Annotated in this window: 60 protein-coding genes, 2 pseudogenes and 1 riboswitch (1 of these 63 running past the window's edge); of the genes and pseudogenes, 50 read left to right on the forward strand and 12 right to left on the reverse strand. The window is 40.7% G+C overall.

Annotation, left to right across the window (positions count from 1 at the left end; all coding sequences use genetic code 11):
• Positions 1-245 precede the first annotated feature (245 nt).
• Entirely contained in the window at positions 246-1,448 is a 1,203-nt protein-coding gene (locus ADF68_RS06710; RefSeq protein WP_049548761.1) for an IS110 family transposase, read from the forward strand.
• 235 nt (positions 1,449-1,683) lie between these two features.
• Here ADF68_RS06710 and tyrS read toward each other — a convergent pair whose 3' ends face one another.
• Complete coding sequence (tyrS, locus tag ADF68_RS06715) at positions 1,684-2,940, reverse strand: tyrosine--tRNA ligase (protein WP_049549153.1); 1,257 nt, start codon at positions 2,938-2,940, stop codon at positions 1,684-1,686.
• 183 nt (positions 2,941-3,123) lie between these two features.
• On the opposite strand from tyrS, the gene mutL reads away from it, so the two are divergent.
• From mutL to ADF68_RS06735, 4 genes are all read left to right on the forward strand, one after another.
• On the forward strand, positions 3,124-5,073 hold the full coding sequence (gene mutL / locus ADF68_RS06720; RefSeq protein ID WP_049549154.1) for a DNA mismatch repair endonuclease MutL: 1,950 nt from the start codon (positions 3,124-3,126) through the stop codon (positions 5,071-5,073).
• A 119-nt stretch (positions 5,074-5,192) separates the two neighbouring features.
• The gene (ruvA, locus tag ADF68_RS06725) at positions 5,193-5,786 is read left to right on the forward strand and encodes a Holliday junction branch migration protein RuvA (RefSeq protein WP_049549155.1); all 594 of its coding nucleotides are present in this window, start codon (positions 5,193-5,195) and stop codon (positions 5,784-5,786) included.
• Between the two features lie 9 nt (positions 5,787-5,795).
• Entirely contained in the window at positions 5,796-6,359 is a 564-nt protein-coding gene (locus ADF68_RS06730; protein WP_049549156.1) for a DNA-3-methyladenine glycosylase I, read from the forward strand.
• Positions 6,356-7,030, forward strand: coding sequence for a CPBP family intramembrane glutamic endopeptidase (locus tag ADF68_RS06735; protein ID WP_049549157.1), 675 nt, complete (start codon positions 6,356-6,358; stop codon positions 7,028-7,030). The genes ADF68_RS06730 and ADF68_RS06735 overlap by 4 nt, the downstream gene beginning before the upstream one ends.
• A gap of 45 nt (positions 7,031-7,075) precedes the next feature.
• Here the strand turns inward: ADF68_RS06735 and ADF68_RS06740 are convergent, their stop codons facing one another.
• From ADF68_RS06740 to ADF68_RS11440, 8 genes are all read right to left on the reverse strand, one after another.
• Positions 7,076-8,113: a S66 family peptidase gene (locus ADF68_RS06740; RefSeq protein WP_049549158.1), complete on the reverse strand. Its 1,038-nt coding sequence runs from the start codon at positions 8,111-8,113 to the stop codon at positions 7,076-7,078.
• A 151-nt stretch (positions 8,114-8,264) separates the two neighbouring features.
• Positions 8,265-8,528, reverse strand: coding sequence for a SemiSWEET family transporter (locus ADF68_RS06745; RefSeq protein ID WP_049496815.1), 264 nt, complete (start codon positions 8,526-8,528; stop codon positions 8,265-8,267).
• Positions 8,529-8,728: 200 nt separating this feature from the next.
• Positions 8,729-9,403 carry a DUF1129 domain-containing protein gene (locus tag ADF68_RS06750; RefSeq protein ID WP_049549159.1) on the reverse strand — a complete coding sequence of 225 codons (675 nt, stop codon included), beginning with the start codon at positions 9,401-9,403 and terminating at the stop codon, positions 8,729-8,731.
• Positions 9,404-9,415: 12 nt separating this feature from the next.
• Positions 9,416-10,360, reverse strand: coding sequence for a magnesium transporter CorA family protein (locus ADF68_RS06755; protein WP_049549160.1), 945 nt, complete (start codon positions 10,358-10,360; stop codon positions 9,416-9,418).
• 171 nt (positions 10,361-10,531) lie between these two features.
• A complete protein-coding gene (locus ADF68_RS06760; protein WP_049549161.1) occupies positions 10,532-11,698 on the reverse strand; it encodes a tyrosine-type recombinase/integrase in 1,167 nt (388 codons plus the stop codon).
• A 198-nt stretch (positions 11,699-11,896) separates the two neighbouring features.
• Positions 11,897-12,892 carry a virulence RhuM family protein gene (locus ADF68_RS06765; protein ID WP_049523624.1) on the reverse strand — a complete coding sequence of 332 codons (996 nt, stop codon included), beginning with the start codon at positions 12,890-12,892 and terminating at the stop codon, positions 11,897-11,899.
• A gap of 356 nt (positions 12,893-13,248) precedes the next feature.
• Complete coding sequence (locus ADF68_RS06770) at positions 13,249-14,142, reverse strand: type II toxin-antitoxin system PemK/MazF family toxin (RefSeq protein WP_045762569.1); 894 nt, start codon at positions 14,140-14,142, stop codon at positions 13,249-13,251.
• 136 nt (positions 14,143-14,278) lie between these two features.
• Entirely contained in the window at positions 14,279-14,821 is a 543-nt protein-coding gene (locus ADF68_RS11440; protein WP_239665537.1) for a helix-turn-helix domain-containing protein, read from the reverse strand.
• 218 nt (positions 14,822-15,039) lie between these two features.
• Between ADF68_RS11440 and ADF68_RS06780 the strand changes: the two genes are divergently transcribed.
• The 22 genes and pseudogenes from ADF68_RS06780 (at position 15,040) to ADF68_RS06885 (ending at position 33,654) form a co-directional block, all read left to right on the forward strand.
• The gene (locus ADF68_RS06780) at positions 15,040-15,240 is read left to right on the forward strand and encodes a helix-turn-helix transcriptional regulator (RefSeq protein WP_000040966.1); all 201 of its coding nucleotides are present in this window, start codon (positions 15,040-15,042) and stop codon (positions 15,238-15,240) included.
• 14 nt (positions 15,241-15,254) lie between these two features.
• Positions 15,255-15,881: a Rha family transcriptional regulator gene (locus ADF68_RS06785; RefSeq protein WP_049549162.1), complete on the forward strand. Its 627-nt coding sequence runs from the start codon at positions 15,255-15,257 to the stop codon at positions 15,879-15,881.
• Positions 15,882-16,292: 411 nt separating this feature from the next.
• Positions 16,293-16,802, forward strand: a complete 510-nt coding sequence (locus tag ADF68_RS06790) for a hypothetical protein (protein ID WP_045762570.1) — start codon at positions 16,293-16,295, stop codon at positions 16,800-16,802.
• A 1-nt stretch (position 16,803) separates the two neighbouring features.
• Positions 16,804-17,019: a hypothetical protein gene (locus ADF68_RS06795; protein ID WP_045762571.1), complete on the forward strand. Its 216-nt coding sequence runs from the start codon at positions 16,804-16,806 to the stop codon at positions 17,017-17,019.
• Positions 17,016-17,355: pseudogene (locus ADF68_RS06800) on the forward strand (DNA-binding protein). The gene ADF68_RS06795 and the pseudogene ADF68_RS06800 overlap by 4 nt, the downstream one beginning before the upstream one ends.
• The gene (locus tag ADF68_RS06805) at positions 17,348-17,629 is read left to right on the forward strand and encodes a hypothetical protein (protein ID WP_049549163.1); all 282 of its coding nucleotides are present in this window, start codon (positions 17,348-17,350) and stop codon (positions 17,627-17,629) included. Before ADF68_RS06800 ends, ADF68_RS06805 begins: the two are co-directional and overlap by 8 nt.
• Positions 17,616-18,437, forward strand: coding sequence for a phage replisome organizer N-terminal domain-containing protein (locus ADF68_RS06810; RefSeq protein ID WP_049549164.1), 822 nt, complete (start codon positions 17,616-17,618; stop codon positions 18,435-18,437). The genes ADF68_RS06805 and ADF68_RS06810 overlap by 14 nt, the downstream gene beginning before the upstream one ends.
• A 135-nt stretch (positions 18,438-18,572) precedes the next feature.
• Positions 18,573-19,106 (forward strand): hypothetical protein, encoded by a 534-nt coding sequence (locus tag ADF68_RS06815; RefSeq protein WP_049549165.1) that lies wholly within the window; start codon positions 18,573-18,575, stop codon positions 19,104-19,106.
• Between the two features lie 101 nt (positions 19,107-19,207).
• Complete coding sequence (locus ADF68_RS06820; RefSeq protein ID WP_049549192.1) at positions 19,208-19,717, forward strand: hypothetical protein; 510 nt, start codon at positions 19,208-19,210, stop codon at positions 19,715-19,717.
• A 377-nt stretch (positions 19,718-20,094) separates the two neighbouring features.
• Positions 20,095-20,409 carry a hypothetical protein gene (locus ADF68_RS06825; protein ID WP_045616698.1) on the forward strand — a complete coding sequence of 105 codons (315 nt, stop codon included), beginning with the start codon at positions 20,095-20,097 and terminating at the stop codon, positions 20,407-20,409.
• 594 nt (positions 20,410-21,003) lie between these two features.
• Positions 21,004-21,423 (forward strand): DUF1492 domain-containing protein, encoded by a 420-nt coding sequence (locus ADF68_RS06830; protein WP_049549166.1) that lies wholly within the window; start codon positions 21,004-21,006, stop codon positions 21,421-21,423.
• A gap of 52 nt (positions 21,424-21,475) precedes the next feature.
• A complete protein-coding gene (locus tag ADF68_RS11225) occupies positions 21,476-21,751 on the forward strand; it encodes a hypothetical protein (RefSeq protein ID WP_235227756.1) in 276 nt (91 codons plus the stop codon).
• 653 nt (positions 21,752-22,404) lie between these two features.
• Entirely contained in the window at positions 22,405-25,236 is a 2,832-nt protein-coding gene (gene uvrA, locus ADF68_RS06840; RefSeq protein WP_049549167.1) for an excinuclease ABC subunit UvrA, read from the forward strand.
• Positions 25,229-26,290 (forward strand): M24 family metallopeptidase, encoded by a 1,062-nt coding sequence (locus ADF68_RS06845; protein ID WP_049549168.1) that lies wholly within the window; start codon positions 25,229-25,231, stop codon positions 26,288-26,290. The genes uvrA and ADF68_RS06845 overlap by 8 nt, the downstream gene beginning before the upstream one ends.
• A 52-nt stretch (positions 26,291-26,342) precedes the next feature.
• Positions 26,343-26,496: riboswitch (M-box (ykoK) riboswitch) on the forward strand.
• Between the two features lie 192 nt (positions 26,497-26,688).
• Complete coding sequence (gene mgtA, locus ADF68_RS06850; protein ID WP_049549169.1) at positions 26,689-29,349, forward strand: magnesium-translocating P-type ATPase; 2,661 nt, start codon at positions 26,689-26,691, stop codon at positions 29,347-29,349.
• Between the two features lie 135 nt (positions 29,350-29,484).
• Positions 29,485-29,883 (forward strand): transcriptional regulator Spx, encoded by a 399-nt coding sequence (gene spx, locus ADF68_RS06855; protein WP_000591164.1) that lies wholly within the window; start codon positions 29,485-29,487, stop codon positions 29,881-29,883.
• Positions 29,884-29,949: 66 nt separating this feature from the next.
• Positions 29,950-30,522, forward strand: coding sequence for an SP0191 family lipoprotein (locus tag ADF68_RS06860; protein ID WP_000737513.1), 573 nt, complete (start codon positions 29,950-29,952; stop codon positions 30,520-30,522).
• 96 nt (positions 30,523-30,618) lie between these two features.
• The gene (locus ADF68_RS06865; protein ID WP_000507060.1) at positions 30,619-30,885 is read left to right on the forward strand and encodes an IreB family regulatory phosphoprotein; all 267 of its coding nucleotides are present in this window, start codon (positions 30,619-30,621) and stop codon (positions 30,883-30,885) included.
• A 3-nt stretch (positions 30,886-30,888) separates the two neighbouring features.
• A complete protein-coding gene (gene ruvX, locus ADF68_RS06870) occupies positions 30,889-31,308 on the forward strand; it encodes a Holliday junction resolvase RuvX (protein WP_049549170.1) in 420 nt (139 codons plus the stop codon).
• Between the two features lie 15 nt (positions 31,309-31,323).
• Positions 31,324-31,629, forward strand: a complete 306-nt coding sequence (locus tag ADF68_RS06875; RefSeq protein WP_000017624.1) for a DUF1292 domain-containing protein — start codon at positions 31,324-31,326, stop codon at positions 31,627-31,629.
• Positions 31,630-31,891: 262 nt separating this feature from the next.
• Positions 31,892-33,142: a bifunctional folylpolyglutamate synthase/dihydrofolate synthase gene (locus ADF68_RS06880; RefSeq protein ID WP_049549171.1), complete on the forward strand. Its 1,251-nt coding sequence runs from the start codon at positions 31,892-31,894 to the stop codon at positions 33,140-33,142.
• 86 nt (positions 33,143-33,228) lie between these two features.
• Positions 33,229-33,654 carry an SP_0198 family lipoprotein gene (locus ADF68_RS06885; RefSeq protein ID WP_049549172.1) on the forward strand — a complete coding sequence of 142 codons (426 nt, stop codon included), beginning with the start codon at positions 33,229-33,231 and terminating at the stop codon, positions 33,652-33,654.
• A gap of 134 nt (positions 33,655-33,788) precedes the next feature.
• On the opposite strand, the gene ADF68_RS06890 is transcribed toward ADF68_RS06885, so the two are convergent.
• Positions 33,789-34,601, reverse strand: a complete 813-nt coding sequence (locus tag ADF68_RS06890; RefSeq protein ID WP_049549173.1) for a Cof-type HAD-IIB family hydrolase — start codon at positions 34,599-34,601, stop codon at positions 33,789-33,791.
• A 196-nt stretch (positions 34,602-34,797) separates the two neighbouring features.
• Here ADF68_RS06890 and ADF68_RS06895 point away from each other — a divergent pair, with 196 nt between their 5' ends.
• The 7 genes from ADF68_RS06895 to ADF68_RS06925 all read left to right on the forward strand — a co-directional run bounded on the left by ADF68_RS06895 (position 34,798) and on the right by ADF68_RS06925 (position 41,212).
• A complete protein-coding gene (locus ADF68_RS06895) occupies positions 34,798-36,219 on the forward strand; it encodes an NCS2 family permease (protein WP_049531200.1) in 1,422 nt (473 codons plus the stop codon).
• 86 nt (positions 36,220-36,305) lie between these two features.
• Positions 36,306-36,749 carry a tRNA (adenosine(37)-N6)-threonylcarbamoyltransferase complex ATPase subunit type 1 TsaE gene (gene tsaE / locus ADF68_RS06900; RefSeq protein WP_049549193.1) on the forward strand — a complete coding sequence of 148 codons (444 nt, stop codon included), beginning with the start codon at positions 36,306-36,308 and terminating at the stop codon, positions 36,747-36,749.
• A complete protein-coding gene (locus tag ADF68_RS06905) occupies positions 36,739-37,260 on the forward strand; it encodes a GNAT family N-acetyltransferase (RefSeq protein ID WP_049549174.1) in 522 nt (173 codons plus the stop codon). The genes tsaE and ADF68_RS06905 overlap by 11 nt, the downstream gene beginning before the upstream one ends.
• Before the next feature lie 4 nt (positions 37,261-37,264).
• Entirely contained in the window at positions 37,265-38,302 is a 1,038-nt protein-coding gene (gene brpA, locus ADF68_RS06910) for a biofilm formation/cell division transcriptional regulator BrpA (RefSeq protein WP_049549175.1), read from the forward strand.
• Between the two features lie 79 nt (positions 38,303-38,381).
• Complete coding sequence (locus ADF68_RS06915; protein WP_049549176.1) at positions 38,382-39,650, forward strand: competence/damage-inducible protein A; 1,269 nt, start codon at positions 38,382-38,384, stop codon at positions 39,648-39,650.
• Between the two features lie 41 nt (positions 39,651-39,691).
• On the forward strand, positions 39,692-40,846 hold the full coding sequence (recA, locus tag ADF68_RS06920; protein ID WP_049549177.1) for a recombinase RecA: 1,155 nt from the start codon (positions 39,692-39,694) through the stop codon (positions 40,844-40,846).
• A 171-nt stretch (positions 40,847-41,017) separates the two neighbouring features.
• A complete protein-coding gene (locus ADF68_RS06925) occupies positions 41,018-41,212 on the forward strand; it encodes a PspC domain-containing protein (RefSeq protein ID WP_049549178.1) in 195 nt (64 codons plus the stop codon).
• A 355-nt stretch (positions 41,213-41,567) separates the two neighbouring features.
• Here ADF68_RS06925 and ADF68_RS06930 read toward each other — a convergent pair whose 3' ends face one another.
• The gene (locus ADF68_RS06930; protein ID WP_049549179.1) at positions 41,568-42,122 is read right to left on the reverse strand and encodes a GNAT family N-acetyltransferase; all 555 of its coding nucleotides are present in this window, start codon (positions 42,120-42,122) and stop codon (positions 41,568-41,570) included.
• A 109-nt stretch (positions 42,123-42,231) separates the two neighbouring features.
• Here ADF68_RS06930 and ADF68_RS06935 point away from each other — a divergent pair, with 109 nt between their 5' ends.
• Both ADF68_RS06935 and ADF68_RS06940 read left to right on the forward strand, forming a co-directional pair.
• Positions 42,232-43,602 (forward strand): MATE family efflux transporter, encoded by a 1,371-nt coding sequence (locus ADF68_RS06935; RefSeq protein ID WP_049549180.1) that lies wholly within the window; start codon positions 42,232-42,234, stop codon positions 43,600-43,602.
• 97 nt (positions 43,603-43,699) lie between these two features.
• On the forward strand, positions 43,700-44,416 hold the full coding sequence (locus ADF68_RS06940) for a YebC/PmpR family DNA-binding transcriptional regulator (protein ID WP_000532896.1): 717 nt from the start codon (positions 43,700-43,702) through the stop codon (positions 44,414-44,416).
• Between the two features lie 221 nt (positions 44,417-44,637).
• Here ADF68_RS06940 and ADF68_RS11710 read toward each other — a convergent pair.
• A pseudogene (locus tag ADF68_RS11710) lies at positions 44,638-45,297 on the reverse strand (hypothetical protein).
• A gap of 206 nt (positions 45,298-45,503) precedes the next feature.
• Here ADF68_RS11710 and ADF68_RS06950 point away from each other — a divergent pair.
• The 14 genes from ADF68_RS06950 to ADF68_RS07015 form a co-directional block, all read left to right on the forward strand.
• Positions 45,504-45,965 (forward strand): MarR family winged helix-turn-helix transcriptional regulator, encoded by a 462-nt coding sequence (locus tag ADF68_RS06950; RefSeq protein ID WP_049549181.1) that lies wholly within the window; start codon positions 45,504-45,506, stop codon positions 45,963-45,965.
• A complete protein-coding gene (locus tag ADF68_RS06955) occupies positions 45,949-47,718 on the forward strand; it encodes an ABC transporter ATP-binding protein (protein WP_049549182.1) in 1,770 nt (589 codons plus the stop codon). The genes ADF68_RS06950 and ADF68_RS06955 overlap by 17 nt, the downstream gene beginning before the upstream one ends.
• The gene (locus tag ADF68_RS06960) at positions 47,708-49,468 is read left to right on the forward strand and encodes an ABC transporter ATP-binding protein (RefSeq protein WP_049549183.1); all 1,761 of its coding nucleotides are present in this window, start codon (positions 47,708-47,710) and stop codon (positions 49,466-49,468) included. Before ADF68_RS06955 ends, ADF68_RS06960 begins: the two co-directional genes overlap by 11 nt.
• Positions 49,469-49,584: 116 nt before the next feature.
• On the forward strand, positions 49,585-50,088 hold the full coding sequence (locus tag ADF68_RS06965; protein ID WP_049549184.1) for a phosphatase PAP2 family protein: 504 nt from the start codon (positions 49,585-49,587) through the stop codon (positions 50,086-50,088).
• Positions 50,089-50,206: 118 nt separating this feature from the next.
• On the forward strand, positions 50,207-50,653 hold the full coding sequence (locus tag ADF68_RS06970; protein WP_004250544.1) for a LytTR family DNA-binding domain-containing protein: 447 nt from the start codon (positions 50,207-50,209) through the stop codon (positions 50,651-50,653).
• Between the two features lie 4 nt (positions 50,654-50,657).
• Positions 50,658-51,332, forward strand: coding sequence for a LiaF transmembrane domain-containing protein (locus ADF68_RS06975; protein WP_049549185.1), 675 nt, complete (start codon positions 50,658-50,660; stop codon positions 51,330-51,332).
• 107 nt (positions 51,333-51,439) lie between these two features.
• On the forward strand, positions 51,440-51,628 hold the full coding sequence (rpmB, locus tag ADF68_RS06980) for a 50S ribosomal protein L28 (RefSeq protein ID WP_001140948.1): 189 nt from the start codon (positions 51,440-51,442) through the stop codon (positions 51,626-51,628).
• Between the two features lie 150 nt (positions 51,629-51,778).
• Positions 51,779-52,144 (forward strand): Asp23/Gls24 family envelope stress response protein, encoded by a 366-nt coding sequence (locus tag ADF68_RS06985; protein ID WP_000216431.1) that lies wholly within the window; start codon positions 51,779-51,781, stop codon positions 52,142-52,144.
• Between the two features lie 2 nt (positions 52,145-52,146).
• Positions 52,147-53,811, forward strand: coding sequence for a DAK2 domain-containing protein (locus ADF68_RS06990; protein WP_049549186.1), 1,665 nt, complete (start codon positions 52,147-52,149; stop codon positions 53,809-53,811).
• A gap of 224 nt (positions 53,812-54,035) precedes the next feature.
• Positions 54,036-54,227 (forward strand): hypothetical protein, encoded by a 192-nt coding sequence (locus tag ADF68_RS06995; protein WP_006149242.1) that lies wholly within the window; start codon positions 54,036-54,038, stop codon positions 54,225-54,227.
• Entirely contained in the window at positions 54,224-54,418 is a 195-nt protein-coding gene (locus tag ADF68_RS07000; protein ID WP_049549187.1) for a hypothetical protein, read from the forward strand. The genes ADF68_RS06995 and ADF68_RS07000 overlap by 4 nt, the downstream gene beginning before the upstream one ends.
• Positions 54,405-55,289, forward strand: coding sequence for an ABC transporter ATP-binding protein (locus ADF68_RS07005; protein ID WP_049549188.1), 885 nt, complete (start codon positions 54,405-54,407; stop codon positions 55,287-55,289). The genes ADF68_RS07000 and ADF68_RS07005 overlap by 14 nt, the downstream gene beginning before the upstream one ends.
• A 1-nt stretch (position 55,290) precedes the next feature.
• On the forward strand, positions 55,291-56,028 hold the full coding sequence (locus ADF68_RS07010; RefSeq protein WP_049549189.1) for an ABC transporter permease: 738 nt from the start codon (positions 55,291-55,293) through the stop codon (positions 56,026-56,028).
• Positions 56,028-56,645, forward strand: the 5' portion of a protein-coding gene (locus ADF68_RS07015; RefSeq protein WP_049549190.1) for a sensor histidine kinase. The gene runs 480 nt beyond the window's last position; only the first 618 of its 1,098 coding nucleotides appear in the window; it begins with the start codon at positions 56,028-56,030; the stop codon falls past the right edge of the window. Before ADF68_RS07010 ends, ADF68_RS07015 begins: the two co-directional genes overlap by 1 nt.

Below are 56,645 nucleotides of genomic sequence, written 5' to 3' on the forward strand. Positions count from 1 at the left end.
AAAACATACTAAGATTAGTAGTGAGGAAATCTCCGACGGGAGAAAGTACTCACTACTTTTTCGTTATGTTAAAGTAGTGGTGTCTTGTTAAGTCGATAAGTCCTTTGGCGCTAGACGTCGTAACTAAAACTGACAAGACACCTGTTTTAGGAAGAATGTTATCAAAGTATGTGGGACGAAAAACGTCGAGTATTGAAAATGACATCACTAAAGCAAGGAATCATTCAAGACAAAGAGGTAATATCATGCGAGTAGTTTTTGGGATTGACGTGAGTAAAGCAAGTTCAGAAGTGGCCATCTTGGTCAATGGAGAAAAAGTACATGGCTATACCATTCCCAATGATGCCATCGGATTTAATCGACTACTTGGGGACTTGAAGACTGTTCACGATCCAGAGATTGTCTTCGAGGCGACTGGTGTCTATTCTCGTCGTCTTCAGGCCTTCTTTGAGGATAATAGTTACGCTTATACACGGCTCAATCCCTTAGAATCCAAAAAACAACTAGATAGCTTACGAGTACGTAAAACCGATAAGATTGACGCTGAAAAACTAGCTGCTTCTCAGTTCATCCTCAATCGTAAACCAAGCTATGTCCAAGAAGCGCTTTATCAAGAATTACGCGATCTCAGCCGTTTCTATCAGAATCTTACTGAGGATATCGTCTGCGCTAAAAACCGTCTGCACAAGGTTTTACAGTTCACTTTTCCTGAATTGGAAAACATATTGTCGGCACCAACTGGGGAACAATATTGGAACTTGGTCATGACTTTTCCATGTAATAGTTTTGTACTGGAGTTAGATGACGCCACATTAACAGCTATCATCCGTCAGTCTACGGCGAAACGCATCTCTGAAAAACGTGTGACTTACTTAGTAGATAAGCTTACAAAACTAGCTAATCAGTCTTATTGTGCGGTCAAAAAAAACTCTCCAGTGATAGAAGAGGTCAAATACTATGCAGGGGAGTTACTTAGGCTTTCTGAACACAGACAAGGTGTTCTAGAGGAGATGGTAGCATTGGCTCAATCTTTGCCAGAATATGAGATTCTTCTCTCTATTCCTGGAATAGCTGAAACCACAGCGACAAGTATTATTGGCGAACTTGGTGACATTCGTCGATTTCACTCTGCCAATCAAATCAATGCTTTTATCGGAATTGACCTCAGACACTATGAATCTGGAAACTTTCTAGCCAAGGAACATATCACTAAACGTGGGAATCCCTATGCCAGAAAGATTCTCTTTAAGTGCATTCATAACATAGCTTCAGCTAGCCACACCAATCCTTGTCATATCGCAGACTTCTATGAGAAACGGAAAAGACAATCGCAAGTGACTTCAACCAAACCACACACGATTGCCTCTATACATCGTCTCATTAGAACAATGTATTACCTTATAACGCATAACAAACTTTACGATTATACTTCTACCCAAAATCGGTAAAATTGTTTATGCCATATTATTGTAACGCCTTATCAAAAAAAATCACCAGATAAGGTGTTGGTTTAGTGTACACTTTTTTCACTAAACTTTAGTTCAGAAAAAGACAATTTCCTTAGTTTGACTATGGAAATCAAACTATTTTTCATCAAATACCTTGATATACTTGACAAATGGTAGAAAAGGAGTTACCTTTCTTGAGGTTAACTCCTTTATTTATAGATCAATGTTGAACAGTTTAGTAAGTCAATACAAAGTATTTTTTCTTCCCACGACGGATAACAGTCAGTTCGTTCTCTAACTTATCTGCGTCACTCAAGACATAGTCAAGGTCTTGGATGCGGTCGCCGTTGATGTAGATAGCTCCATTTTGAACATCTTCACGGGCTTGGCGTTTTGAGTTAACTACACCAGATGAGACGAGCAGTTCCACGATATTGTGGTTTTCATCTGCTTGAACTTGGTAGTTTGGTACACCACGAAGTCCTTGTTTGAGCTCTTTGACAGAAAGGTTTTTGATGTTTCCTGCAAAGAGTTGTTCAGTGATGTTGAGGGCTTCTTTGTAGGCTTCTTCTCCGTGAACAAGTGTTACGACTTCACGAGCGAGGATTTTTTGAGCCAAGCGTTCGTGTGGAGCCGCTTCAAACTGTTTACGGATGTCTTCAATCTCATCAAGTGACAAGAAAGTAAAGATCTTCAAGAAGCGAACAGCGTCTGCGTCCATAACGTTCATCCAAAATTGGTACATTTCGTATGGAGAAGTCTTTTCAGGATTGAGCCAGACTGCGTTTCCTTCTGATTTACCAAATTTCTTACCAGTTGCATCTGTGATCAATGGAACAGTGATAACGTGACCAGTTTTATCAGCCTTACGACGAAGCAATTCAGTACCAGCTGTCATATTTCCCCACTGGTCAGAACCACCGATTTGAAGCGTTACGTTATGCTCTTGGTTAAGGACAAAGAAGTCGTAACCTTGCATGATTTGGTAGGCAAATTCTGTGTAAGAAATCCCTGTTTCAATCCGTTTTTTAACAGACTCCTTGCTCATCATGTAGTTGACAGTGAAGTATTTTCCGATATCACGGAGGAAGTCAATGAAGCTGATGCTGCCAAACCAGTCGTAGTTGTTGACCATGATAGCTTTATTTTCACCATTTTCAAAGTCAAGAAAACGAGAAAGTTGTCCTTGGATAGACTTGACCCAGCCATCTACTGTGTCTTTTGTTTGGAGACTACGTTCAGCATCTTTGAAGGACGGATCTCCGATGAGACCAGTAGCACCGCCAACGAGCGCATAAGGTTTGTGACCTGCTAACTGCAAACGACGACTTGTCAAGATAGCGACAAGGTGGCCTAGGTGAAGGCTGTCAGCAGTTGGATCGTAGCCAGTATAATAAGAAACTTGACCTTCTTCTAGGGCTTTACGCAAAGCTTCTTCATCAGTCGTTTGAAAAATCAAACCACGCTCTTTTAGCTCATCAAAAATGTGCATGTGTCTTTTCTCCTTTTTAAAATATTGTTTCTACCTATTGTACCACAAACTTGGTAAATAACCTAGTAAAATCGGGAAGAAAGTTGCTGCTTGGACTTTTTTGGAAACGAGTGAAATATGGTATAATAGCACTAGCTTATTTTCAGAGAAATAGATAAAAATAGTTGAGAAAGGGGCTGAAAAATGTCTCATATTATTGAATTGCCAGAGGTGTTGGCAAACCAAATCGCTGCTGGAGAGGTTATCGAGCGTCCAGCTAGCGTTGTTAAGGAGCTGGTAGAAAACGCCATTGACGCGGGTTCTAGTCAGATTATCATTGAGATTGAGGAAGCTGGTCTCAAGAAGATTCAAATCACAGATAATGGTCATGGAATTGCCCACGATGAGGTGGAATTGGCCCTGCGTCGTCATGCGACCAGTAAGATAAAAAATCAAGCAGACCTCTTTCGGATTCGAACACTTGGTTTTCGTGGTGAAGCCCTGCCTTCTATAGCGTCTGTTAGTGTCTTAACTCTGTTGACTGCGGTGGATGGTGCAAGTCATGGAACCAAGCTGGTCGCTCGTGGGGGAGAAGTTGAAGAAGTCATTCCAGCGACTAGTCCTGTGGGAACCAAGGTTTGTGTGGAGGACCTCTTTTTCAACACGCCTGCCCGCCTCAAGTATATGAAGAGTCAGCAAGCGGAGTTGTCTCATATCATTGATATTGTCAACCGTCTGGGCTTGGCCCATCCTGAGATTTCTTTTAGTTTGATTAGTGATGGTAAGGAAATGACACGAACAGCGGGAACAGGTCAATTACGCCAAGCAATCGCAGGGATTTACGGTTTGGCGAGTGCCAAGAAGATGATTGAAATTGAGAATTCTGACCTTGATTTCGAAATTTCAGGATTTGTATCCTTACCTGAGTTAACTCGTGCCAACCGCAACTACATCAGTCTTTTTATCAATGGCCGTTATATCAAGAACTTTCTGCTTAATCGTGCTATTTTAGATGGTTACGGCAGCAAGCTCATGGTGGGGCGTTTCCCTCTGGCTGTCATTCATATCCATATTGACCCATATCTGGCAGATGTCAATGTGCACCCGACCAAGCAAGAGGTGCGAATTTCTAAGGAAAGAGAGCTGATGGCGCTGGTTTCAGAAGCAATCGCAAAGAGTCTCAAGGAACAAACCTTGATTCCAGATGCCTTGGAAAATCTGGCCAAATCTACTGTTCGCAATCGTGAAAAAGTAGAGCAAACGACTTTGCCACTGAGAGAAAATACCCTCTACTATGAAAAAACGGGGCTAGCAAGACCGACTCAAGCTGAGGTGGCAGACCATCAGGTGAATTTGACTGAAGACAGACAGGATTTGAACCTGTTCGCCAAGGAAACCTTGGATCAGCTGACCAAGCCAGCCAAACTGCATTTTGCAGAGCGAAAGCCTGCCAGCTACGATCAACTGGACCATCCAGAGTTGGATATGGCTAGTCTTGATAAGGCTTATGACAAGCTAGAGCGAGAAGAATCATCTAGCTTCCCAGAGTTGGAATTTTTCGGACAAATGCACGGGACCTATCTCTTTGCACAAGGTCGAGATGGCCTTTACATCATAGACCAGCATGCGGCTCAGGAACGGGTTAAGTATGAGGAGTACCGTGAAAGTATTGGCAATGTTGACCAGAGCCAGCAGCAACTCTTAGTGCCCTATATCTTTGAATTTCCTGCGGATGATGCCCTTCGTCTCAAGGAAAGAATGTCTCTTTTAGAGGAAGTAGGTGTCTTTCTAGCAGAGTACGGGGAGAATCAATTTATCCTACGCGAACATCCCATTTGGATGGCAGAGGAGGAAATCGAGTCTGGAATCTATGAGATGTGCGACATGCTCCTCTTGACCAAGGAAGTTTCAATCAAGAAATACCGAGCTGAACTAGCCATTATGATGTCCTGCAAGAGGTCTATCAAGGCTAATCACCGTATCGATGACCACTCAGCTAGACAACTCCTCTACCAACTCTCCCAATGTGACAACCCCTATAACTGTCCACACGGACGTCCTGTTTTGGTGCACTTTACCAAGTCAGACATGGAAAAGATGTTCCGTCGCATTCAGGAAAATCATACTAGCCTCAGAGAGCTAGGAAAATACTAATACTCTTCGAAAATCTCTCTAAACTGCGTCAGCCTTACCTTCCCTAACTCAAGTTATGCCTACGGTTAGCTTCCTAGTTTAGATTTGATTTTCATTAAGTATAAATTGAAGGGAAAACTATGTACGAATATCTAAAGGGTATCATTACCAAAATTACTGCTAAATACATCGTTCTAGAAGCAAACGGAATCGGCTATATCCTACACGTAGCTAACCCCTATGCCTACTCAGGACAAGTCAATCAAGAAGCACAAATCTATGTGCATCAAGTCGTTCGCGAAGATGCTCATCTACTTTACGGTTTTCGTTCAGAAGATGAGAAGAAACTCTTTCTCAGCTTGATCTCTGTGTCAGGCATTGGTCCTGTTTCCGCTCTTGCCATCATCGCAGCTGATGACAATGCAGGCCTCGTTCAAGCTATTGAGACTAAGAACATCACCTACTTGACTAAATTCCCTAAAATCGGTAAGAAAACAGCCCAGCAGATGGTGCTGGACTTGGAAGGCAAGGTAGTAGTTGCAGGAGATGCCCTTCCTGCTAAGGTGCCAGTACAAACCAGCGCTGAAAACCAAGAATTGGAAGAAGCTATGGAAGCTATGTTGGCACTGGGCTACAAGGCAACTGAGCTTAAGAAAATCAAGAAATTCTTTGAAGGAACGACAGATACAGCTGAGAACTATATCAAGTCTGCCCTCAAGATGTTGGTGAAATAGGAGATTTCTATGCCAAAACGTTGTGGCTGGGTTAAAATGAACAACCCTCTATATGTAGCCTACCACGATGAAGAGTGGGGCCAGCCCCTTCATGATGACCAGGCTCTTTTTGAGTTGCTCTGCATGGAGACCTATCAGGCTGGTCTGTCTTGGGAAACGGTGCTCAATAAACGCCAAGCTTTTCGTCAAGCTTTTCATGACTATCAAGTTCAAGGTGTTGCGGACATGACTGATGAAGAATTGGAAGCTTTGATGGATAATCCAGCTATCATCCGCAATCGTGCCAAGCTCTTTGCGACGCGGGCCAACGCTCAGGCTTTTCTACAAGTTCAGGCAGAATTCGGAACTTTTGATGCTTATCTTTGGTCTTTTGTCGGTGGGAAAACCATCGTCAATGATGTTCCTGACTATGCTCAAGCTCCTGCCAAAACAGCTCTATCTGAGAAATTATCCAGAAATCTCAAAAAACGAGGCTTTAAGTTTACTGGACCAGTCGCTGTTTTGTCCTTTCTACAGGCTGCAGGGTTGGTTGATGACCACGAGAATGATTGCGAATGGAAGGGTCTTAAATGATGGCTAACAAAAATAAGGGAATTCTGATTTTTGCGATACTTTACACAGTTCTCTTTGTGTTTGATGGCGTTAAATTGCTGGCTCCTTTGATGCCATCGGCCATTACGAATTATCTAGTCTATGTCGTATTAGCTCTATATGGCTCTTTCTTGTTCAAAGATAGATTGATTCAACAATGGAATGAGATTAGAAAGACTAAAAGAAAATTCTTCTTTGGAGTTTTAAAAGGCTGGATCTTTCTCATTCTGATGACTGTTGTCTTTGAATTTGTATCAGAGATGTTGAGGCAGTTTTTTGGGCTGGTCGGACAAGGTCTAAACCAGTCGAATATTCAAAGCACCTTTCAAGAGCAACCATTACTGATAGCAGTTTTCGCCTGCATCATCGGACCTTTGGTGGAAGAATTATTTTTCCGTCAAATTCTATTGAGATATCTGAGAAAAAGTCTGGCAACTTGGCTGAGTGTCTTTTTGGTCGGCCTTGTCTTTGCCCTGACTCATATGCATAATTTAAGCTTGTCAGAGTGGGTCGGTGCAGTCGGTTACCTAGGTGGGGGCCTTACATTTTCTATTATTTATGTGAAAGAGAAGGAGAATATTTACTATCCCCTCCTTGTTCATATGTTAGGCAATAGCCTCTCCCTTATCATTTTAGCTATCAGTAGTATGTGATGAAAATGCCAGTAATGATAATGAGAAAAAGCTGAGAAATTCATCTCAGCTTTCTTTGTTATAGTCAAAGCGAATGACTTGCTCCGTTGCGTCTACATACGCGTGTACTCCAAAGGGAACAATTGCTCTTGGTGTAGCATGGCCAACGTTTAGATTATAGACAATCGGGATATTGTTGTCAATGATATCCAATAGTGCCTCTTTATAGTCGTTATAGAAAGTTTCATCCATAGGTTTTCCAACCAAGAGTCCACTGATGACCTCGAATATACCAGTGTCCTTTAAAGTCCGCAACATCTTTTTGAAGTATTCCGGCTCAGGCTTTTCTTCGCTTGTTTCTAGCAAGAGGATTTTTCCTTCCCAGTCTAACAAGTCAGGGAAAAGTTTGTATTTTTGGCAGAGCTCCGTGCTATCTGCATATCGAGAGTTGTCAAAGATATCGTAGAGGGATTCGAGGCAACCGCCGAGGATTTCCCCCTCGAACTGGGCAGTTCCTTGTAACAACTCAAAACCAGTATTTGCATGACTGATACGATGTGTTCCCAGAGCCTTGGGACTGAAGTCAGTTCTTTCCTCATACCAAACGTCACTAGGGCGGATTTCCGAGATTCTTCCCGTCTCAATCAATTCTTTAAAGTAGTGAAGGCTATAGGCTAACATTTCCTTGTCTAATTCACAAATGTCTGCTAAAAATGATTGACCATAAAAAGTCTTGATTCCTAGTTTATGCAACATGAGATGGTTCATGGTTGTATCTGAGAATCCAAGAAAAATCTTTTGTTTGATAACCTTTTGTAGTTGCTTATTTTCAAAAAGATAAGGTAGTAAGCGATAGGTATCGTCTCCACCGATGGCGCATAGGATCATGTTGATGCTATCATCAGAAAATGCATGAATCAAATCCTCTGCACGAGCTTCAGGGTGGTCTTTGATAAAGTCTAAGCCTTTTAACGAATGGGGTAAAAAGATAGGATTGAGTCCCAGATCCTTGAGACGTTGGACACCCAAGTCCACTTCGTGTTTGACAAAATCTTCTCCGATAATGCCACTAGATAAACTAACAATACCAATAGTAGAAACCATATCTCATCCTCCTAGAAATAGATTGAGCCTATTTTATCACAAAAGATGAGGGGAAACAACAAGAATTAGAGCCAGAAGAAGGCTTTTAGATCAAGAAAATAAACAAAAAAGCAACCGCTCGATGTGGTTGCTTTTTATAGTAGTTGCATTCTTATAGAGCAGTAAGGAAGGTTAGTCCTCCAAGGACAACCCCGGCCGAGTTTGGAATGATTAGAATCCAGTCTTTCTTAGGCTCTTTTGTCCATCCATAAATGACCCAGATTAAGCAAGAAACAGCTGCTGATAAAGGTTGGAATGGTTGAGCTTTGTTCCCTTGTAAATTGGCAAAAATTTGGGGGATGTAGGCTATAAATACAATAATCCCGATAAAGGCACCAATTGAACCGACAATTTGATTAATTCTCTGTTTAGTCATATATATTTCTCCTTATTGCTTTATTAGTATAACAGAAAAACAGCTTGGATTCAAGGGTAAAACCTTGGGATTCTAAGGGAAGCCTTTACATTAGAACGTTTTTAGAAAATGTAGCTACTTTTCTTTGGAGAATCAAAAAATACTTTGGAACCATAATAAAAGTAGTCTGTCTACAAAACACACTACTTTTTTTGTTTATCTTAATATCTAGCTGGTCCTGCACTTGCGCTCTTAATGTTGAAACGTTTTTTGAGGTAGAAACGTAGGGCAAGGAGAGCTCCTCCAATCACCAATAAAACAAGTGGTGGGAGGCTGATGTTGATGGCTTGTGGAAGGAAGTTACTCAAGAAGAGGATGAAGACCCAGGCAAACATGGTTGCTAGCATGACCAAAAGTGATTTCCAGAATGGAGGGCGTTGGCTACGGTCAGTATCTGGTCCGTAGTAGCGGTAGATGAAGTGGTAGAGCAGGTAAAAGGCAACTCCACCAAAGGCCCCTACACTGATAAGTGTTACCAATCCGTAGGCCACAGGTTGGTTTGAGAAGAAGCTCATCAAGGCGCTAACTACTGCAAATAGACCTGTGATGAAAAGGGCTGAATCCAACATCATCAATTTTGGATCGTCGTTTTCTTTTGGATGTTCTTTTTCGTATTGCTCTTTTTCGCTGAAACTATGAGCCCAGTGAGTTGGTGCTCCGTAGATAGAACGAGCTGTCACTCCTTTTGGTTGCTCCTCAAGGATATGAGGAATGACTTCTTCAAGGATAGCCTTGATTTCAGCATCTGTTTTGCCGTCCTTGAGAAATTGCTGGGTTGCAATATGGATAAATTCCTGGTTTTTCTTTGTTAATTCTTGTAAATCAATCTGTGACATAATAACTCCTGTTTAGAACCATTTTTTATGGATGAGGTAAAGAGTGAGGGAAACACTCATAGCAAAGGCGATAAAGACGATGAGCCAGAAAGCGTGCGGTTCTCCGTTTAAAGGAATTTCATTATCCTTAAAGTTCATTCCGTAGGCTGAGAAAATCATGGTCGGCACAGACATAACGATGGTCACGAGGGCCAAGGTTTTCATGATATTGTTCTGGTTGTTTGAAATGATAGAGGCAAAGGTCTCTGTCATAGAGTGAAGGACGTTTCCATAGATATCCGCCATCTCGATGGCCTGTTGCGTTTCAATCAAGGTATCTTCCAGTAAGTCTTCATCTTCGAGGTATTTCTTGATATTGCTAGTCGCACTGGTCAATTTTTTAATCACGCGCTCATTTGTCTTCAGAGAAGCTTTGAAGTAGACGATGGTCTTTTCCAACTCCATGAGTTCGATCAATTCTTCGTTTCGAGTAGATTTGTGAAGTTGACTCTCAATCTGCTCACTTTTACGTTCGATTGAACGGAGGGCGGTTAGGTAAATCTCCGCATTGCGATAGAGGATTTGGAAGATGAAGCGCGAACGCATGAAGGTATAGAAATTTCGAAGCCTACGATTGATAAAGACATCAAGAAGTGGTAGAGGCTCCAAGCAAGTGGTAATGATAGCCTCTTCTGTGATGATAATCCCCAAGGGAATAGTCACATAGTAGGTACGGTTATTTCTTTCCTCTGTGATTGGGACATCCACGATGATCAGAGTGTATTCATCTTCGATCGTGATACGAGACATTTCTTCCGCATCGAGTGGTGCACGGAGGTCCGCGATATCAATATCAAATGCAGAAGCAATTTCCATCGATTCGCTTTGGGTAGGATTGACGAGATTGATCCAAGTGCCCGGCTGGAGCGTATCGATCTCTTTAAATTCAGTTGTCGTTGAGAGAAAGATTTGTTTCATATCTCCGATCCTTTCCTAATCTATTCTGTGTTTAAGTGATTTTTGACACCGTACTATTATACTATAAATTCGGCTTTTTTCAAACAAAATCTTACAAAAACACCGTTGTTATTGGCTTCTTGCTTTGTCTTGAACCGTTGGTTTTTGAATTTGCTCCCCTTTTTGCTCCCCTTATAGTGCTTTTAGTGCAGTTTCGTAGAATGAGACTGCTTTTTTTGCGTTCTCTTTTGAGAGGTGGCTATAGATGTCCATGGTCATGGATAAAGTAGAATGACCTAAACGGTGCTGAAGTTCTTTGTAAGGAATACCAGAGTTAAGCAATAAACTAGCGTGAGTGTGACGGAATCCGTGAAAGCCAATGTTAGGAACATCAGCACGCTTAAAATGTGTTTGCAATCTTCTTTTAAGTTTTGAACTGCAAGGATATTCATGAATGAAATCAGAGAATACCACGCTTTCACGTTGTCCTATCTTCCAGGCCTCTTTAGTTTGGCGTAGTTTATACTGTCTTAGCATGCTAATAGTCGCTTGATCTATATCTATATCCCGATAACTAGCTTTAGATTTTGGGCTGTTGATTTCTAAATCCCGATTTAGTGTTTTGGTGATGTGTACAATGGCATCGTCTAAATCAATATCAGACCAGCTAAGTGCTAAAGCTTCATTGATGCGACAACCAGTAGCCAGCAGGAACTTATAGAGCGTTGCCTCATAGTAATAACGATATCTATGACTATCTAAATTATCGAGATAAACAAGAAACTTTTTTAATTCTTGATTGTCAAAGTGCTTTACCTTTTGGCGCTTTGCTTTCTGAGTGTTACGAGGTAAAACAACATCACGGGCAGGATTGGACGGTATCGCCTGCATAGTTACACCATACTGTAAGATACGTTTGTTCAAAGCGTGTATCATGTCATAGTGTAGAAAAGCCCCTTTTTCCCCTCTATTAGCCTTGTCAGCAAGTTTGTTGATAATTGACTGGATAAGTGGAGCGGTGAGCTTGTCGAGCTTGTAAGCCCCGAAAATCGGCAATATATGATTATCAAGTAGCTTTCTAACATTGCCTTGAGTGTTTGGCTTAACAGTATTTTTATAACTTTCCCACCAGAGAGTTGCTAGTTCTTGATAGTTTTTTATGGTACTAGCTTTTTGTCTAGTACAACCGTCTTTCTGAAAAGCAATTTTTTCTTGAGTAGCTTTCTGCTTAACTTCCTTTTGTGTCCGCCCTGTTACCTTAGTTTTAACTTTCTTTCCTGTTACCTGATCAATTCCTAGATATACATTAGCACGATAGACTTTACTACCGTCTTTTTTTATAACTTCAGTTATCTTCATGATGACAAACCTTTCTAAAATACATCAGCAGGCAAGCTATTATTAAAAAGGTTTTAGATTGTGGTTTATATCATGCTAGGGCTTCACAGATTGCCCCACATTCGATTTTAATTAGTCAGACGGTAAAATAATACCAAAGTAGGAAATAAGGTGGATATCGGGCTAATATGGGCTTGTTTATAGTAAACAGACCTGTATTTAAAGTTTTTTATCGTCAGTTAGCTGTTTTAAAGTTTTTTCAAAGTCTGAGTTTATCTTTTGAGTTTTGTTGAATAGTTGGTATTCTGCTTTTGCTTTATCTTTCGCAACCTTGGAAGTGATTTTCCCATGACCTTCTAAAATATCGTATTCTTGGAAAGTCAAAAAGCGGTCAATACTTTGGGCTAGTTGTTGCATTGTCTGAGCTTTTCGCTGTTCTATCTGTCTTTCCAGGTAATCAAAATAGCTAGATATTCCTCTTTCAAGGGAACGGATTTCTGTTTCTGAAAGGTAATTCTTTGCTATTTGGGTATCTGCTTGCAGTATGCGACCGTTAGGGGAGTTTTTCCATGTTGTAAGTCCCATGTTGTCTTTTGTGTGGTCTGCTTTCGTGTAGATAATTTCTGCAGCAGTTTGGCCAGTAATTGCATAATGAAACTTATTCTGTACATCAGCATAGAATTGCTTAGTTAACGTACTTTGTGGGTCATAGTCGATAGAGATTTCAGCAAAAATATCTGTAATCTGTAACCATATACGACGTTCACTAGCTCGGATAGAACGCACGCGCTCCAAGAGCTCACGGAAATAGTCTTTTTCCAGCAAGTTTTCGCCTTGTTTCAGACGGTTGTCATCCATGGCGAACCCTTTTATCATGTACTCACGAAGTACCGAAGTAGCCCACTGTCTAAATCTCGTAGCTTTTTGGGAATTGACACGATAACCAACTGAAATGATGGCGTCAAGATTGTAGTAAGTAATTAAGTAATTCTTCCCATCGGTAGCAGTTGTTTCCATTTTGGAAATAACTGAATCTTCTTCTAATTCGCCCTCTTCAAAGATATTTTTTAGGTGTTTACTAATTGCAGGAACACCGACGTCAAAAAGTCTAGCCATTTCTTTCTGACTAGTCCAAATCGTTTCGCCTTTGATGATGACACTAGCTGTCTCGCTATCGTTGTCAGCAGTATAGATTAAGAATTGTAATTCGTTCATGAGATCCTTTCTAAAATATTGTAAGTGGTTGACATTTGTTGACATCAACAAAATTAGTAGATATGGAGCTTATACTGGGTTGAAGCTTGAGCGAACCACGAGAAAACACGCGCTTCAGGATTGTCGAACATTGTGGCGCGTGGTATGCTATAGGTCGCATAATCAGCTTTTTCGGCCACCCTAAAAAAAATATTAGGGATGAGGTTCCAGGGATTTTTAATAAACTAAAAGCCCTACTCATAAGAGCAGGGCTAGAATTGTCCTCCTGGGACAGTATCATATATTTTGTCGTCAAGCGACCTTATGATTCTATTCTAACCCTAATTTTAAGAAAAGTCAATAAAAATACTCGGATTTTAAAAAATATTTTTCAGTGCCTCATCTATTTTGTCCATAGTATCATCGGAAAGTACAATACCATTCAAAATTGAATTATTATTTTTTGGATCACGGAGTCTCATTTTACTAATTGTTGTAACCTGATTCAATAGAACAATACTATCTTTGTTCATATTTTGTGTTTTTAGGATAAATTTATTAGCATACTCCAGTTTCTCATTAAGTTCTGCAAGTAAAATTGCATTTTCTTTTGCCTCCTGTCGTATTTTCTCCGCCTGATCACTTGCGAAGTCTATATTTTTATTGATGGTTAGTATTTGCTTAATAGAAGAATCGTCTATATCAGAACTCGATAAGTTTTTAAGTATTTCCAAAGTTTTTTTATTATCTTCGATTAACGATTCAACCATTACAACTTTTTCGCGCAATTCACCATCTTTTTTTGAAAAACGATCATACAATTCAGATAACTCTCTAACTTTTTTCAAAGCTTTATTTGATAGTAATTGAAACACTTCGTTGCCAATTGGAAGTTGAAAATATTTCAAATTAGATATATCAGTTGTTTCTTTTACAGAGGTCAAAGGCAATACATGAAGAAGATGGTTTGAACGTGCATCTATTTTATTCAGAACTATTGCATAATGAAGACCTCCATATTCTCTACCAACATTGAAACCAAAATCAGCATAAACGATACTTCCTCTTTTTAAAGCCTGAATACTTCGCGGATTAAAAACTTGTTCTATCTTTAAGTATTTTACCCAATTTTCTATCCACTGCGCTATTTTATCAGATCGTTTATTCCCTTCATCGTCCATTCTCTGGAGGAGATGAAGATAATCCTCTAGTTCTTGTATTATCGTGGCAGTGTAAACAGCTATTTCTTCGTTTGTTCTATTACTTCCCATAGTTTTTCCTTCCTCATTAACTACCAGTTAATTTATAAAAATCTTCGTTAACCATTGTCACATTAACGATGCTTTTTTATTTCCCTCTATACACGCTCAGACTGGCCAAACTTTGAGAGCGTGGGGATTTTTTTGTTTATTCAAATCCTTTGAAACTATCTAAAATCTTATCTTTTGAGTCTGGGTGATGAAATCTAGTTGATAACAATTGATATTGGACCATATTTCTAAAAAGAGCTAGTTCTATCTTGTCTCTTAGTATTTCAAAAATATCATCTAAATCATTTTCGCCATTATTTTCAAGTAATTCGATTGCTTCAATAGCTTTATTTTTATTGTATCGTCCATTAAGAGAATCAGCAACTTTTTTATAAGTTTTGATTTTTTCAGAAATTTTTTCAAAATATTCCTTTCTGGTTTTATCTGGATTGCTATAATCTCCGTTAAAAAATATATATTCTTCAAGATCTGTTGCGCCCATGAGGTCTATAACTTCATACCCTAACAGATATCCAACGCTTACCCCGAAGAAGTCAGCTAGTTGCTGGGCTTTTTCTGGTTTGATTTGGCTTTCTCCGTTTTCCATTCGTTGGAATGACCTTAAAGAAAATCCTAAAATTTCAGCTATTTCTTTTTGAGATAGCTCGTTTTTTTGTCTTAATTCTTTCAATCTATTCATGCTTTATCACACCTTTCACAGATGATTATAACCCTATGTTTAAAAAAAGTCAAAAAATGACGTAAAAAAATCAAAAAAACTATTGGCAACGTCTAAAACTGACGTTATAATAAAATTCAAGCTTAGGGGACGTCATAAAACGACGCCTAACGACCCCTCCAACCTTTCACACTTTCAATCTATTCATGGAGGGGGATTTTTTAGAAAGGGGGAAAGCTATGAGTAAACTACGAGGCTATCGAGTTATGTTAGGGCTAACTCAACAACAGATGGCGGACAAGCTAAAAATTTCTTTGCAGTCATACAACAACAAAGAATTAGGTAAAACGCCATTCAATGACAAAGAACGCCTAGCAATTAAGTCAATGGTTGCAGAAATCAAATCAGATATAACCATAGATGAACTATTTTATAGCTAGAAAGGAGCAAACTAATGGAACTAGTTTACATGGACGGCAAGAAAGAGCCGTATACACTGAGCAGTATTGTGGCAGAATGTGCAGAAATCAAGCACAGACATTTGAAGATTTTGCTGAATAAGCACCGAGAGGACTTTGAAAGCTTTGGAAAGGTGCAATTTAAAATTTCACCTTCAGAGAGTGGGCAAAATGTAAGGGATTATATTTTGAATGAGCAACAAGCAACATTGCTGATCACTTACTTACGAAATACAGAACCCGTAAAGGAGTTTAAGAAAAACCTAGTAAGAGCATTCTTTGAGATGCGTGAGGAACTTTCTAAGTTTCGTATGCAGAGGGCGCTAGAAAAGCCAAAAAGAAAAACCTTGCATGACAGTATAGAGACTTGGAGGAATGCACCCAAACATGCACACAGCACCATGAACAACTTGCTACTGAAAGCAGTAACCGACAGGAACGCTAAGCAGTTAAGGGAAGAACGTGGGGGCTACAATGGTATTGATAGCTTGACCAGTGACGAGCTGGAGCAATATCAGGCATTTGAGGATATGGTAATAGCTATGATTGGCTTGAATATGAGTTATCAGGAAATCAAAGCCATGGCATTCAGAAATAAAAAAACACGCCAAAGAAGCGCGTGAGAGCAACAAAAAAGGCTTAGCAATAACCACACCGCAAAGCCTTTCACACTAACACTAAAACGAATTTAACAAAAAGCAGGCAAGCTATTATTAAAGAGGTTTTAGTAAAGATTTATACCTAGATTATAGCATATTTAGGGCAATTTGACCATACGGAGAGCGCCAACTCTTTAAACTGGTACTTTCTCACGCTTTCAATTTGGCGACTCTGAGCGTGAGGCTAGCAATTACAAGAAACAATGTATAAGAAACAACTCAAAAAAGCCCCACGCTCTCAAACTTTGGCGAGTCTGAGCGTGAGGCGGTCGGTGTAGTAAGGTAGTAAGAGGCAAGAAAGACATTAAAAAGCTGTCGAAACAGGAACAAGCCCATCAGGGCAATTACACAAACATAGAAACAGAGGTAAAAAACATGTTAGCAGATAAATTAGAAGCTATTTCAACAGATTTAGAAGAAATACAAGGAAGTCTTACAGGGGTTAGAAATATCATAGCTAAAAGAGCAATCAGTAGGGTGTTGAATGACTTGGATGATGTTTATAATGAACTAACTAGCACAGAATACCATGAACAACAGCAAACGCTAAAGGAACAGACGGAAAGGATGAAACAGAGGGTAATTGCTGAAGTAATAGGAGAATTGGAGTGGAAAGAACGGTCATTTTATGGAAATTATTGGGGTAACACTGATTTTATAAAGCAAGTTTCTAGATTTGATGGATTTCTTTTCTTAAACACTTATCTAGCGGAAATAACTAAAGAGAATGACTATCCTATGGATCAAAGTCAATTATTAAATTATGTATGGGAACTTTTGGCAGTTGATATTGCCAAGAAAAAACGAGGTAAAAAGAATCTCTTGGACTTATGGACAAGTTCGATTGCGTACACCCGTGGCATGATGATTCATGAGGAGGGGTAACATGAATGAACTAGATTTAACCAATACACAGGCGGTTATCTTTTCCGTGGTATTGATTGGCTTGCTGCTTTATTTAAACCACCGAGACCGCAAAAAAAGCGCCCAAATGGAGCGAGAAAGCAAACAGACGATAGAAACACCTAGCGAGGATTTAAACCCTGATTATGGGCGATATATCCAGCTTGCAGGGGTAGACGTATGGGGAGGAATTGAATGAGCCTGACAGAGAATGACAAACGAGTATTAAGACTAATCAAAGTGGGGGCTGAGAACTCCATAACAGGGGCAGAAATCAGCTTACTCACTAAGCTAGCAGAAAGAACCGTACAGGACATTATCAGCCGTCTGATCACGCGCTACGGTGTTCCTATCATCGGGGTACGTCACGGAGCTTTCAGAGGCTACTTTATCCCAGCTAACAAAGAGGAGCTACTGGATGGAGCAAAGGCATTCTATAACCAAGTGCAAGAGGAGCAGAAGCGCCTAACTGTCCTTTTGAATGCCGATTTAGAGCTACAAGCAACTACTGAAGGGGGCGGAAGAATATGTTTAGTTTAAGCAAGGAAAGTGAGCATGACCTGACTCATGGCATTCTGGAAGTAGTGGAAAAATACCTTGAAGTTCGTGATAGAATCAAACCGCGACTGACAGGGTTAATCTCAGCCCAGGAAGTCATGGACGAGTTAGACGTAAAATATAAGACACTCCAAAAGTGGGAAGATGCTGGGTTAAGACGATACCAGCCCCCACTAGAAGACACTAGGAAAATCTATTATAGAATTTCTGACTTGCTGAAGTTTTTGGGGGTGGAAAATGGCAAAAACTAAAATCTACTTTTGGCTGAAAATTGATAAGAAATTTTTTGATAATCTTTTTATTAAGAGGTTAAAAAATATTCCGGGCGGTTATACTATGACCGTGATTTATATCCGATTGATGTTAGAAAGTTTAGAAAGTGACTGTATTTTATACTATGAGGGATATTTAGAAAATCTAAAAGCAGAGTTGGCTTTGAAATTAGACGTTTCTGAAGACGATATTTCTATGACTATGGCTTATTTTACCAAGTGCGGTCTCATTCAAATTGATGAAGAGAACAACGCAGAGTTAACACAAGCAAAAGCTTTGGTACAACAAGAAACAAATCAAGCGGCATATATGAGAAAATACCGTAAAGAAAAGCAAGAAAATGAAAGAAATCTTACAACGTTATCCAATGACATTACATTGTTAACTACGTGTAAGACAGAGATAGAGATAGATAAAGAGATAGATATAGATAAAGATATAGAGATAGATAATAATAATACATCTATCAGTCCAAGTTTATCTGAAAATCTAAAAAATAGCGGTATCCGTATAACTGACAAACAACATCAACAGTTACTCGATTATGTAGGTCTTGACGGTATGAACTTTGAAATGCTGAATCGTGCTATTGAAATTACCTCAGAAATTCATCAACCAAGTTTTAAATACTTAAAAGCGATTTTGGAGAATTGGAAAAAAGAGAGATTCACTTCACTTGAACAAGTAGAAGAGCATGAGAAAAAACGACAGAAGCCCACAGGAAGAACAAACACAGGAAACGACAGAGTTGTATTCCAAGAATATGATGATCCGTTGCCGTTTTAGAAAGGAGCTTAACGAACTAAAAGCAGTACCTGACAAACACTAAAATCTTTAAACAAAATGGGGTAGATAGTACCGACCCCCTTGCAATGGTGTAACTACTAGTGACACCCTTAAAACAGAAAGAGGAAAAACAACATGACATTAAAAACATTTTCAGACAAAGCAAAAACATTCACTTTCACTTACTATTTTTGTGATCAGGCGACCGCTCAAGTAGCAGGTCACGCGCTACTGGGATACATGACTGGGACATATTGCCAGCCTGTAATCTCATTGACCTACAAGGATAAAGGCACGCTTGTCGCTGAGTATGTAGAAGATCACAAGCTAAACAAGACTTTCAAGCGTATTTGTGACAGCTTTAAAGACTACCACAAACAACCAGAAGAGGCTGCAGCGTTTGAAGAATGTTACAAACGGGAGCGCGTGCTTCAACTCAAAGAGTCAGAGGATTTTGAGAGTTTGCTCAATAAGGTTACAGACTACGGGCTAGAACTATTAGACTATGCTGATCGCTTGCTTTCTGATAAGCCTATCCCTATGGACTCTATGACCGCTTTTGGTACGTTGGAAATGCTGGGCGATGAAAGTATTAGCCTACTCCAAAAGTTGGACGTAGAAGGCGAATATAAAGGCCTGGCTGATTATGTGGCCGAGGTGGAAAGCTAGAACTATCAAGAGAGGCACTAGCCTCTTTTTGTGGTTTCACTGCTACTAAACCCAATCAATTTGGGTTTTTCTATATAGGGATTTTTGAACGAATGGAAGTTATAAAATCAATAACCATAGAGACATTTATAAAGCCGATGAAAAACAAGAATATAAGTTATGGTATAGCTGAGTCGGACGGTAGAAAACTAGAGATAGACCTAGATAATCTGTATATCACCTTTGGAAACAATCATTTTGATTTAGCAAGTATACCAGGAACCAAGGGAGGTAATCGCTACTTCTTTCTTTGTCCTATTTGTGGTAATCGATGCAGAAAACTCTATAAGAGACTTTTGCTATATGGTTGTGGATCATGCCAGAAAATACACAAATCAACACTGAACCGAAGTAAGACAGATTGCCAATACTATTGGGAGAGAGCACTGAGGGAAGCTAGAAAGGTGGAACCAGGTTGGAGTCCCAAACGTGGCGGATATATGTTCGATGGTTTTCCTGAAAGACCAAAGTATATGAAACGTGACAAGTATTATAAGCATTATCAAAAGTTTGTTTACTATACCAGAAAGGGAGATAGTTTTTGGCTGAATGGATTGAGCAATCTGAAGTAGTGTTTTGGAACATTTCCAAACAAATCTAAATAAAGATCATGGTTAGAAAAAAATGCTATGAATATTGTTTAGCGTTATAGTTACAACAGTCAATTATAAGATACTAAACAGGTATGAATACGAGACAGGAGGCAGAGATACCCCCTTTATTTTTAGACGGGGGTATGTATCGTTCGGATATAAGAACGCCGCCCTCTTCTGTACGAAAAATTCCCTTTTTGAAATGTTGGAAGGTATTAGGGAATGTAGTGCTATCAGGAAGTTAGCTTGATTTTTTCACCTCTAAAGCTACCCATTAACTAAGTAGTTTAGGAGGCCTTAGATAATTTGTAGTAATGGAACAATTCTACCAAACGAACACCGTAGAAAGGTGCAATATGGAACGTGATAGCCGAGGGAGATTTTTGCCGGGCAACCAAGTAGCAAAAGGCAACAGGGGCAACAGAAAACCAAAATATGGCAATAGCAACGCTTTGAATCATGGACTACGCAGAGGATATACTGGACTGTTACCAAGCCAAAAAGGTGGGGTATCTATTTATAAAATGGGTGCCTACCTTGGAACGCTACCAGATAAGTATTTCCACCACTCAGAAGATGGAGCGCTTTGGGTAGATTATAACGCTTGTCAGTATTTAATTTCAGTTTGTGGCTTTCCTGAAAGTATGTTTAGCGAACCAGAGGAATGGTAAGGTTTTGGTAAGGTATCGAAGTTTTTCAATGTAAAGGTAGCATATATAAAAAGTACAAGGTTAGTACAAGGTTACATACTTAAAAATACTAAGGTTTTACAAAGGTAGAGAGGTTTACCGAGGGTTAGAAAAGGTGAGATTTTGCTTAGGTAGTGGCAGTAAATATGCCTGACAAATGGCAGGGTTATGTGTGTTGAACTCCGAGCGAACGCCGAGAAAGTGGCTATATCCCCTATCATTTATCAAGCAGATAAGCGGAGTTTTTAGCCCTCTTATTTCTGATTTACTCCTTGCAGAATGATAGGCAGATAAGCAAAGAAATAACTTGCCTTAATTGCTTGCAGAATGATAAGGAAATAAGAGAGATAAAAACATCCCTTAATTGCTTATCAAACCATAAGGAGATACGGGGGCTATCTCCCTCCCCACGCGCTTCTACGAGCTTCACCCGTCATTGTACATTTTTTCTCACGGGAAATACTTCCCAGGGAATAAATGAACCTCGAGCGAAGCTAGAGAAAACGCAAAAAGCCAAGGCTCTCCACCTCGGCAATAATTTCAACACAATTATTATATCATGGAGGAGGCCAAGGCATGACACCAGAGCAGGTAAAAGAAAAACTAGAGGGCGTTAAGTGGATAAGCAAGGAGATCAAAGGCTTATATTTGGAATTGGAAGCCCTGGAAGGTGGTATTATCGAAAAGCCAACACTAAGCCATAGCAGGGTGCAGACAAGCAGAGAGAACAAGACAGAGAACAATCTTATAAGTGTTCTGAAGCTAAAAGAGGATACGCTCCGGAGGATTGAGCGACTTACTGAGGAGAGAATGGCCATATCGGGGCTAATCGATAAGCTGGACAATCCACTTGAGCGTTCCGTTCTAAGACTTTTTTACTTGAATGATCTTGTTGCTTTGGAAGTCGCTGAAGAAATAGGAAAATCTACCACCTCAGTATATCGAGTAAGGCAGGAAGCTATAGAACATTTGGCAAGTATTGTAAATGCAGATTGATAAAAAATAGACAGTTAAACAGGTATAAAGATTTCTAAAAAGCTATCACTCATTGGTTAAATTGAGTCTAGGCGGTCAAGATGGAGCATTTGAAGCTAAAGCGCTGGAGCTACTGCGCGTGATTGAAGCCTTCAGGGACAATCTGGACGATGTACGACGTGAGATATTCGCCAATCTCTTTACAAGACGAACTGGGGAGAGGTTGAAGTTATGGCAGATATACGAGACACTAGACATTGATAGGGCTGAGTATGAACGTCTCAAAGCTGAGATACTGCTAGACTTTGCTAAAAGCTATCGTGGTGGTGTTTTGTTGAAAAAATGTTGAGATTTAAGCGAGAGAACATGGACATTTATGGACACATATCGCCAGTTGTTGAACAGCTCATAAAATGTTGTCAGGTACTAACAAGTTCTTACACATCTCGCCAGTCGGAGAAAAACTAAAAAATGCTCTCTGGGAATGAACAATTATGAACATATTCCACCAGAACGGAGAGCTAGAAGCGTATAAGTAGGCAAATGTAGGCTGAGGCTTCATATTAGCCCCTATTTTGCTTTGTTTCGTAATGGACAACTAAAAACACCACGGATAAACTACAAGCCCTTAGAAACGAATCTGGGGGCTTTTGTGAGGTCATAATCTTATAAAGCACGCGCTTCATGGTATAATATACCTATCAGCAACCAGCAACAAAAAAAGCACGTTTGACCGTGCTAGTTTCTTGCCTGCTGAACTCATCAAAACCTAGCCCTTTTGTGGGGCTTTTTTGCTCCCCTGTTTGCGTACTTTGGGGGAGCAAGTAGTAAATAGTAATGTTAGTAATTTTTATTAAAAAGCGCGTGATATAAGGCTTAGGGAACCCTAAGGGAACATAAAAAAATAAGTTTTTAATTGTACTACAAAATCAGCTTTTTTGGTAATAGAATTTCACTTTTTTTGGTATAATGGAAAGCAACAATGGACTAGAAAGAAGTAACATGCAAGATAAGATTGTCATCCATGGGGCACGCGCCCATAATTTAAAAAATATTGACGTGGAAATTCCACGAGACAAGCTAGTTGTGGTGACGGGGCTGTCGGGTTCGGGCAAATCCAGTCTTGCCTTTGATACTCTTTATGCAGAAGGGCAACGCCGCTATGTAGAGAGTCTATCAGCCTACGCTCGTCAGTTCTTAGGGAATATGGAAAAACCAGATGTGGATTCTATCGATGGTCTCAGCCCTGCCATTTCCATTGACCAGAAGACGACCAGTAAAAATCCTCGTTCGACGGTTGGGACAACGACGGAAATCAACGACTATCTCCGTCTCCTCTATGCTCGTGTAGGAACACCCTACTGTATCAACGGACATGGGGCTATCAAGGCTTCGTCTGTCGAACAGATTGTAGACAAGGTTTTGGAATTGCCAGAGCGTCAGCGTCTGCAGATTTTGGCTCCTGTTATTCGTAAGAAAAAGGGTCAGCATAAGACGCTGATTGAAAAGATTCAAAAGGATGGTTATGTTCGTGTCCGTGTCGATGGGGAAGTCTATGATGTGACCGAAGTGCCTGAGCTGTCTAAGAGTAAGCAACATGATATCGATGTCGTGGTTGACCGTATTGTCATCAAGGAGGGTATTCGTAGTCGTCTCTTTGATTCGATTGAAGCAGCCCTTCGTATCGCAGAAGGTTATGTGGTCATCGATACTATGGATGATTCAGAGATGCTCTTTTCAGAACACTATGCTTGTCCAGTTTGCGGCTTTACAGTTCCGGAACTAGAACCTCGTCTTTTTTCCTTCAATGCTCCGTTTGGTTCTTGTAGTGAGTGTGATGGGTTGGGGATCAAGCTAGAGGTTGATACGGATCTAGTAGTGCCAGATGCTAGTAAGACCCTTGGTGAGGGAGCATTGGCACCTTGGAACCCTATCTCTTCTAACTATTATCCAAATATGCTAGAACAAGCCATGACAGCCTTCGGAGTGGACATGGATACTCCTTTTGAGGCCTTGTCAGAGGAGGATAAGAATCTCATTTTCTATGGTTCAGATGGTAAGGAATTCCATTTCCACTATGAGAATGAATTCGGCGGAGTTCGCGACATCGACATCCCTTTTGAAGGAGTTGTCAATAATATCAAGCGTCGCTATCATGAAACCAATAGCGACTACACCCGCACCCAGATGCGCCTCTACATGAATGAGCTGACTTGCGGAACCTGTCACGGTTATCGTCTCAATGATCAGGCCTTGTCTGTCCGTGTGGGTGGCGAGCAAGGGCCACATATCGGAGAAATTTCAGATCTGTCTATCGCAGACCACTTGGACTTGGTGAGCCAGCTGACCTTGTCTGAAAATGAAGCGATTATTGCTCGTCCCATTCTCAAGGAAATCAAGGACCGTTTGACCTTCCTTAATAACGTGGGTCTTAACTATCTGACCCTGTCTCGTTCAGCAGGAACTCTTTCAGGTGGGGAGAGCCAGCGTATTCGTTTGGCAACCCAGATTGGTTCTAACCTATCTGGCGTCCTTTATATCCTAGATGAGCCGTCCATCGGTCTTCACCAGAGGGACAATGACCGCCTGATTGCCAGTCTGAAAAAGATGCGTGATTTGGGCAATACTCTCATCGTGGTAGAACACGATGAAGATACCATGCGAGAGGCTGATTATCTGATCGACGTCGGTCCTGGTGCAGGGGTCTTTGGTGGAGAGATTGTAGCAGCAGGAACGCCCAAGCAAGTGGCTCGCAACAGCAAGTCTATCACAGGTCAGTACTTGTCAGGCAAACGTGCCATTCCAGTGCCAGAAGAGCGTCGTGTCGGTAATGGTCGTTTTATCGAAGTGACGGGAGCGCGTGAAAACAACCTACAAAATATCACTGCTCGCTTCCCTCTCGGAAAATTCATTGCGGTGACAGGGGTGTCGGGTTCAGGGAAATCGACCCTAATCAATAGCATCCTCAAAAAAGCTATTGCTCAAAAACTAAATCGCAATTCAGACAAACCTGGGAAGTTTAAGACTATTACAGGAATCGAGCATATCGACCGTCTGATAGATATTGACCAAAGTCCAATAGGACGAACACCGAGGTCTAATCCCGCTACTTATACAGGTGTTTTCGATGACATCCGAGACCTTTTTGCTCAGACAAATGAAGCCAAGATTCGAGGCTACAAGAAGGGTCGTTTCAGTTTCAACGTTAAGGGTGGTCGCTGTGAAGCCTGCTCAGGTGACGGGATTATCAAGATTGAGATGCACTTCTTGCCAGATGTTTATGTTGCTTGTGAAGTCTGCCACGGAACCCGTTATAACAGTGAGACCCTAGAAGTTCATTATAAAGAAAAAAATATCTCGCAAGTTTTAGATATGACTGTCAACGATGCGGTGGAATTCTTCCAACATATTCCCAAGATTCAACGTAAACTTCAGACTATCAAGGATGTGGGACTTGGTTATGTGACATTGGGGCAACCTGCTACCACCCTTTCTGGGGGAGAAGCTCAGCGTATGAAGCTGGCTAGTGAACTCCACAAACGATCGACAGGAAAATCTTTCTACATTCTGGATGAGCCGACGACAGGTCTTCATACCGAGGATATCGCTCGCTTGCTCAAGGTTTTGGCTCGCTTTGTCGACGATGGCAATACAGTCCTTGTTATCGAGCACAATCTGGATGTTATCAAAACAGCAGACCATATTATCGACTTAGGACCAGAAGGTGGTGTTGGTGGCGGAACCATTATCGCAACAGGAACACCAGAAGAAGTAGCTACTAATGAAGCTAGCTATACAGGACAGTATTTGAAAGGAAAGTTACATCATGAATAAACGTGTGCAAGCATTTTTAGATAAAATGGAAGAAAAAGAATTAGATGGAATCATTATCAACAACCTTAAAAATGTCTACTATTTGACAGGTTTTTGGGGTTCAAATGGTACGGTCTTTATCAGTCGTGGCCGTCAAATTTTGGTGACGGATGCCCGCTATATCATCGCTGCTAAGCAAGAAGTTACTGGTTTTGAGATTTTTGCAGAGCGTGACGAGTTGGCTACTATCGCAAAAATTGCGAAAGACATGGGTCTTTCTCGTATCGGGTTTGAAGACGAAATCTCGGTTTCTTATTACCACCGCATGCAAGCCGCTTTTGAAGGTTTGGAACTAGTTCCACAAACTCAGTTTGTTGAAGCGCTTCGTATGATAAAGGACGAGACAGAGATTGCGACTATTCGTAAGGCTTGTTCAATATCAGACCAAGCTTTCCACGATGCACTTGAATTTATCAAGCCAGGGAAGACTGAGATTGAAATTGCCAACTTCCTTGATTTCCGTATGCGTGAATTAGGAGCGGCAGGTTTGTCTTTTGACACAATCTTAGCGAGTGGCATCAACTCTTCTAAACCCCATGCTCACCCAATGCACAAGCCAGTAGAACTAGGCGAAGCTATCACTATGGACTTTGGGTGCCTTTACGAGCATTATGTGAGTGACATGACAAGAACTATCTACCTCGGTCATGTCAGCGACGAGCAGGCAGAGATTTACAATACAGTTCTAAAAGCCAACCAAGCTCTGATTGACCAAGCTAAGGATGGCTTAGGTTGCCGTGACTTTGATAAAATCCCTCGTGATATTATTGTGGAAGCAGGTTATGGACAATACTTTACACACGGTATTGGACATGGTATCGGGCTTGATATCCACGAAGAACCTTACTTCAGTCAAACTTCAAAAGAAGTTATCAAAACTGGTATGGTCTTGACTGATGAACCGGGTATTTATATTGAAGGTAAATACGGGGTTCGTATTGAAGACGACATCCTGATTACAGATACCGGTTGTGAGTTATTAACCCTTGCTCCAAAAGAATTGATTGTGATCTAAGAAAATGAGATAAATCGTTGACTTTTATTAGTTAAAGGTTTATACTGAAAGGCGAAAACGGTAGGTGAGGCTACCATAGGGATACGGATGACTACCGCAAAGCAGTGGAGACACTACTCGTTGGTCAACAGTCCTGGTCGCGAAGGTCAAGACTAAGATCATTACATCGCCCTATGGAGTTAAAGCTTGAACGAAAACAGATCATAAGTTTTTTAGTCCTGCCATTTTATGGCAGGATTTTCTGCTGTTTTAGAACAAAGAAAGGAGACAAACGATGCAAATTGACGATCATCCAGAACCGCACATACACAGCCAATCGCTGATTTGTGTCGTTTTGTCCTTATAAAGCGATTGGTTTCTGTGTATGAAATTATCATTCATACAGATAGGAGAAACCAATGAAAACTACAAAAGAAAGACTAGCAGCAGCTATTCAAACCCCATTAAAAGATAGTCTAGCTTTTTACCATACAAGTCTAAAAGGCTTAGACCAAGAACAAGTCGAAGAAAACCGTGACCTGTATGGTGAAAACACCATTACCAAGGGTCAAGAGGATTCCATCTTTAAGAAGATTTATGAGTCCATTATCAATCCTTTCACAATCATTTTGCTTGTGATTGCCTTTATTTCTCTCGTTACAAACGTTTGGCTTGCCAAACCTGGCCAAGAGGACCCAACTACCTCTATCATTATTGTTGTCTTAGTCTTGATATCAGGAGGCATCCGTTTTGTCCAAGAGTTACGGAGCGACAAGGCGACAACCAATCTTTCAAAAATGATTGTCAACACGGCAACTGTCATTCGTGATGGTCTGGAACAAGAGTTGCCAATCGATGAGTTAGTTGTGGGAGACCTCGTGAAATTGAGTGCTGGAGATATGATCCCAGCTGATATTATCTTATTTGAATCCCGTGACTTTTTCGTTCAACAGTCAGGTTTGACTGGAGAAAGTGATGCAGTCGAAAAACTTGCTTTAAATAAAGCGACTAGTCAAGATGTAGATAGCCTCTTAGAAGCAGAATCTTTGGCATTCATGGGGACAAACGTTATCTCAGGAAGTGCTACAGCTATGGTCCTAGCAGTTGGGGATGACACCATGATGGGAGCCATCGAGCAAACTCTCAACACCTATGATGAGCCAACTTCTTTTGAACGTGAAATGAACAGTATTTCTTGGCTCTTGATCCGCTTGATGCTTGTCATGGTTCCGATTGTGTTTTTTGCAAATGGTTTAACCGATGGAGACTGGCTAGAGGCTGGAGTATTTGCCTTGAGCGTGGGTGTCGGACTGACACCAGAAATGCTTCCGATGATTATTACAGCCAGCTTAGCAAAAGGTTCCATTATCATGGCCAAGGAAAAGGTAGTCATCAAAAAACTAAATGCTATCCAAGACTTAGGAGCAATCGATATCCTTTGTACGGATAAAACTGGAACTCTAACGCAAGATGAGATTGTCTTAGAATATCCCTTGGATATCCATGGTGATTTGGATATGGCGGTCTTAAGAAGAGCTTATCTAAATTCACATTTCCAAACAGGTTTGAAAAACTTGATGGACCGTGCCATTATCAGTAGAACTGAAAAAGAAGTTAAGGAACACGCTATCCTACAAAATCTAGACACCAGCTTCCAAAAAATCGACGAACTACCATTTGATTTTGAACGTAGACGCATGAGTGTTATCGTCAAAGATGATAGCAATGTTGTTAGTATGGTGACCAAAGGCGCTTTAGAAGAAATGTTGAACATTTCGACACATGTGGAATATCGTGGAGAAATAATCCCTATTACGGAAGGTATTCGCCAAGAAGTACTGGCAGAAGTTGGTCAATTAAACCGTCAAGGCTTGCGTGTCTTAGGTGTTGGCTACAAATCAGGTTTACGTGAAGACTATGCCTATGCTGTGGATGATGAAAGTGATATGATCCTTACGGGTTACCTTGCCTTCTTGGATCCACCAAAACCATCTGCAGCACCCGCTATCCAAGTCCTACTTGAGCATGGTGTCAGAACAAAGATTTTAACTGGGGATAATGAAAAAGTAACCCAGGCCATCTGTGAAAAGGTTGGTTTGGATGTTGAGCAGATGCTTTTGGGAGCTGATATTGACCAAATGACAGACCAAGAGTTGGCAGAAGCGGTTGAAAGTGTAACAGTCTTTGCCAAATTGTCTCCTGACCAAAAAGCGCGTATCATTCTACAGTTAAAGAGAAATGGTCACGGTGTTGGTTATATGGGAGATGGTATTAACGATGCCCCATCCATGAAGGTGGCAGATGTCGGTATTTCTGTAGATACAGCAGTCGATATCGCCAAGGAAACAGCGGATGTTATCTTGCTAGACAAGGATCTCATGGTTCTTGAAACTGGTATCGTTGAGGGCCGTAAGGTCTACGCCAACATGACCAAATATATTAAGATGACCGTTAGTTCAAACTTTGGGAATATCTTCTCACTCCTTGTTGCGAGTATCTTCTTGCCATTTTTACCAATGGCCCCTGTTCATCTCATTGTCCTAAACCTAGTCTACGATTTATCTTGTGTGGCATTGCCATTTGATAATGTGGATCAAGATTTCCTCAAACAACCCCATACATGGGAAGCAAAATCCATTACGCGATTTATGGTTTGGATGGGACCAATCTCATCTGTTTTTGATATTTTGACCTTTATCTTCCTCTACTTTATCATTGTTCCTTTGGTGACTGGCCATCATTATGTTCATGGGTCAGAATCTGCCCTTCAGTTTATTATCTTGTTCCAAACAGGATGGTTCATCGAATCTATGTGGTCTCAAACCATGGTCATCCATATGCTTCGTACAGCAAAAGTTCCTTTTGTACAAAGCAGACCAGCTTGGCTTGTGATTTTGATGACACTGGTTGCAGCCTTTTTCGTAACCAGTCTACCTTATGGACCGCTAGTAAATATCCTTCGTCTAGCACCCTTAGGACTTCCTTACTTCTTGTTCTTAATCTGTATTATTTTCTTGTATATGTTTAGCGTTACAGTTATTAAGGAGTTTTACATTAAGAAGTATAAAGAATGGTTATAGTTCGTATTTTGTCAAGAAAAAAGTTCAAAAATTGCCAAAAAAGTTAAAATTTTTTAAAAATAGGTCGCAAGTCCGATGTTTTTTATGGTATAATAGTCTAAACTGATAGTAACATGTAGCGAAAGGGGTAGGTACATGATTAAAATTTATACAGTCTCAAGTTGTACTAGCTGTAAAAAAGCGAAGACCTGGCTCAATGCCCACCAGTTAAGTTATAAAGAACAAAACCTTGGTAAGGAAGGAATTTCGAGAGAAGAACTACTTGATATTTTGACAAAAACAGACAATGGAATTGCAAGTATCGTATCATCGAAAAATCGTTATGCAAAGGCCCTTGGTGTTGATATCGAAGATTTGAGTGTGAATGAAGTGCTCAACCTGATTATGGAAACACCACGTATCTTGAAAAGTCCGATTCTTGTAGATGAAAAACGTCTACAAGTCGGCTATAAAGAAGACGATATCCGTGCCTTTTTGCCACGCTCTGTCCGTAATGTGGAAAATGCAGAAGCGCGTTTACGTGCGGCTCTATAAAACATCAAGGCTGGGAGTGACTCCTGGCCTTCTCTAATATTTAAATTGGATAACATGTGAGGATTTATGAAAAAGTTAGTCATCGGAACATTCGCAGCACTATTTTTGCTCGTTGGATGTGGTCAGAAAAAAGAAACAGCAGCTTCAACTACTGAGAGTTCTCAGGAAGCTCTACAGTCTACCTTGCCCGTATTAGAAAATGCAACCAAGAATACAGTTGTTACTAAGACCTTGGTTTTGCCAGCTGATGAGAGTGGAGCACAGCAAACTCAAATCATTACTTACAAAGGCAATCAATTTTTAAGCTTGACCATTCAGCAGAAACGTCCTGTATCAGAAGATTTAAAAAATTATATTTCTGAACGTGGATTAGACGAAGCTAAAAAAGCTCTTAAAGAAGCTGAGGACAAGGATGAATCTGTGCAGGCAGCTCGAAAAATTTCAGGCTTTACCATTGAAACGACTCTTTTAAATGAGAAAGAAATGGAAACCAAGACTAGCTATGATTTCCAAACACTGGATCTCAAAAAAGCAAGTGAAAACGAATACTTGAAGAATGTTGGACTGGAAAATCTATTGAAAAACGAACCAGAGGACTATATTGCTAATCGTGTTGCAAATGGGGCAACAGTCCAGTAAAAAGTCAGAGAAAATCAGCAGAATCAGACTGTGTGATTTGTAGAACGACCGCGAATGTGCTATAATAGTACTATTCTAAGGAAAGAGGGTGTTAGAATGGGATTTACTGAAGAAACCGTACGTTTTAAATTGGACGATTCCAATAAAAAAGAAATCAGTGAAACATTGACAGATGTCTATGCTTCTTTGAATGAAAAGGGCTATAACCCTATTAACCAGATCGTGGGCTATGTTCTCAGTGGAGACCCAGCTTACGTTCCTCGTTATAACAATGCACGAAATCAAATCCGTAAGTATGAGCGAGATGAAATCGTTGAAGAACTGGTTCGCTACTACCTTAAAGGACAAGGAGTCGATCTATAATCTATGAGAATTATGGGATTGGACGTTGGCTCCAAAACGGTAGGAGTAGCGATTAGCGACCCGTTAGGTTTTACGGCACAAGGACTTGAAATCATCCAAATCAATGAAGAACAAGGTCAGTTTGGTTTTGATAGACTTGAGGAGTTGGTTGATACATACAAGGTGGAGCAGTTTGTTGTCGGTTTGCCTAAAAACATGAACAACACAAGTGGCCCACGGGTGGAAGCTAGCCAGGCATATGGCGAGAAGTTGGTAGAGCTCTTTGGCTTACCGGTAGATTATCAAGATGAACGCTTGACTACGGTTGCTGCTGAGCGTATGTTGATTGAGCAAGCAGATATTAGTCGCAATAAGCGTAAAAAAGTTATTGATAAATTAGCTGCTCAATTGATTTTGCAAAATTATTTAGATAGAAAATTTTAAGACAGAGGAGAAACTATGTCACACGATCACAACCACGATCACGAAGAACGTGAACTTATTACACTTGTAGATGAGCAAGGAAACGAAACTTTATTTGAAATCCTTTTGACTATTGACGGAAAAGAAGAATTTGGTAAAAATTATGTTCTTCTTGTACCAGTTAACGCAGAAGAAGATGAAAACGGCGAAGTTGAAATCCAAGCTTACTCATTCATCGAAAATGAAGATGGAACAGAAGGCGAATTGCAACCAATCCCTGAAGATTCAGAAGATGAATGGAATATGATTGAAGAAGTCTTCAACAGCTTTATGGAGGAGTAAAAACATCCAGTGGATGTTTTTAGCCTGACGCTAAAAATAAAAACCGTCAGTAAGTTCGGGGGATGTTTTTAGCCCAGCTCCTTGAATTAAGAGAGAGCTGGTAAGTTTGGGAGACTGTATCAGCCCTGCTTCTAGAAAGAAGAAAAAGCAGGAACGTCCAGTGGACGTTTTTAGCCTGACGCTAAAAATAAAATTTAGCTAGTATCTAGCAAAATGAGTAAAAAGCGAAGAGAATCTTCGCTTTTTTGTTAAGGAGATAAGCATGATTGAAGTAGAAAAATGGCTTCATAGTCGGATTGGATTGAATTTTAGATCAGGATTGGGACGGATGCAAAGAGCAGTAGATTTGCTGGGGAATCCTGAGCAAACCTATCCAATTATCCATGTGACAGGGACAAATGGCAAGGGGTCAACTATTGCTTTTATGAGGGAGCTTTTTGCTAGTCATGGAAAGAAGGTGGGGACCTTTACTTCGCCTCATATTGTTAGCATCCATGACCGTATCTGCATTAATGGCGACCTCGTATCGGACGCAGATTTTATTCGTTTAGCAGATCAAGTCAAGACGATGGAGCAAGAACTTCTAGAAACTCACGATCAGCTATCCTTTTTTGAGTTGCTGACCTTGATTGCTTTGCTCTATTTTAAAGAGCAAGAAGTAGATTTAGTCCTACTGGAAGTTGGGATAGGTGGACTTCTTGATACTACCAATGTCGTGACAGGTGAAATTGCAATCATCACATCAATCGGCCTCGATCACCAGGAGACCTTGGGCGATAGTTTAACAGCAATTGCAGAGCAGAAGGCAGGGATTTTTAAGTTAGGCAAGTCAGCCGTTATTGCCAACTTAGCACCGGAAGCACAGATTGTTTGTCAAAAGATTTCGGAAGATTTAGGTGTGACTCTCTATCAAGCTGACAAAGATTTTTCTTTCAAATCAGGAGATTTTTCTTCTTCTCTAGCGGATTTGACCCAATTAAAACTAGGATTGGAAGGAGCTTATCAAGAGGAAAATGCAGCTCTTGCCTTGCAGACTTTTCTACTATTTATGGTACAAAGAAACGAGAAAGTAGATCAAGAACCAGTACGTGCTGCCTTGCAAGCTACTAAATGGGCTGGAAGGCTAGAAGCTGTCACTGAGCACATTTATCTAGATGGGGCTCACAATTTACCAGCTCTAGAGCGTTTGGTTGAGTTTATCCAGGAAAAAATTCAGCAAGGGTATCAACCTCAAATCCTATTTGGTGCCCTAAAGCGGAAAGATTATAGTGGAATGCTTACTTATTTAACAGAGCATTTACCTGATGTAGATCTCTATGTTACGAGTTTTGACTATCAGGGTTCCTTGGAAGAGCAAGACTTTGGAGATTATACAAGCATTGCTTCATATCGAGATTTTATAGATAATTTTGAGAGTTCTGCAGAGGAGAAAGACTTGCTATTTGTGACAGGATCTCTCTATTTTATATCAGAGGTTCGCGCTTGTTTCATGGCCTCAGAGTCATTTGATTGACCCTCCTATCTTTATTTGTTATAGTAGAGTTGTGGTGGCTCAGCAGGGTTATTCTGATTTTAAGCTACTAAAAGAAAGGAGACATCATGTCACTAAAAAAATTCACACTTTCTCTTGCTGCTTTGGCAAGTCTTAGTCTCTTGGTTGCTTGCTCCCCAAAAACGCAGTCAACTCCTTCCTCTCAAGCAAGTACTAGTGCAGAAGCGAGCACTAGTCAGAAATCGGAAACATCTGCTTCTAGTTCAACAGCTAGTTCAGTAACTAATATTGATGGAACCTATAAAGGGCAAGATGAGGGAGATAGCATTACTCTCGTAGTTACTGGTAATACTGGAACATGGACAGAAGTAGAACCTGATGGCGATCAGGAAATTAAAAAGGTCACCTTCGAACCAGAGAGTCAGCGAGTCTTTATTGGAGATGATATCAAGGTTTATGTAGCTGATGGCAATCAAATGATCATTGATGATATGGATCGCGAAATTTCTGATCGTATCGTTCTAAAAAAATAGACATCTTTTGTAAGGATTTGAATCTCGTTAACACGGATTCGAGTCCTTTTTTCTTTAATCGATTTTTGGCATAAAAAATCCATACGATTAAGGTAGCTATTTTCTACCAAAAAAGTATGGAGGGATAGTTTTTATTAAAGGAACTGCTCTTGTAAAAAGTGAGCGACTCCGTCTTCTTCGTTGGTTAGTGGTAATTGCTCGTCTGCGAAAGAAAGTAGAGCGGGATTAGCATTTTTCATGGCATATCCTCTACCTGCAAAAGAGAGCATTTCTTGGTCATTGTGTTCGTCACCAAAGGCAATCAGGTTCTGTCTGTCTATATTCATGACATTTAGAAGGTATTCAAGGGCAAAGGCCTTGTGAACACCTTTTGGAGTACATTCAAGAATGTTCAAGGGACCGCCCCAAGTATTGATATTAAGTTGATGCTTGTAAAAGCTAGTCATCTCTTCTGCTAGTGCATATTTATCGTCTGCCCTAGTTTGTAATAAAATACAGTTAGGCCCCTTAGTCACTAAGTCAGACTTGAATTGATTTTCAGGGCGAAAGTTTTCAACACCAAACAATTTAGGATCGGCAATTTCCTTGTCTGGGGATGTAATGTAAAACTTTTTACGGTATTCACCTGCGATAAAATCGGCCTCGATTTCCTCTTTTCGTAGAACCATATCTAAGAGATACTTTTTATCAACAGTCAGGCATTTTTCATGGGCCCAAACCTTACCAGGTAGGTGTGTAAGGGAACCATTGAAATTGATCATAGGCGTTTCAAGTTCAAGCTGATCATAAAAATCTTTAGCCATACGATAAGGGCGACCTGTTGCAATCACGACATGGTGGCCTTTTTTAGATATTTGTTTGATAGTATCTTTGGTAAAATCCGATAGTTTACTTTCGCCGTTAAGTAAGGTTCCGTCCAAGTCGACGGCAATCATTTTTTTAGTCATAAGATCCTCCCGAATCTAGTTTCAGATAAGATGTTTTCTATTATATCAAAAAGCGGAGAGAAAAGCTGACTCTAAGTGAAATGCGGGAGAACAATATCTATTAGTTTTTTTTAATTTTTAAAAAAACACCTTGAAAAGGTGAATGATTGATGATATAATGGTTCTATTGTTCGTAAAATGACAAAGGAGATTAAAAATGGACAAACTATTTAAACTAAAAGAGCACGGGACAGATGTCCGCACAGAGGTTCTTGCTGGTTTAACAACTTTCTTTGCAATGAGTTATATTCTCTTTGTAAACCCTCAAATGCTTTCACAAACAGGAATGCCTGTTCAAGGTGTGTTCTTGGCTACAATCATTGGTTCTGTTGTGGGGACTTTGATGATGGCCTTCTATGCTAACTTACCATATGCGCAAGCTCCAGGTATGGGACTCAATGCCTTCTTCACATTTACCGTCGTATTTGGGATGGGTTATAAATGGCAAGAAGCTCTTGGGATGGTCTTCATCTGTGGGATTATTTCATTGATTATTACATTGACCAATGTTCGTAAAATGATCATTGAGTCTATTCCTACAACTCTTCGTTCAGCGATTTCAGCTGGTATTGGGGTTTTCCTTGCTTATGTTGGGATTAAGAATGCTGGTCTCTTGAAATTCTCGATTGACCCGGGTACTTATACAGTAGCAGGTGAAGGAGCAGATAAGGCTCAAGCAGCACTTACTGCAAACTCAGCAGCTGTTCCAGGATTGGTAGATTTCAACACGCCAGCTGTCTTGGTAGCTCTTGCAGGTCTTGCCATTACTATCTTCTTCGTTGTTAAGGGGATCAAAGGTGGTATCATCCTTTCTATTTTGACAACGACAGTTCTTGCCATTGCTGTTGGTCTTGTTGATTTGTCTAGCATTGACTTTGCAAGCAACAATCTTTCATCAGCAGTTAACGATCTAGGAACTTTGTTTGGTGCTGCTCTTGGGTCAGAAGGTTTGGGTTCTTTGATTTCAAACACTTCTCGTTTGCCAGAAACCTTGATGGCCATTCTTGCTTTCTCATTGACAGATATTTTTGATACTATCGGTACTCTTATTGGTACTGGTGAAAAAGTTGGTATCATTGCGACAAGTGGTGAAAACAATGAGTCAGCTAAATTGGATAAAGCTCTCTACTCTGACTTAGTTGCAACTTCAGTAGGTGCCATTGCAGGTACTTCAAACGTTACAACTTATGTTGAGTCTGCAGCAGGTATCGGTGCTGGTGGGCGTACTGGTTTGACAGCTTTGGTTGTTGCCATCTGTTTTGCTCTATCAAGCTTCTTTAGCCCACTTCTAGCAATCGTTCCAACAGCTGCAACTGCACCAATTTTGATCATCGTTGGAATTATGATGCTCTCTAACTTGAAAAACATTCCTTGGGATGATATGGCTGAAGCTGTTCCAGCTTTCTTCACATCTATCTTTATGGGATTCAGCTACTCAATTACACAAGGGATTGCCGTTGGTTTCTTAACTTATACTTTGACGAAGGTTGTCAAAGGTCAAGTGAAAGATGTGCATGTCATGATTTGGATTTTGGATGCCTTGTTTATCTTGAACTACATCAGTATGGCTCTTAACTAATGATAAAAACTAAAAAAAGAGGGGAGTCTCCCCTTTTTTTGTTGATGGAAATATCACAAAATAAAACTTTTTGGTATAATAAGTACATGTACACAAAAAATGAAGATGAGTTGATTGCACTTGGAGAAAAGCTAGGGCACTTGTTAGAAAAAAATGATGTATTGATTTTGACTGGTGAGTTAGGTGCTGGGAAAACAACGCTAACAAAGGGTCTGGCTAAGGGATTAGGCATTCATCAAATGATTAAGAGTCCTACTTATACCATTGTTCGAGAATATGAAGGACGTCTACCCCTGTATCACTTGGATGTTTATCGTATCGAAGGGGATGCAGATTCTATCGATTTGGACGAATTTCTTTTTGGATCAGGTGTAACGGTTATTGAGTGGGGACATCTATTGGGTGAGGATCTCCCTTCAGATTATCTGGAGTTAGAAATCCTAAAAAAAGATGAGGGGCGAGAAATGCTCTTTCATGCTCATGGTCAAAGGGCAACAGAACTTTTGAAAGGATTGACGGATGGAGTATGATCTTTTAATCCGTGAAGCGGAAACCCAGGATGCTTCAGAAGTCATTACTCTCTTAGATCAAATTGGTCAAGAGTCTAATTTTACCAGTCTGGATGAAAATGGGATTGCAATGACTGAGTCTGAAATGCAACATTTTTTGGATAAGCAGGCCCAGTCGGATAATCAAATTACCCTACTCGCTTTTTTGAATGATGAGTTAGTAGGAATCATCAATACAACAGCTGATCAACGTCCGCGAGTCCGTCATATTGGAGATGTCTTTTTAGGAATAAAAAAAGCTTACTGGGGAAATGGTCTCGGTAGTATCTTGTTGGAAGAAACTATTGAATGGGCCAAATCAAGTGGTAGTATTCGACGATTACAATTGACAGTTCAAAAAAGAAATCTTGCTGCGGTGCATCTGTATGAAAAAATGGGCTTTATCATAGAAGGATTACAGGAACGTGGTGCTTGTATAGAAGGAGGAGAGTTTCTAGATGTTTACCTAATGGGTCAACTGATAGACGAATAAGAGTATGGTAAAAAAAATAATTGGAATGTTTTTAGGTTTGGTCCTTGTGACAGTGCTTGGTGTGGGAGCTTATGCCTATACGATCTACCAACAGAGTACACAGACTTTGGCTAAAACCTATAAAAAAATCGGTGAAGAAACCAAGGTCATTGAAGCGACCGAACCTCTGACGATTTTGCTTATGGGCGTGGACACTGGGAATGTTGAACGTACAGATCCATGGGCTGGTAATAGTGATTCAATGATCTTGGTCACAGTGAATCCTAAAACTAAGAAGACAGTCATGATGAGTTTGGAGCGTGATATTCTCACACAAATCCAGCAACCAGATGGTAGTGTAATGGAGGCTAAACTCAATGCCGCCTATGCTAATGGTGGTGCAGAGCTGGCTATTTCAACTATTGAAAAGATGATGAATATCCACATCGACCGTTATGTGATGGTCAATATGCATGGTCTTCAAAGAATGGTTGATGCCGTAGGTGGTATTACAGTGAACAATACACTTGGCTTCCCAATCTCTATTCAAGATCAGGAACCTTTTAACACGATTTCGATTGGAGTCGGTGAGCAAACCCTCAATGGTGACGAAGCCCTTGTTTATTCACGCATGCGTTATCAGGATCCTGAAGGGGACTATGGTCGTCAAAAACGTCAGCGTGAAGTGATTCAAAAGGTTGTCGAGAAGATTCTTAGTTTGAATAGTGTGAGTCATTATCAAGAGATTCTGAAGGCTCTTAGCGATAATATGCAGACAAATATCGAAATTACAACGACAACGATTCCTCAGTTGATGGGTTATCAAGATTCATTTAAAAATATTGAGTCTCAACAATTGCGTGGAGAAGATGCAATGCTTCAAGGGACATCTTACCAAATCGTGACATCTGAGCATATGTTAGAGATGCAAAATCTTTTACGCCGTTCGCTCGGGCAACCAGAGGTTACGAATTTGGAGACTAATGTAGTCTTGTATGAGAATCTTTATGGTCAGGGTCAGTTGCCTCAATCTACTAGTGTTGCAGTAGAAGAATTAGAATAATAGGAGACTATCCATCAAATCGTAGGAATTTTCCTGCGATTTTTTCAAAGAAATCCGAATAGGTAAGTAGGAGGAAAAAATGAAAGCAGAAATTATAGCTGTCGGGACAGAGATTTTAACGGGTCAGATTGTCAATACCAATGCTCAATTTTTGTCTGAAAAGTTGGCTGAAATTGGCGTGGATGTCTATTTTCAGACTGCTGTGGGAGATAATGAAAGTCGTCTCTTATCTTTGTTGGAGCTCGCTAGCAATCGTAGCAATCTGGTCATTCTAACGGGAGGTTTGGGTCCGACGGAAGATGACTTGACCAAGCAAACTGTGGCCAAATTTTTGGGCCGAGATTTGGTTTTTGATCCTCAAGCTCAGGCTAAACTAGATCGTTTTTTTGCTCAAAGACCAGACTATGCTCGTACTCCTAACAACGAGCGCCAAGCGCAAATCATCCAAGGTGCGACCCCGCTACCAAATGAAACGGGTCTAGCAGTAGGTGGCATGATTGAAGTGGCTGGGGTAACCTACGTCGTTCTACCAGGACCTCCAAGTGAATTGAAACCTATGGTCTTAAATGAGCTGCTTCCGAGATTGACAACGGGCTCTAAACTCTATTCACGTGTGTTGCGTTTCTTTGGGATTGGTGAGAGCCAGTTAGTGACCATTCTATCAGATTTAATTGACCAGCAGACAGATCCAACTTTGGCACCTTATGCTAAAACTGGGGAAGTGACCCTTCGCTTATCGACCAAGGCTAAGAGTCAAGAAGAAGCGGATCGTGTTCTAGATGCTCTAGAACAAAAAATCCTTGAAAAAGAAACCTTTGAGGGTGTTTCACTTCGAGAAATTTGCTATGGCTATGGGGAAGAAACCAGCTTGGCTAGCCTGGTAGTAGAAGAGTTGAAAAAGCAAAAGAAAACCATCACTGCAGCAGAAAGCTTGACTGCAGGTCTTTTTCAAGCTACTTTGGCAGATTTTTCAGGTGTGTCTGCTATTTTTAAAGGTGGTTTTGTGACTTATAGCCTTGAAGAAAAAGCAAAAATGCTTGATATTCCACAGGCTGAATTGGAAAAATATGGAGTTGTATCGGCTTTTACTGCTGAAAAAATGGCTGAACAAGCGCGCATCCAAACCCAGTCAGATTTTGGAATTAGTTTGACGGGAGTAGCTGGGCCAGATAGTCTAGAAGGACATCCAGCAGGTACAGTCTTTATTGCTTTAGCGCAAGCTTCGGGTACAGAAGTTATCCAGGCTAATATCGCAGGTAGAAGTCGTGCAGATGTGCGAGAAATTGCAGTCTTACATGCCTTTAACCTAGTTCGCAAAGCTTTATTAAGTGCTGGAGATTTGTTATAATAGAAGAAGGTCTAAGGACTATTAGAATACAGGAGAATAAAATGGCGAAAAAACCAACAAAAAAATTAGACGAAATTGGCAAAAAATTTGGTGCTGATCGTGAAAAAGCCTTGAACGATGCCCTTAAATTGATCGAAAAAGACTTCGGTAAGGGGTCAATCATGCGCTTGGGTGAGCGTGCCGAGCAAAAGGTCCAAGTGATGAGCTCAGGTTCTTTGGCTCTTGATATTGCACTCGGATCAGGTGGTTATCCAAAGGGACGTATCATTGAAATCTACGGACCAGAATCATCAGGTAAGACAACAGTTGCCCTTCATGCGGTAGCGCAAGCCCAAAAAGAAGGCGGAATTGCTGCCTTTATCGATGCAGAGCACGCTCTTGATCCAGCCTATGCAGCAGCGCTTGGAGTTAATATCGATGAATTGCTCTTGTCACAACCAGACTCAGGGGAGCAAGGTCTTGAAATTGCTGGGAAATTGATTGACTCAGGTGCGGTTGACCTTGTTGTTATCGACTCAGTTGCAGCTCTTGTGCCTCGTGCGGAAATTGATGGTGATATCGGAGATAGCCACGTTGGTCTTCAAGCTCGTATGATGAGCCAGGCTATGCGTAAACTCGGGGCTTCTATTAACAAGACAAAGACAATTGCTATCTTCATCAACCAGTTGCGTGAAAAAGTAGGGGTTATGTTTGGAAATCCAGAAACAACTCCTGGTGGACGCGCCCTTAAATTCTATGCTTCAGTCCGTTTGGATGTGCGTGGAAGTACACAAATCAAGGGAACTGGTGACCAAAAAGATACGAGCGTAGGTAAGGAAACCAAGATTAAGGTTGTTAAAAACAAGGTAGCTCCACCATTCAAAGAAGCCTTTGTTGAAATCATGTATGGTGAAGGGATTTCAAGAACTGGTGAGCTTTTGAAGATTGCAAGTGATCTTGACATCATCAAGAAAGCAGGAGCATGGTACTCTTATAAAGACGAAAAGATCGGTCAAGGTTCTGAAAATGCTAAGAAATACTTGGCAGATCATCCAGAAATCTTTGACGAGATTGACCACCAAGTTCGTGTCAAGTTTGGCTTGATTGAAGATGATGCAGTGGCCGATGAAAAAGTTGCACCTGTGGAATCAGAAGTAGCTAATCAAGAAGTGACTCTTGACCTTGGCGATGAGCTTGAAATCGAAATTGAAGATTAAAAAGTAAAAGTGGTGGAGGCATCCCCACTTTTTCTGTTATCTTGGACTAAAGAACTGAAACAATGAGGGGATATAGTTTGCTAAAACTAGAATCTTCTGATAAAAATTAGCAAGACTATTGAAAAAGATTTGATGATAAATTAAAAGAAAAATTAGTATAAGGAGATTCTTATGGAAAAACGTTTAGTTCGTAATGTTCAAGATAAAAAAATTGCTGGTGTTTGTGCAGGTCTTGCTGACTACTTAGATATTGATGTAACGCTTGTTCGTGGACTTTGGATTCTTTTCACATTGCTAGGTGGATCAGGAATTCTTGCTTACCTCATGCTTTGGCTCATCATGCCAGAAGCTGGAACAGAAGCGTAAACTTAGTGCATCTTTATGAGACAAATCATGATAAGAGAGTGGGACAGAAATCGGTAATTCGTTAGAATTCGATTTCGTCGTCCCACCTCCGCACAGTTGAGTAGGGTTGTAAAAGCTGATGAAATCAGCGTAGTAGAGCCCACTCAACCACTGCGTCTTGCTCAACAATCCAAAGACAATTGAGAGGCTAGGACTTTTGTCCCAGTCCCTTATTTGTGATATGCGGTGATAATTTTTTCCAAGTTTTCATCTTATTTCGGAATCACAAAAAAATCACCTGTAGTGCAGGTGATTGGAGATTCATTGTAGAGAAATTTGCAGTTTCTTACTGGGAAGTTAAAGACTGCAGTATAGGTTAGTGGTCGCTAAAACGACGGTACTCGATGTGGAAGTCAAAATAATTTTCTTCTTGTAATTTTTGGAAGATATCACGGTAGGCTTCTTCATCAAAGTGGTCGCCACGATATAGAATCTCAAAACTAAGACCTTCGTACTCCAAAAAAGCATTGGCGGTTTTGAAGCCGTTTTGTTTATAGAATTCCATGCGAGCTTTTCGCTGTTCGAGGTTATCGCATTCCTCATCCAAACGTTCAACTTCAAGAATCATGGTACGCTGGTAAAAATCAATCAGCTTTTCAATGATTTCTTTGCCATAGCCGTGGCTACGCAAATGAGGCATAATGGCAAAAAAACTTATGTAGAAAGCCTTTTGATTGGAAATGGCAAAGGCAAATCCTACAAATTCCTCTTCGTTGTAAAAGGCGAAAAAGTGGGCATCGTCTCGATCTTGATATTGTAAAAATTCAGACAGGGATACTCGCTCTTCTTCAGGAAAGGCTTCGATATTTAACTTTTCAACTTTCTCAAGGTCTGGAAATACATCTGTAATTAATTGGCTGGTTAAGCTCATGCATAAACTCCTTTTCTGTCACGATTATACCAGATTGTCTGTATATAGGCAACGCTTTCTTATTCAAACTCTCTTGTTCCCCTACTAGAAAGCTGATATAATAAGCCTTATGAATAAAAAATCAACGGTGGACCTGATTCATGGTCCTATCCTTCCCGCGCTAATTAGTTTTGCATTACCGATTTTACTGTCCAATATCTTTCAGCAACTTTATAATACGGCTGATATTTTGATTGTTGGACGTTTTCTAGGGCCAGACTCCTTGGCGGCTGTTGGAGCAACAACGGCTATCTTTGATTTGATTATCGGTTTTGCCCTTGGAGTTGGCAATGGAATGGGAGTGGTGATTGCCCGCTATTACGGAGCTCGTAACTTTTCAAAGATTAAAGAAGCTGTCGCAGCTACTTGGATTTTAGGGGCTCTTTTAAGTGTGATTGTTATGGCGATAGGTTTTGTTGGTCTCTATCCACTTCTCCAATATCTGGAAACTCCTGCAGAAATTCTCCCCCAGTCTTACGATTATATCTCCATGATTGTCAGCTGTGTCGGCGTCAGCTTTGCCTACAATCTCTTTGCAGGTTTATTGCGGTCAGTTGGTGACAGCCTTGCGGCACTTGGCTTTTTGGTTTTTTCAGCTCTGGTCAATGTTGCCCTTGACTTGTACTTTATCACACAACTGCAATTGGGAGTCCAGTCTGCGGGTCTTGCGACAATCATATCGCAAGGTTTATCAGCCCTTCTCTGCTTTTTCTATATCCGCAGGAGTGTGCCTGAGTTACTGCCTAGTCTCAAGCATTTTAAGTGGGACAAGGCCCTCTATGTAGATCTTTTGGAGCAAGGCTTAGCTATGGGGATGATGGGTTCTATTGTCTCTATTGGTAGCGTCATTTTACAATCATCGGTTAATAGTTTTGGAGCAGTCATTATCAGTGCTCAAACGTCGGCAAGGCGTATTATGGCCTTTGCTTTACTACCGATGACCTCTATTTCGGCCTCCATAACGACTTTCACCTCTCAAAACTATGGAGCCAAGCGGCCAGACCGCATTGTCCAAGGGCTTCGGATTTCTAGTCGTTTGAGTATGTCTTGGGCAGCCTTTGTCTGTATTTTCCTATTCTTTGCCAGTCCTGCCTTGGTCTCCTTCCTGGCAAGCTCGACAGACTCTTATTTGGTAGAAAATGGCACTTTGTATCTGCGCATCAGTTCTACTTTTTATCCCATCTTGAGTCTCTTGCTGATTTATAGGAACTGCTTGCAAGGTTTAGGGCAAAAACTCCTTCCTTTGGTATCTAGTTTTATTGAGCTTATAGGAAAGATTGCTTTTGTTGCTTGGATTATTCCTTGGTCTGGCTATTTAGGTGTTATTTTTTGCGAACCCCTTATCTGGCTAGCTATGACCATCCAACTTTACTTCTCGCTTTCCAAGCATCCATGGATCAAAGAAGGCAAGAAAATCTTGGTTGCTGGTGGGAAATCCTAGATTGATTTACAAAAGAAAAATCCATTTCCTCTAGTGAAAATCAGGTAGACTTGTGTTATAATAAGAAAGATTAAAATGTGAAAAAAGGAGATTCCTAATGGGACGTAAATGGGCCAATATCGTAGCTAAGAAAACAGCTAAAGATGGAGCTAACTCTAAAGTATATGCAAAATTTGGTGTAGAAATCTATGTAGCAGCTAAAAAAGGTGAACCAGATCCAGAATTAAACACTGCTTTGAAATTCGTTATCGATCGTGCCAAACAAGCGCAAGTGCCAAAACACGTTATTGATAAGGCTATCGATAAAGCAAAAGGAAACACAGACGAAACCTTTACAGAAGGTCGTTACGAAGGTTTCGGACCAAATGGTTCTATGTTGATCGTTGATACTTTGACTTCAAACGTTAACCGTACAGCTGCCAACGTGCGTGCTGCCTTTGGTAAAAACGGCGGAAATATGGGAGCTTCAGGTTCTGTATCTTATCTCTTTGACAACAAGGGTGTTATCGTATTTGCAGGTGACGATGCTGATGCTATTTTTGAACTCTTGCTTGAAGCAGATGTTGATGTAGATGATGTAGAAGCAGAAGAAGGAACAATCACTGTCTACACTGCACCAACTGACCTTCACAAGGCTATCGTTGCCTTGCGTGAATCTGGTATTGAAGAATTTCAAGTAACTGAATTGGAAATGATTCCTCAATCAGAAGTTGAGTTGTCAGGTGAAGATTTGGAAACATTTGAAAAACTTTACGGAGTCCTTGAAGACGACGAAGATGTCCAAAAAATCTACACAAACGTAGACGGATTCTAAGAATAAAAATAACCCCTTTGAAAATTCAGTATTTTCAAGGGGTTTGTTTATCTTGTGATGACAAAAGGGCAGGAAAGAGACAAAAATCTCTTTTTACAAAAACTTCATTTTTTATCTACAATCGTCTATAATCCAATGGATTGTGGAAATATCGTGGTGCTGGGATTTAGAAATCGAGACTTAGTCTACCGATTGCTATTCCCAGCACCTTTTTAGTTATGTTAAATTTTCACTCCAGAATCAGATTGTTCTTTGCGATCTAGTCCGATGGCGAATTTACGGATCAGAAGAAACTGACCATTTTTCTGCTTTACAAAGTTTAAAACAACTGCCTTACTAGGTGAACCAAGGGATAGATAGGAGATTCTTTTGGTTTCATAATCACTGTCACTTGAATCTGCTTCAGAATCTGGAATCCCATGTTCACTGATAATGTCTTTGTAATTACTACCGCCTTGCCCTTGGTTGGAAGCGTCGCCCTCTATTAAGGCATCAAACTGTTCTTGAGTTCAGGTAAAGATCTCTTCTTCCTCTTCATATTCATCAATGGTACTATTTGGCCAATCTTCATTGGTTGGTTCTTCCATGAGATAATTAGAAGAGCTACGATAGCCTCTTATAAAATCAGCGAAGATAGGAGTGAATAGCAATTGGCTTATCAGTACAATGATAATGGAAATGAGGCCAAAGCTTGAACCAATCATAGCTAATGTTTTTTGATTTTGGAGATTGAGGCCAATGCCGATGACTCCTAAGATCAAGGCAACAAATCCAAAGAGAAAGGATAGACCATTGATAATTGGTATCCAAGAACCAAGAAGGGCCAGGGTTCCAAAGATGATGGCAAGGATTCCTAAGATTTTGTGTTCTTTTTGCTTCATTTGTGAATTACTCATTTCTAGTAAACTGGATTTGTGTTCGTGTGAGATAGTGTTTATTATAGATAAAATAAGAGCTGATGTCAATTTATACCGAGATAGTTCTCATAGAAACTTTTTCTTGACATCTTTTCTGAAAATGATAAAATAGTTCTCATGGAAACTTAATTGTTCTCAAGAGAACTATTTTTACTTAGAAGGGAGATAGCATGGATAAACCGATGTTGGTCTTTAAACGTTTTGGTCACCAGTTACATCTGATGGTACAAAAGGAAGCCAAGCGTTGTGGTATTGAATTTATGGGGGGACCGCAAGGGCAGGTCATTCGTTTTTTAGAACGTCGTGAGCATGAACAAGAATTAACACTCATCAAGGATATTGAACAAGAACTCAATATTACCAAGTCAGTTGCTAGTAATTTGGTCAAGCGTATGGTGCAAAATGGTTTGGTAGAGTTGGAGGCGAGTCCAAGTGATAAACGGGCGAAATTTGTTCATTTGACCGAAAAATCACGCTCTCAAATGAAGCAAGTTAAGTCTTTCTTTAATCTAATTGACCGTAGTTTACTTGATGGCATTTCCGAAGAGAATCTCCTTATCTTTGAAGAAGTCCTTGGAAAACTACAAGCAAATGTAGAAAAAATAGGAGATAAGAATGAAGAAACTCGCTAAGCGTATCACAGGAAAAGAGTGGGGCATGATTCTAATAACTGTTCTCTTTACCTGTTGCTCGGTCTATCTAGAGTTAGAAGTACCGACTTACGTTTCAAAAATAACAGAATTACTCGGAACGCCAGGTACGGAGTTGGGAGACCTTTGGTCGCCAGCAACTAAGATGATGGGTTTGTCATTCTTAGCCTTCCTATCATCTGTAACAGTTGGATTTTTTGCCGCTCGAGTTGCAGCATCCTATACGGCTCATCTACGAAGCGATATTTTTAATCGTGTTTTGGATTACTCCCAGACAGAAATTAAACGTTTTTCAATTCCCAGTCTATTGACTCGGACAACTAATGATATCACGCAGATTCAGATGCTCTTTACCATGGGACTTCAGGTAGTCACTCGCGGACCAATCATGGCGCTTTGGGCTATTGGGAAAATCCTTGGCAAGTCAGAATACTGGATTTGGGCAGTAGTGGTGGCAGTCATTGTCAATGTTCTGATGACAACTGTCTTGATGACTTTGGCCTTTCCCAAACAATCTGTCATTCAAAAATTGACAGATAAACTGAACAGTATTACTCGTGAAAGCTTGACAGGGATTCGGGTTGTTCGTGCATACAATGCTGAGGAATATCAAGATAAGAAATTCGAAGAAGCCAATGATGAAGTCACACGACTCAATCTCTTTGTAAGTCGCTTAATGGCCATTATGAATCCTATTATGATGGCAATTTCTAGCGGCTTGGTCCTTGCCATTTACTGGATTGGTGCTTATCTTATCAACGACGCTAGCTTGACAGAGCGTCTACCCCTCTTTAGCGATATGGTGGTCTTCATGTCCTATGCTATGCAAGTGGTAATGGGCTTCTTACTCATGGGTGCTCTCTTTATCGTCTTGCCTCGTACCTTGGTTTCTGCAGGTCGTATCAATCAAGTCTTGGACCTTCATTCCACTATTGAAAATCCTAGTCACCCACAGACAGCAAACTCTTCTGTAAAAGGTCAAGTGGAATACCGCGATGTAACCTTTCGTTACTCTAAAAACTCAGAAGCAGTTGTGGAACATGTCAGCTTCAAGGCAGAAGCAGGGCAAACCATTGCCTTTATCGGATCAACTGGTTCTGGTAAATCTACTCTAGTTAACCTCTTACCCCGTTTTTATGATGTGTCAGAGGGAGAAATTCTAGTAGACGGCGTCAATGTTCAGAATTATGACTTAGAAGATTTGCGTAATAAAGTTGGCTATATCCCTCAAAAAGCTGTGCTCTTTTCTGGAGATGTCAAGGGCAATCTCAACTTTGGTAAGAGTCAAGAAACGCCACTAAGTGAGACGGCCATGTGGCAAGCTCTGGAATTGGCTCAATCTAAAAACTTTATAGAAGATAAGGAAGCGGGCATAGCTTCAGAAGTAGCTCAAGGCGGGACCAATTTCTCAGGTGGACAGAGACAACGTCTGGCCATTGCACGCGCCCTGGCTCGTAAACCAGAGATTCTCATTTTTGATGATTCATTCTCAGCCTTGGACTACAAGACCGATCGTATCTTGCGTCAAGTATTAGCTGAAAAAACACAATCCATGACCAAGTTAATCGTTGCCCAACGCATTTCAACCATTATGGATGCAGATCTGATCTTAGTCTTGGATCAAGGTAAAGTCGTGGGACAAGGCACCCACAAGGAACTTCTTGCAAACAATGAAGTTTACCAAGAAATTGCTTATTCACAACTATCGAAGGAGGAATTGGAACATGGAAAATAAGAAAATGTCCTTATGGAAACAGTGTAGACCTTTTCTAGCAGGTCTCCAACTTCCCCTACTAATCGCAGTTGTGGCGGCTATATGTTCAAGTATTATCACGGTTTATGGACCAACTAAGATCAAAGAAATTACCAATTTGATTTCAGATGGGTTAATGGCAGAGATTGACCTAGAGGCTGTCTCAAGTATTGCTAGCTTTTTGGTTATCCTCTATGTGCTTGGGATTATCCTGAACTATACGCAAGCCTACATTTTTTCAACTAGTATCCAACATTTCTCAAAACGTTTGCGGACAGCTATTGCTGAGAAAATCAATCGCTTGCCACTTGCTTATTTTGACCGTCATTCTCAAGGGGACACCCTTTCTCGTGTGACTAATGACGTTGATACAGCAGCTCAGTCTCTTAACCAAAGCCTTGGGACAGTTCTTTCAGCCAGCTTTTTACTGATTGCTGTTTTGATTACCATGTTTGGTATGAACTGGATTTTGGCACTGGTAACCGTTGTTTCAACCCTTGTTGGATTTGCGGCGGTTTCCGTAATTATGGCCAAGTCGCAGGGCTACTTTAAAGCTCAACAAAACAACCTAGCAGCTGTAAATGGCTATGTGGAAGAAATGTACTCTGGCCACAATGTGGTGACCAGCTATAATGCTGTGGAACCAACAAAAGACACATTTGCAGGCTTGAATCAGAATCTACATGATAGCATCTGGAAATCTCAGTTTATCTCTGGAATTATGATGCCTGCCATGGTTTTTGTAGGCAACTTTAGTTATGTTCTAGTCATTATCGTCGGTGCTGCCTTGGCTCTTGAAGGGTATATCAGTATCGGGATTATTGTAGCCTTCATGGTTTATGTTCGAACCTTCTCGCAACCCTTATCACAGATTGCCCAAGGAATTACCAGCTTACAACAAGCTAGTGCAGCCATGACTCGTGTCTTCGAATTTCTAGGTGAAGAGGAAATGGAAGATGAATCTCATAAGGAAAGACAATTGACCAACATGAAGGGTGAAGTAATCTTCGACAGAGTTTCATTTGGCTACACACCGGAGCGAACGATCATTCATGACTTTTCTGCGACAGCTCATGCAGGTCAAAAGGTTGCTATTGTTGGACCAACTGGAGCTGGGAAGACGACCATTGTTAACCTCTTGATGAAGTTCTATGAGATTGATAAGGGAAGTATTCGCATTGATGGTGTGGATACTAAGGCTATGAAGCGCTCAGAAGTACACGATGCCTTTTCAATGGTCTTGCAGGATACCTGGCTCTTTGAAGGAACCATTCGTGACAATCTCATCTACAATCAAACAGGTATCAGTGATGAAGAAGTGATTGAAGCTGCCAAAGCAGTCGGAATCCACCACTTCATCACAACCTTACCTGATGGTTACGATACAGTCTTAGATGATACAGTGACCTTGTCAGTCGGGCAGAAACAACTCTTGACCATTGCTCGTGCTCTGCTCAAAGATGCTCCGCTCTTGATTCTGGACGAAGCAACATCCTCAGTCGATACTCGTACAGAGGAGTTGATTCAAAAGGCTATGGATCGTTTGATGGAGGGACGCACATCCTTTGTTATTGCCCATCGCTTGTCAACGATCCGCAATGCTGACTTGATTCTGGTCATGAAAGAAGGAAACATCATCGAGCAAGGAAATCATGAAGAGCTTATGGCTCAGGGTGGTTTCTATGCCGACCTCTACAATAGTCAATTTATAGAAGACCAAGTAGAAGAATAGTAATTCAAAAGAAGGCTTGACGGCCTTCTTTTTCTGCACTATACTAGAGTAGGAGATGCTAGCGGACTCGTTCTGTCAGGCTTCTTGTGTAAAATCTAGAAACAACGAGAAAACAGATGAAAAACTATCAAGAATGGTACGAGAAGAGGAAATCAAGTCTTCTTCGACATCCACAACTATTGCAATTGATGCGAGTTTTTAATCGCATGATGACAGTTCTGATGCCCTTAGCTTACTTGACCTTGTTGGGCACAAACTTTGTAAGTAAAGGGGTTGGGAGCGACCTTTATGCATATATCTTAGTGCCAGCTTCTGGCTTTGTCCTATTGACGCTAGTTCGTAAGTGGATCAATCAACCACGTCCTTATGAGACTTGGGAAATTATTCCGCTACTAGACAAGGACAGCTCTGGGAATTCAATGCCTAGTCGCCATGTCTTTTCAGCAACCATCATTTCCATGGCTTGCCTGCATGCAAATCTGCCTGTGGGGTTGGTTTTGTTGGTCTTATCAGCTCTTCTCGGTCTTGTGCGGGTTTTAGGTGGCGTTCATTATCCCAAGGATGTTTTAGTTGGCTACGCTTGTGGCCTCCTTTGGGGAATTCTTTTCTTTATTTTCTAAAAAGCAAAGCAAGTGGGCTTGGTCTCGTAACCACTTACGGGTCAAAAGTGACCACTTGCTTTTTTGCCCTTGTAAAGTCCTCTGGCCTTTGGTATAGTAGATGCAGAAAGGAGATAGGATGAAGTTACGAATCGAGATTGATAGTGAATTAACTGAGACAGAGATTGTCATCAAAGCTGCAGCCCTGACAGATGAAATAGCTGACTTGCAACGACTCTTGCAAGAAACCAAAGCTCCTAGGTTGATCTTTTATAAGGGGACGGGTGAGTACTACTTAGACTTGGCAGAAATCCTCTTTTTTGAGACGGAAGGGAGCAAGATTTACGCCCATACCCAGAAAGAGGCCTACGAGGTTCGGCTCAAGCTTTATGAGTTGGAGTCTATCCTGCCACGCTATTTCAGTCGGGTATCCAAGTCGACTATTGCTAATATTCGGCAAGTTTACTCGGTTGACAAATCCTTTTCAGGGACAGGAACTATTTCCTTTTATCAGACCCACAAGGAGGTTCACGTGTCACGGCACTACCAATCCCTCCTAAAAGAAAATCTAAGAAACATGAGGTAAGAACATGAAAAAGAAAGCATTTGGTATTGTGTTGCTAGTATTGGCAGCTTTAGTGTTATTGCAGGGGAATTTTGGAATCCCTTCTCTGGGAGGGCAGATTTGGCCCTTGATTGGTATTGGATTTTTTGCCTATCAATCAATTGAAGCTTTGCTTCGTCGTCATCTGACATCAGCCTCTTTTACAGCCCTAGTGGCCCTCATGATTGCTAATCATTTTTATGACATTTTACCGATTCCCAATCAATCATTGTTTTGGGCAAGTATTTTAATCGTAATGGGTGTCAGCGCACTCACTCATTCTAACAGAACTTGGAATGGAAAAAAATGGTGGTATGACGGTGAAAAGACCATTCTGACAGACAAGGAAGTCGCTTTTGGGGCGGGTACATTTTACAAGCAAGACCAAGAATTTGTAGAAGATGAGTTTGAGGTCGGATTTGGGAATGCCAAAATCTATTATGACAATGCAGAGATGTTAGGTGATTTTGCTACTCTGAATATCGAAGTCGGATTTGGGAATGCAGTTATCTACGTGCCTCAACACTGGAGAGTAGATCTAAAGGTAGAGACTTTTTGTGGAGCAGCCAAGGCAGATGCCCCTCTAGCCCCAACCAGCAAAACTTTGATTATCCGTGGAGATGTAGCTTTTGGGAAACTAGGAGTTGTTTACGTTAAATAAAAAAAATCTTTCAATCCCCTTGCCAAAAAAGAGAAAGTGTGATAACATAGTACAGTATGTGGTGCTAGCACATCCGCTATATTAGATCTAATAGGAGGAAAACACAAATGGCTAAAGTATGTTACTTTACAGGTCGTAAGACTGTATCAGGAAACAACCGTTCACACGCGATGAACCAAACAAAACGTGCCGTAAAACCAAACCTTCAAAAAGTTACTGTACTTATCGATGGTAAACCTAAAAAAGTTTGGGCTTCAGCTCGTGCTTTGAAATCAGGTAAAGTAGAACGCGTTTAATAAATAGTAAAAGGCCATCAGGTCTTTTTCTTTTGCTCTAAGTACAAAATCACTCGTCAAAGGAGCAAATATCCGCCGATACAGTATTCTGCTTTTACACTTGGCTTGAAATATGATAAAATAGAGTATCAACTAGTTGAGGTAGAAAAAATGACTGTAAAAATTAATACAAAAGATGGTCAAATCGAACTAACAGATGAAGTGATTGCTACCGTTGTAGGCGGTGCAGCAACTGAGATTTTTGGTGTGGTCGGTATGGCAAGTAAGAAAGCCCTCAAAGATAATTTCCAAGCCCTCCTTGGAAAGGAAAATTATTCTAAAGGTGTCGTTGTAAAAGCGGCCGAAGATGGTAGCATTGCAGTTGATGTATATACCGTGTTGAGCTACGGAACAAAAATCAGTGAAGTCTCAAAAAATATCCAAGAGCGTGTACGTTTTAGTTTGGAAAACCAACTTGGCATTACTGCTCAAACTGTGAATGTCTACATTCAAAATATCAAAGTTGTAGGAGAATAATCGTGTCAAATATTACTACAAGCTTATTTCAAGAAATGGTACAGGCTGCATCTACTCGTTTGAACAAGCAAGCCGAATATGTCAACTCATTAAACGTCTTCCCAGTTCCAGATGGAGATACAGGAACAAACATGGGAATGACTATCGAAAATGGTGCTAAAGAAGTAGCAGACAAACCAGCTTCAACTGTTGGTGAGGCTGCAAGTATCTTGGCTAAAGGTCTGTTGATGGGTGCGCGTGGGAACTCAGGAGTTATCACTTCTCAGCTTTTCCGCGGATTCTCACAAGCCATCAAGACAAAAGAAGAGTTAACAGGAAAAGACCTAGCTCTTGCCTTCCAATCTGGTGTTGAAGTAGCCTACAAGGCTGTTATGAAGCCAGTTGAAGGAACAATCCTGACTGTATCACGTGGCGCTGCCATCGGTGCTAAGAAAAAAGCCGAGCAGACAGACGATGCCATTGAGGTTATGCGTGCTGCCTTGGAAGGAGCTAAAACAGCTCTTGCTAAGACTCCAGACATGCTTCCAGTCTTGAAGGAAGTTGGTGTTGTGGACTCAGGTGGTCAAGGTTTGGTCTTCATCTACGAAGGCTTCCTTTCAGCTCTTACTGGTGAATATAGCGCTTCTGAGGACTTTGTCGCTACTCCAGCCAACATGAGTGAAATGATCAATGCTGAACACCACAAGTCTGTAGCTGGACATATGGCAACAGAAGACATCACCTTTGGTTACTGTACGGAGATCATGGTTGCTCTTAAGCAAGGCCCAACTTATGCTAAAGAGTTTAACTACGATGAATTCCGTAGCTACTTGAATGACCTTGGGGACTCATTGCTTGTTGTCAATGACGATGAAATCGTTAAAGTTCACGTCCATACAGAAGATCCAGGTCTTGTCATGCAAGAAGGTCTCAAATATGGTAGCTTGGTTAAGGTTAAAGTCGATAACATGCGTAACCAACACGAAGCACAAGTGGAAAAAGAAGCTCAAGTCAGCAAGCCAGCTGAAGAAAAAGAATACGCCCTTATCGCAGTAGTAGCTGGACAAGGCTTGGCAGACATCTTCCGTGCTCAAGGTGTGGACTATGTCATCGAAGGTGGACAAACCATGAACCCTTCGACAGAAGACTTTATCAAGGCTGTAGAGCAAGTGAATGCTCGCAACATTATCTTCTTACCAAACAACAAAAATATCTTCATGGCAGCACAATCTGCTGCAGAAGTATTAGAACAACCAGCTGTTGTGGTAGAAGCTCGTACCCTTCCTCAAGGATTGACTAGTCTTCTTGCCTTCGATCCAAGCAAGTCTATCGAAGAAAACAAAGAACGTATGACTGCAGCTCTTGGTGATGTGGTCAGCGGTAGTGTAACAACAGCCGTTCGTGACACGACTATCGATGGTTTGGAAATCCATGAAAATGACAATCTGGGTATGGTAGATGGTAAGATCCTCGTATCAAACCCTGATATGCACCAAACCTTGACTGAAACCTTGAAACATATGTTGGATGAAGACAGTGAAATCGTAACCTTCTATATCGGTGAAGATGGAAGTGAAGAATTGGCTAACCAAATCGCCCAAGAAATCGCAGAAGAATTCGAAGATGTTGAAGTAGAAATCCACCAAGGTCAACAACCAGTGTATCCATATCTTTTCAGTGTGGAATAAGAATGAAATAGAAAACGAAAGAGGTCGGGAAAAGATTCCCGATCTTTTTGGTTTGCAATGAGTTTTGGACCCAGTAGCTGATTGGTGCTAGAAAATCAATCCAATCTAGTAATTTCTGTTCCATCATTTTTAATGACATTTGTCATATCTCCTCATGACAGAAGCTTCTAGTGATTCTACCTTCAAAGAATTATACTAGATGTATCAAATGGAGGAAGAAAAAAATGAAACATAAAGTAATTATTGCAATGAGTTTAGTAGCAGCAGGAGTCATGACTTATCTCATGTTTTCAGGATTGGATGAAGGCTTCTATCATTTTCCTTGGGAGTTGTTTGCAAGTTTTGGAATCATGTCTTGGTTGATCCGAGAAGGTTTGAAATTAGTCTCAGATGTGAAAAAGGAGTTTGAAAAATGAAAAAAGCGATTCTCTATCTTTTTATTGGACTATCACTAGTGGTATGGTTGGTAGAAATGTTTACAGGTTGGTTTGATCAAGCTATCCTTCACCAAGCCATTCGCGGTGCCTGGGGATTAGGATTTATGATTTTTATCGCCTTTCCGATGGGAAAGGAGTGGCTGAAAGGAGAGTCTCATGAACATGATTAAGGTAGAAAGCCTAAATAAAAACATCAAGGGCAAGGCTATATTGAAGGATATTTCCTTTGAGGTAGCTGAAGGTGAATGCGTCGCCTTGATTGGGCCAAATGGTGCTGGAAAGACAACACTCTTGGACTGTTTGCTTGGAGATAAACTGGTCACAAGCGGTCAAGTATCCATCCAAGACTTGCCAGTGACGAGCTCTAAGTTAGACTACATTAGAGGCTACCTCCCTCAAGAAAATGTCATCGTTCAGAAATTAAAGGTCAAAGAGTTGATTGCTTTCTTTCAAAGCATTTATCCAAATCCCTTGAGCAACCAGGAAATCGATCAACTATTGCAGTTTGACCAGCAACAAAAAGAGCAATTCGCAGAAAAATTGTCAGGTGGGCAAAAGCGTCTCTTCTCTTTTGTCTTGACCTTGATTGGGCGACCAAAGCTTGTCTTTTTAGATGAACCAACTGCGGCCATGGATACTTCAACCCGTCAACGCTTTTGGGAAATTGTTCAGGAGCTAAAAGCTAAGGGAGTTACCATTCTCTATTCGTCCCATTACATCGAAGAGGTAGAGCATACAGCTGACCGGATTTTGGTCTTGAATAAGGGAGAGTTGATTCGTGATACGACGCCTCTAGCTATGCGTAGTGAGGAGATTGAAAAGCATTTTATCCTTCCTCTGGCATACAAGGAAATTGTTGAGCAGTCTAACTTGGTTGAAAACTGGGTACAAAAACAAGATGCTCTGCAAGTAGTCACACGAGAGGCAAATGCTTTTTGGGAACTGTTAGTTCAAGCAGGATGTAGCATACAAGAAATCGAAGTTAATAACCGTAGTTTGCTAGATACAATCTTTGAAAAAACACAAAAGGGAGATGACTAAGATGAAACGATGGATCGCACTAAACAAGATAGAATTTCTATTGACCAAACGACAATTAGTCTATTATCTATTATCCGTAGGGATGCCGACAGCCTTCTATTTATTCTTTTCAGGTATGTACCAGGACACACCAGGTGGACCGGCTAATTTTATGCGCGACTACCTCATCTCCATGACGGCTTTTTCCATGATGTCGACAGCTATCTTTTCATTCCCAGTTGTTTTACATACCGACAAGATCAACAACTGGCAGAAAATATTACGTCATAGCCCTGTAAATATGGTAGAATATTATCTATCAAAGATAACAAGTATGATGGTTGATTATTTGGTCTCAATTCTGGTTGTTTTCTCAGTTGGGCATTTTGTAAGAGGTGTGGATATGTCTCTTGGAAACTGGATTGGAGCTGCGTTCTTGCTGATAGTAGGAAGTGTTGCCTTTGTAGCACTTGGCTTAACCCTGACTCTCTTGCCGTCCAGTCAGCTGATGTCTGTTGTGGGCAATCTTCTTTACTTTGGTTTGGCTGTTTTAGGCGGACTCTGGATGCCTGTCTCTTTATTTCCAGACTGGATGCAAGCAATCGGGAAGTGCCTACCAACTTATCAGTTGATGGAGTTGCTCAAGACCTTCTTAAACGAGGGTGGCATCAATCTATCAGCCACAGTTTATCTACTTGTTTTTTCAGCAGTTTTGTTTGGTTTGACCATTTACCTTCAAGGTCATAAGGAGAATGCTTAATGCTTGAAAGACTGAAAAGCATACATTATATGTTTTGGGCTAGTTTAATTTTTATGATTTTCCCCATCCTGCCTGTAGTGACTGGGGAGCTTCCTAGCTGGCATTTGTTGATTGATATTCTATTTGTCTTGGCTTACTTAGGTGTTTTAACCACCAAGAGTCAGCGTTTATCCTGGCTCTGTTGGGTTATCATGCTAGCCTATGTAGCTGGCTATACTGCCTTTGTTGGTGTAAATTATATCTGGTTCTTCTTTTTCCTTGCCAATCTCTTAATTTATCATTTTAGAGTGCGTAGCCTACGTTCACTTCATGTCTGGACTTTTCTCCTTGCTCAAGTTCTTGTTGTTGGACAACTCATGATGTTTCAGTCTGTCGAAACTGAGGCTGTAGCCTTTGAGCTTGGAATTCTTACTTTTGTGGATTTGATGACATTGGGCTTGGTTCGAATTCGCATTGTCGAGGATTTGAAAGAAGCTCAGGCCAAGCAAAATGCCCAGATAAATCTATTGCTTGCTGAAAATGAACGTAGTCGTATCGGTCAGGATTTGCATGATAGTCTGGGACATACCTTTGCGATGCTGAGTGTCAAGACAGATTTAGCCTTGCAGTTGTTTCAG

Source organism: Streptococcus pseudopneumoniae, from assembly GCF_001068775.1.
GTDB classification, from domain to species: domain Bacteria; phylum Bacillota; class Bacilli; order Lactobacillales; family Streptococcaceae; genus Streptococcus; species Streptococcus pseudopneumoniae_N.

What these genes read in the sequence shown, in the direction of transcription:
- ADF68_RS06710 (WP_049548761.1), top strand. Translation starts at nt 246, where the DNA reads ATGCGAGTAGTTTTTGGGATTGACGTGAGTAAAGCAAGTTCAGAAGTG.
- tyrS (WP_049549153.1), bottom strand. Translation starts at nt 2,940, where the DNA reads ATGCACATTTTTGATGAGCTAAAAGAGCGTGGTTTGATTTTTCAAACG.
- mutL (WP_049549154.1), top strand. Translation starts at nt 3,124, where the DNA reads ATGTCTCATATTATTGAATTGCCAGAGGTGTTGGCAAACCAAATCGCT.
- ruvA (WP_049549155.1), top strand. Translation starts at nt 5,193, where the DNA reads ATGTACGAATATCTAAAGGGTATCATTACCAAAATTACTGCTAAATAC.
- ADF68_RS06730 (WP_049549156.1), top strand. Translation starts at nt 5,796, where the DNA reads ATGCCAAAACGTTGTGGCTGGGTTAAAATGAACAACCCTCTATATGTA.
- ADF68_RS06735 (WP_049549157.1), top strand. Translation starts at nt 6,356, where the DNA reads ATGATGGCTAACAAAAATAAGGGAATTCTGATTTTTGCGATACTTTAC.
- ADF68_RS06740 (WP_049549158.1), bottom strand. Translation starts at nt 8,113, where the DNA reads ATGGTTTCTACTATTGGTATTGTTAGTTTATCTAGTGGCATTATCGGA.
- ADF68_RS06745 (WP_049496815.1), bottom strand. Translation starts at nt 8,528, where the DNA reads ATGACTAAACAGAGAATTAATCAAATTGTCGGTTCAATTGGTGCCTTT.
- ADF68_RS06750 (WP_049549159.1), bottom strand. Translation starts at nt 9,403, where the DNA reads ATGTCACAGATTGATTTACAAGAATTAACAAAGAAAAACCAGGAATTT.
- ADF68_RS06755 (WP_049549160.1), bottom strand. Translation starts at nt 10,360, where the DNA reads ATGAAACAAATCTTTCTCTCAACGACAACTGAATTTAAAGAGATCGAT.
- ADF68_RS06760 (WP_049549161.1), bottom strand. Translation starts at nt 11,698, where the DNA reads ATGAAGATAACTGAAGTTATAAAAAAAGACGGTAGTAAAGTCTATCGT.
- ADF68_RS06765 (WP_049523624.1), bottom strand. Translation starts at nt 12,892, where the DNA reads ATGAACGAATTACAATTCTTAATCTATACTGCTGACAACGATAGCGAG.
- ADF68_RS06770 (WP_045762569.1), bottom strand. Translation starts at nt 14,142, where the DNA reads ATGGGAAGTAATAGAACAAACGAAGAAATAGCTGTTTACACTGCCACG.
- ADF68_RS11440 (WP_239665537.1), bottom strand. Translation starts at nt 14,821, where the DNA reads ATGAATAGATTGAAAGAATTAAGACAAAAAAACGAGCTATCTCAAAAA.
- ADF68_RS06780 (WP_000040966.1), top strand. Translation starts at nt 15,040, where the DNA reads ATGAGTAAACTACGAGGCTATCGAGTTATGTTAGGGCTAACTCAACAA.
- ADF68_RS06785 (WP_049549162.1), top strand. Translation starts at nt 15,255, where the DNA reads ATGGAACTAGTTTACATGGACGGCAAGAAAGAGCCGTATACACTGAGC.
- ADF68_RS06790 (WP_045762570.1), top strand. Translation starts at nt 16,293, where the DNA reads ATGTTAGCAGATAAATTAGAAGCTATTTCAACAGATTTAGAAGAAATA.
- ADF68_RS06795 (WP_045762571.1), top strand. Translation starts at nt 16,804, where the DNA reads ATGAATGAACTAGATTTAACCAATACACAGGCGGTTATCTTTTCCGTG.
- ADF68_RS06805 (WP_049549163.1), top strand. Translation starts at nt 17,348, where the DNA reads ATGTTTAGTTTAAGCAAGGAAAGTGAGCATGACCTGACTCATGGCATT.
- ADF68_RS06810 (WP_049549164.1), top strand. Translation starts at nt 17,616, where the DNA reads ATGGCAAAAACTAAAATCTACTTTTGGCTGAAAATTGATAAGAAATTT.
- ADF68_RS06815 (WP_049549165.1), top strand. Translation starts at nt 18,573, where the DNA reads ATGACATTAAAAACATTTTCAGACAAAGCAAAAACATTCACTTTCACT.
- ADF68_RS06825 (WP_045616698.1), top strand. Translation starts at nt 20,095, where the DNA reads ATGGAACGTGATAGCCGAGGGAGATTTTTGCCGGGCAACCAAGTAGCA.
- ADF68_RS06830 (WP_049549166.1), top strand. Translation starts at nt 21,004, where the DNA reads ATGACACCAGAGCAGGTAAAAGAAAAACTAGAGGGCGTTAAGTGGATA.
- uvrA (WP_049549167.1), top strand. Translation starts at nt 22,405, where the DNA reads ATGCAAGATAAGATTGTCATCCATGGGGCACGCGCCCATAATTTAAAA.
- ADF68_RS06845 (WP_049549168.1), top strand. Translation starts at nt 25,229, where the DNA reads ATGAATAAACGTGTGCAAGCATTTTTAGATAAAATGGAAGAAAAAGAA.
- mgtA (WP_049549169.1), top strand. Translation starts at nt 26,689, where the DNA reads ATGAAAACTACAAAAGAAAGACTAGCAGCAGCTATTCAAACCCCATTA.
- spx (WP_000591164.1), top strand. Translation starts at nt 29,485, where the DNA reads ATGATTAAAATTTATACAGTCTCAAGTTGTACTAGCTGTAAAAAAGCG.
- ADF68_RS06860 (WP_000737513.1), top strand. Translation starts at nt 29,950, where the DNA reads ATGAAAAAGTTAGTCATCGGAACATTCGCAGCACTATTTTTGCTCGTT.
- ADF68_RS06865 (WP_000507060.1), top strand. Translation starts at nt 30,619, where the DNA reads ATGGGATTTACTGAAGAAACCGTACGTTTTAAATTGGACGATTCCAAT.
- ruvX (WP_049549170.1), top strand. Translation starts at nt 30,889, where the DNA reads ATGAGAATTATGGGATTGGACGTTGGCTCCAAAACGGTAGGAGTAGCG.
- ADF68_RS06875 (WP_000017624.1), top strand. Translation starts at nt 31,324, where the DNA reads ATGTCACACGATCACAACCACGATCACGAAGAACGTGAACTTATTACA.
- ADF68_RS06880 (WP_049549171.1), top strand. Translation starts at nt 31,892, where the DNA reads ATGATTGAAGTAGAAAAATGGCTTCATAGTCGGATTGGATTGAATTTT.
- ADF68_RS06885 (WP_049549172.1), top strand. Translation starts at nt 33,229, where the DNA reads ATGTCACTAAAAAAATTCACACTTTCTCTTGCTGCTTTGGCAAGTCTT.
- ADF68_RS06890 (WP_049549173.1), bottom strand. Translation starts at nt 34,601, where the DNA reads ATGACTAAAAAAATGATTGCCGTCGACTTGGACGGAACCTTACTTAAC.
- ADF68_RS06895 (WP_049531200.1), top strand. Translation starts at nt 34,798, where the DNA reads ATGGACAAACTATTTAAACTAAAAGAGCACGGGACAGATGTCCGCACA.
- tsaE (WP_049549193.1), top strand. Translation starts at nt 36,306, where the DNA reads ATGTACACAAAAAATGAAGATGAGTTGATTGCACTTGGAGAAAAGCTA.
- ADF68_RS06905 (WP_049549174.1), top strand. Translation starts at nt 36,739, where the DNA reads ATGGAGTATGATCTTTTAATCCGTGAAGCGGAAACCCAGGATGCTTCA.
- brpA (WP_049549175.1), top strand. Translation starts at nt 37,265, where the DNA reads ATGGTAAAAAAAATAATTGGAATGTTTTTAGGTTTGGTCCTTGTGACA.
- ADF68_RS06915 (WP_049549176.1), top strand. Translation starts at nt 38,382, where the DNA reads ATGAAAGCAGAAATTATAGCTGTCGGGACAGAGATTTTAACGGGTCAG.
- recA (WP_049549177.1), top strand. Translation starts at nt 39,692, where the DNA reads ATGGCGAAAAAACCAACAAAAAAATTAGACGAAATTGGCAAAAAATTT.
- ADF68_RS06925 (WP_049549178.1), top strand. Translation starts at nt 41,018, where the DNA reads ATGGAAAAACGTTTAGTTCGTAATGTTCAAGATAAAAAAATTGCTGGT.
- ADF68_RS06930 (WP_049549179.1), bottom strand. Translation starts at nt 42,122, where the DNA reads ATGAGCTTAACCAGCCAATTAATTACAGATGTATTTCCAGACCTTGAG.
- ADF68_RS06935 (WP_049549180.1), top strand. Translation starts at nt 42,232, where the DNA reads ATGAATAAAAAATCAACGGTGGACCTGATTCATGGTCCTATCCTTCCC.
- ADF68_RS06940 (WP_000532896.1), top strand. Translation starts at nt 43,700, where the DNA reads ATGGGACGTAAATGGGCCAATATCGTAGCTAAGAAAACAGCTAAAGAT.
- ADF68_RS06950 (WP_049549181.1), top strand. Translation starts at nt 45,504, where the DNA reads ATGGATAAACCGATGTTGGTCTTTAAACGTTTTGGTCACCAGTTACAT.
- ADF68_RS06955 (WP_049549182.1), top strand. Translation starts at nt 45,949, where the DNA reads ATGAAGAAACTCGCTAAGCGTATCACAGGAAAAGAGTGGGGCATGATT.
- ADF68_RS06960 (WP_049549183.1), top strand. Translation starts at nt 47,708, where the DNA reads ATGGAAAATAAGAAAATGTCCTTATGGAAACAGTGTAGACCTTTTCTA.
- ADF68_RS06965 (WP_049549184.1), top strand. Translation starts at nt 49,585, where the DNA reads ATGAAAAACTATCAAGAATGGTACGAGAAGAGGAAATCAAGTCTTCTT.
- ADF68_RS06970 (WP_004250544.1), top strand. Translation starts at nt 50,207, where the DNA reads ATGAAGTTACGAATCGAGATTGATAGTGAATTAACTGAGACAGAGATT.
- ADF68_RS06975 (WP_049549185.1), top strand. Translation starts at nt 50,658, where the DNA reads ATGAAAAAGAAAGCATTTGGTATTGTGTTGCTAGTATTGGCAGCTTTA.
- rpmB (WP_001140948.1), top strand. Translation starts at nt 51,440, where the DNA reads ATGGCTAAAGTATGTTACTTTACAGGTCGTAAGACTGTATCAGGAAAC.
- ADF68_RS06985 (WP_000216431.1), top strand. Translation starts at nt 51,779, where the DNA reads ATGACTGTAAAAATTAATACAAAAGATGGTCAAATCGAACTAACAGAT.
- ADF68_RS06995 (WP_006149242.1), top strand. Translation starts at nt 54,036, where the DNA reads ATGAAACATAAAGTAATTATTGCAATGAGTTTAGTAGCAGCAGGAGTC.
- ADF68_RS07000 (WP_049549187.1), top strand. Translation starts at nt 54,224, where the DNA reads ATGAAAAAAGCGATTCTCTATCTTTTTATTGGACTATCACTAGTGGTA.
- ADF68_RS07005 (WP_049549188.1), top strand. Translation starts at nt 54,405, where the DNA reads ATGAACATGATTAAGGTAGAAAGCCTAAATAAAAACATCAAGGGCAAG.
- ADF68_RS07010 (WP_049549189.1), top strand. Translation starts at nt 55,291, where the DNA reads ATGAAACGATGGATCGCACTAAACAAGATAGAATTTCTATTGACCAAA.